At 37.7% G+C, this 57,671-nt stretch carries 55 protein-coding genes (1 of these 55 running past the window's edge); 40 read left to right on the top strand and 15 right to left on the bottom strand.

Features of this window, described 5'->3' with window-relative positions; all coding sequences use genetic code 11:
* From G3O09_RS11385 to G3O09_RS11375, 3 genes are all read left to right on the top strand, one after another.
* Nucleotides 1-1,858, top strand: the end of a protein-coding gene (locus G3O09_RS11385; protein ID WP_163101613.1) for a DNRLRE domain-containing protein. It extends 4,769 nt beyond the left edge of the window; the window shows 1,858 of its 6,627 coding nt (coding positions 4,770-6,627); the start codon falls outside the window, past its left edge; the stop codon is at nt 1,856-1,858.
* Between the two features lie 18 nt (nt 1,859-1,876).
* Nucleotides 1,877-2,632 carry a hypothetical protein gene (locus tag G3O09_RS11380; protein WP_163101612.1) on the top strand — a complete coding sequence of 252 codons (756 nt, stop codon included), beginning with the start codon at nt 1,877-1,879 and terminating at the stop codon, nt 2,630-2,632.
* Nucleotides 2,633-3,082: 450 nt separating this feature from the next.
* On the top strand, nt 3,083-3,298 hold the full coding sequence (locus G3O09_RS11375; protein ID WP_163101611.1) for a hypothetical protein: 216 nt from the start codon (nt 3,083-3,085) through the stop codon (nt 3,296-3,298).
* Nucleotides 3,299-3,593: 295 nt separating this feature from the next.
* Here the strand turns inward: G3O09_RS11375 and G3O09_RS11370 are convergent, their stop codons facing one another.
* The 4 genes from G3O09_RS11370 to G3O09_RS11355 all read right to left on the bottom strand — a co-directional run bounded on the left by G3O09_RS11370 (nt 3,594) and on the right by G3O09_RS11355 (nt 6,501).
* Nucleotides 3,594-4,472 (bottom strand): SDR family oxidoreductase, encoded by an 879-nt coding sequence (locus G3O09_RS11370; RefSeq protein ID WP_163101610.1) that lies wholly within the window; start codon nt 4,470-4,472, stop codon nt 3,594-3,596.
* 314 nt (nt 4,473-4,786) lie between these two features.
* Entirely contained in the window at nt 4,787-5,278 is a 492-nt protein-coding gene (locus tag G3O09_RS11365; protein ID WP_163101609.1) for a YajQ family cyclic di-GMP-binding protein, read from the bottom strand.
* Between the two features lie 134 nt (nt 5,279-5,412).
* A complete protein-coding gene (locus G3O09_RS11360) occupies nt 5,413-5,544 on the bottom strand; it encodes a DUF3941 domain-containing protein (protein WP_108670077.1) in 132 nt (43 codons plus the stop codon).
* A gap of 96 nt (nt 5,545-5,640) precedes the next feature.
* A complete protein-coding gene (locus G3O09_RS11355) occupies nt 5,641-6,501 on the bottom strand; it encodes a DegV family protein (RefSeq protein ID WP_163101608.1) in 861 nt (286 codons plus the stop codon).
* Nucleotides 6,502-6,680: 179 nt separating this feature from the next.
* Between G3O09_RS11355 and G3O09_RS11350 the strand changes: the two genes are divergently transcribed.
* Nucleotides 6,681-7,523 carry a YitT family protein gene (locus G3O09_RS11350; protein WP_163101607.1) on the top strand — a complete coding sequence of 281 codons (843 nt, stop codon included), beginning with the start codon at nt 6,681-6,683 and terminating at the stop codon, nt 7,521-7,523.
* Between the two features lie 59 nt (nt 7,524-7,582).
* Here G3O09_RS11350 and G3O09_RS11345 read toward each other — a convergent pair whose 3' ends face one another.
* From G3O09_RS11345 to G3O09_RS11340, 3 genes are all read right to left on the bottom strand, one after another.
* The gene (locus tag G3O09_RS11345) at nt 7,583-7,768 is read right to left on the bottom strand and encodes a DUF3813 domain-containing protein (RefSeq protein WP_163101606.1); all 186 of its coding nucleotides are present in this window, start codon (nt 7,766-7,768) and stop codon (nt 7,583-7,585) included.
* A complete protein-coding gene (locus tag G3O09_RS22185) occupies nt 7,769-7,924 on the bottom strand; it encodes a hypothetical protein (protein ID WP_205439646.1) in 156 nt (51 codons plus the stop codon).
* A gap of 126 nt (nt 7,925-8,050) precedes the next feature.
* Nucleotides 8,051-8,869 (bottom strand): Cof-type HAD-IIB family hydrolase, encoded by an 819-nt coding sequence (locus G3O09_RS11340; RefSeq protein WP_163101605.1) that lies wholly within the window; start codon nt 8,867-8,869, stop codon nt 8,051-8,053.
* A 210-nt stretch (nt 8,870-9,079) separates the two neighbouring features.
* Here G3O09_RS11340 and G3O09_RS11335 point away from each other — a divergent pair, with 210 nt between their 5' ends.
* From G3O09_RS11335 to moaA, 3 genes are all read left to right on the top strand, one after another.
* Nucleotides 9,080-9,847 (top strand): prolyl oligopeptidase family serine peptidase, encoded by a 768-nt coding sequence (locus tag G3O09_RS11335; RefSeq protein ID WP_163101604.1) that lies wholly within the window; start codon nt 9,080-9,082, stop codon nt 9,845-9,847.
* Between the two features lie 16 nt (nt 9,848-9,863).
* Nucleotides 9,864-10,172 (top strand): metal-sulfur cluster assembly factor, encoded by a 309-nt coding sequence (locus G3O09_RS11330; protein WP_163101603.1) that lies wholly within the window; start codon nt 9,864-9,866, stop codon nt 10,170-10,172.
* Nucleotides 10,173-10,829: 657 nt separating this feature from the next.
* The gene (moaA, locus tag G3O09_RS11325) at nt 10,830-11,843 is read left to right on the top strand and encodes a GTP 3',8-cyclase MoaA (protein ID WP_163101602.1); all 1,014 of its coding nucleotides are present in this window, start codon (nt 10,830-10,832) and stop codon (nt 11,841-11,843) included.
* A 249-nt stretch (nt 11,844-12,092) separates the two neighbouring features.
* Here the strand turns inward: moaA and G3O09_RS11320 are convergent, their stop codons facing one another.
* Together G3O09_RS11320 and G3O09_RS11315 are read right to left on the bottom strand one after the other, a co-directional pair.
* A complete protein-coding gene (locus tag G3O09_RS11320) occupies nt 12,093-17,654 on the bottom strand; it encodes a pullulanase (protein WP_420850338.1) in 5,562 nt (1,853 codons plus the stop codon).
* Nucleotides 17,655-18,095: 441 nt separating this feature from the next.
* A complete protein-coding gene (locus G3O09_RS11315) occupies nt 18,096-18,779 on the bottom strand; it encodes a Crp/Fnr family transcriptional regulator (protein ID WP_163101748.1) in 684 nt (227 codons plus the stop codon).
* A 243-nt stretch (nt 18,780-19,022) separates the two neighbouring features.
* Here G3O09_RS11315 and argC point away from each other — a divergent pair, with 243 nt between their 5' ends.
* From argC to G3O09_RS11275, 8 genes are all read left to right on the top strand, one after another.
* Nucleotides 19,023-20,057 carry an N-acetyl-gamma-glutamyl-phosphate reductase gene (argC, locus tag G3O09_RS11310; protein WP_163101600.1) on the top strand — a complete coding sequence of 345 codons (1,035 nt, stop codon included), beginning with the start codon at nt 19,023-19,025 and terminating at the stop codon, nt 20,055-20,057.
* 20 nt (nt 20,058-20,077) lie between these two features.
* Nucleotides 20,078-21,304, top strand: coding sequence for a bifunctional ornithine acetyltransferase/N-acetylglutamate synthase (gene argJ / locus G3O09_RS11305; RefSeq protein ID WP_163101599.1), 1,227 nt, complete (start codon nt 20,078-20,080; stop codon nt 21,302-21,304).
* A 10-nt stretch (nt 21,305-21,314) separates the two neighbouring features.
* Entirely contained in the window at nt 21,315-22,088 is a 774-nt protein-coding gene (gene argB / locus G3O09_RS11300; protein WP_163101598.1) for an acetylglutamate kinase, read from the top strand.
* Nucleotides 22,085-23,227, top strand: coding sequence for an acetylornithine transaminase (locus G3O09_RS11295; RefSeq protein WP_163101597.1), 1,143 nt, complete (start codon nt 22,085-22,087; stop codon nt 23,225-23,227). The genes argB and G3O09_RS11295 overlap by 4 nt, the downstream gene beginning before the upstream one ends.
* A gap of 76 nt (nt 23,228-23,303) precedes the next feature.
* On the top strand, nt 23,304-24,386 hold the full coding sequence (locus tag G3O09_RS11290) for a carbamoyl phosphate synthase small subunit (protein ID WP_163101596.1): 1,083 nt from the start codon (nt 23,304-23,306) through the stop codon (nt 24,384-24,386).
* Nucleotides 24,379-27,501: a carbamoyl phosphate synthase large subunit gene (locus G3O09_RS11285; protein ID WP_163101595.1), complete on the top strand. Its 3,123-nt coding sequence runs from the start codon at nt 24,379-24,381 to the stop codon at nt 27,499-27,501. The genes G3O09_RS11290 and G3O09_RS11285 overlap by 8 nt, the downstream gene beginning before the upstream one ends.
* A gap of 5 nt (nt 27,502-27,506) precedes the next feature.
* Nucleotides 27,507-28,457 carry an ornithine carbamoyltransferase gene (argF, locus tag G3O09_RS11280; RefSeq protein ID WP_420850339.1) on the top strand — a complete coding sequence of 317 codons (951 nt, stop codon included), beginning with the start codon at nt 27,507-27,509 and terminating at the stop codon, nt 28,455-28,457.
* Nucleotides 28,458-28,630: 173 nt separating this feature from the next.
* A complete protein-coding gene (locus G3O09_RS11275) occupies nt 28,631-28,810 on the top strand; it encodes a YjzC family protein (RefSeq protein WP_163101593.1) in 180 nt (59 codons plus the stop codon).
* Nucleotides 28,811-28,982: 172 nt separating this feature from the next.
* Here the strand turns inward: G3O09_RS11275 and G3O09_RS11270 are convergent, their stop codons facing one another.
* Nucleotides 28,983-29,171: a YjzD family protein gene (locus G3O09_RS11270; protein WP_163101592.1), complete on the bottom strand. Its 189-nt coding sequence runs from the start codon at nt 29,169-29,171 to the stop codon at nt 28,983-28,985.
* A gap of 195 nt (nt 29,172-29,366) precedes the next feature.
* On the opposite strand from G3O09_RS11270, the gene G3O09_RS11265 reads away from it, so the two are divergent.
* From G3O09_RS11265 to G3O09_RS11250, 5 genes are all read left to right on the top strand, one after another.
* On the top strand, nt 29,367-30,095 hold the full coding sequence (locus G3O09_RS11265) for a hydrolase (protein WP_163101591.1): 729 nt from the start codon (nt 29,367-29,369) through the stop codon (nt 30,093-30,095).
* 117 nt (nt 30,096-30,212) lie between these two features.
* A complete protein-coding gene (locus G3O09_RS11260) occupies nt 30,213-30,956 on the top strand; it encodes an NAD(P)-dependent oxidoreductase (protein ID WP_163101590.1) in 744 nt (247 codons plus the stop codon).
* A gap of 99 nt (nt 30,957-31,055) precedes the next feature.
* Nucleotides 31,056-31,274 (top strand): hypothetical protein, encoded by a 219-nt coding sequence (locus G3O09_RS22500; protein WP_240338411.1) that lies wholly within the window; start codon nt 31,056-31,058, stop codon nt 31,272-31,274.
* Nucleotides 31,268-31,657: a BMP family ABC transporter substrate-binding protein gene (locus G3O09_RS22495; protein ID WP_240338410.1), complete on the top strand. Its 390-nt coding sequence runs from the start codon at nt 31,268-31,270 to the stop codon at nt 31,655-31,657. The genes G3O09_RS22500 and G3O09_RS22495 overlap by 7 nt, the downstream gene beginning before the upstream one ends.
* A 56-nt stretch (nt 31,658-31,713) precedes the next feature.
* Nucleotides 31,714-31,899, top strand: a complete 186-nt coding sequence (locus G3O09_RS11250; RefSeq protein WP_163101589.1) for a ComZ family protein — start codon at nt 31,714-31,716, stop codon at nt 31,897-31,899.
* A 40-nt stretch (nt 31,900-31,939) separates the two neighbouring features.
* On the opposite strand, the gene G3O09_RS11245 is transcribed toward G3O09_RS11250, so the two are convergent.
* Nucleotides 31,940-32,161, bottom strand: coding sequence for a hypothetical protein (locus tag G3O09_RS11245; RefSeq protein WP_163101588.1), 222 nt, complete (start codon nt 32,159-32,161; stop codon nt 31,940-31,942).
* 260 nt (nt 32,162-32,421) lie between these two features.
* On the opposite strand from G3O09_RS11245, the gene G3O09_RS11240 reads away from it, so the two are divergent.
* The 10 genes from G3O09_RS11240 (at nt 32,422) to G3O09_RS11195 (ending at nt 42,997) form a co-directional block, all read left to right on the top strand.
* A complete protein-coding gene (locus tag G3O09_RS11240; RefSeq protein WP_163101587.1) occupies nt 32,422-33,354 on the top strand; it encodes a beta-ketoacyl-ACP synthase III in 933 nt (310 codons plus the stop codon).
* Between the two features lie 84 nt (nt 33,355-33,438).
* Entirely contained in the window at nt 33,439-34,674 is a 1,236-nt protein-coding gene (gene fabF / locus G3O09_RS11235) for a beta-ketoacyl-ACP synthase II (RefSeq protein ID WP_163101586.1), read from the top strand.
* Between the two features lie 338 nt (nt 34,675-35,012).
* Nucleotides 35,013-35,795 (top strand): DUF2268 domain-containing putative Zn-dependent protease, encoded by a 783-nt coding sequence (locus G3O09_RS11230; RefSeq protein WP_163101585.1) that lies wholly within the window; start codon nt 35,013-35,015, stop codon nt 35,793-35,795.
* A gap of 197 nt (nt 35,796-35,992) precedes the next feature.
* Nucleotides 35,993-37,012 carry an ABC transporter ATP-binding protein gene (locus G3O09_RS11225; RefSeq protein ID WP_163101584.1) on the top strand — a complete coding sequence of 340 codons (1,020 nt, stop codon included), beginning with the start codon at nt 35,993-35,995 and terminating at the stop codon, nt 37,010-37,012.
* Nucleotides 37,012-38,025, top strand: a complete 1,014-nt coding sequence (locus G3O09_RS11220; RefSeq protein ID WP_163101583.1) for an ABC transporter ATP-binding protein — start codon at nt 37,012-37,014, stop codon at nt 38,023-38,025. Before G3O09_RS11225 ends, G3O09_RS11220 begins: the two co-directional genes overlap by 1 nt.
* 41 nt (nt 38,026-38,066) lie before the next feature.
* Nucleotides 38,067-39,788, top strand: a complete 1,722-nt coding sequence (gene opp4A / locus G3O09_RS11215) for an oligopeptide ABC transporter substrate-binding protein (protein WP_163101582.1) — start codon at nt 38,067-38,069, stop codon at nt 39,786-39,788.
* Between the two features lie 36 nt (nt 39,789-39,824).
* Entirely contained in the window at nt 39,825-40,790 is a 966-nt protein-coding gene (opp4B, locus tag G3O09_RS11210; protein ID WP_163101581.1) for an oligopeptide ABC transporter permease, read from the top strand.
* Between the two features lie 14 nt (nt 40,791-40,804).
* A complete protein-coding gene (gene opp4C, locus G3O09_RS11205; RefSeq protein ID WP_163101580.1) occupies nt 40,805-41,725 on the top strand; it encodes an oligopeptide ABC transporter permease in 921 nt (306 codons plus the stop codon).
* A gap of 125 nt (nt 41,726-41,850) precedes the next feature.
* Complete coding sequence (locus G3O09_RS11200) at nt 41,851-42,108, top strand: YuzI family membrane protein (RefSeq protein ID WP_240338409.1); 258 nt, start codon at nt 41,851-41,853, stop codon at nt 42,106-42,108.
* Nucleotides 42,109-42,241: 133 nt separating this feature from the next.
* A complete protein-coding gene (locus G3O09_RS11195; RefSeq protein WP_163101579.1) occupies nt 42,242-42,997 on the top strand; it encodes a YjbA family protein in 756 nt (251 codons plus the stop codon).
* Between the two features lie 75 nt (nt 42,998-43,072).
* Here the strand turns inward: G3O09_RS11195 and trpS are convergent, their stop codons facing one another.
* A complete protein-coding gene (gene trpS / locus G3O09_RS11190) occupies nt 43,073-44,098 on the bottom strand; it encodes a tryptophan--tRNA ligase (protein WP_163101578.1) in 1,026 nt (341 codons plus the stop codon).
* 50 nt (nt 44,099-44,148) lie between these two features.
* Nucleotides 44,149-44,517, bottom strand: coding sequence for a DUF3899 domain-containing protein (locus G3O09_RS11185; protein WP_163101577.1), 369 nt, complete (start codon nt 44,515-44,517; stop codon nt 44,149-44,151).
* A 397-nt stretch (nt 44,518-44,914) separates the two neighbouring features.
* On the opposite strand from G3O09_RS11185, the gene G3O09_RS11180 reads away from it, so the two are divergent.
* The 6 genes from G3O09_RS11180 (at nt 44,915) to G3O09_RS11155 (ending at nt 52,120) form a co-directional block, all read left to right on the top strand.
* Complete coding sequence (locus G3O09_RS11180) at nt 44,915-46,618, top strand: peptide ABC transporter substrate-binding protein (RefSeq protein WP_163101576.1); 1,704 nt, start codon at nt 44,915-44,917, stop codon at nt 46,616-46,618.
* 143 nt (nt 46,619-46,761) lie between these two features.
* Nucleotides 46,762-47,691: an oligopeptide ABC transporter permease gene (gene opp3b / locus G3O09_RS11175; RefSeq protein ID WP_163101575.1), complete on the top strand. Its 930-nt coding sequence runs from the start codon at nt 46,762-46,764 to the stop codon at nt 47,689-47,691.
* On the top strand, nt 47,691-48,719 hold the full coding sequence (gene opp3C, locus G3O09_RS11170; RefSeq protein ID WP_163101574.1) for an oligopeptide ABC transporter permease: 1,029 nt from the start codon (nt 47,691-47,693) through the stop codon (nt 48,717-48,719). Before opp3b ends, opp3C begins: the two co-directional genes overlap by 1 nt.
* Nucleotides 48,720-48,733: 14 nt before the next feature.
* The gene (locus G3O09_RS11165; RefSeq protein ID WP_163101573.1) at nt 48,734-49,777 is read left to right on the top strand and encodes an ABC transporter ATP-binding protein; all 1,044 of its coding nucleotides are present in this window, start codon (nt 48,734-48,736) and stop codon (nt 49,775-49,777) included.
* Between the two features lies 1 nt (nt 49,778).
* Nucleotides 49,779-50,717 carry an ABC transporter ATP-binding protein gene (locus tag G3O09_RS11160; protein ID WP_163101572.1) on the top strand — a complete coding sequence of 313 codons (939 nt, stop codon included), beginning with the start codon at nt 49,779-49,781 and terminating at the stop codon, nt 50,715-50,717.
* A gap of 191 nt (nt 50,718-50,908) precedes the next feature.
* Nucleotides 50,909-52,120, top strand: coding sequence for a putative glycoside hydrolase (locus G3O09_RS11155; RefSeq protein WP_163101571.1), 1,212 nt, complete (start codon nt 50,909-50,911; stop codon nt 52,118-52,120).
* 118 nt (nt 52,121-52,238) lie between these two features.
* On the opposite strand, the gene G3O09_RS11150 is transcribed toward G3O09_RS11155, so the two are convergent.
* Both G3O09_RS11150 and G3O09_RS11145 read right to left on the bottom strand, forming a co-directional pair.
* Nucleotides 52,239-53,036: an arylamine N-acetyltransferase gene (locus G3O09_RS11150; RefSeq protein ID WP_163101570.1), complete on the bottom strand. Its 798-nt coding sequence runs from the start codon at nt 53,034-53,036 to the stop codon at nt 52,239-52,241.
* 251 nt (nt 53,037-53,287) lie between these two features.
* Entirely contained in the window at nt 53,288-53,473 is a 186-nt protein-coding gene (locus G3O09_RS11145; RefSeq protein ID WP_163101569.1) for a hypothetical protein, read from the bottom strand.
* A 583-nt stretch (nt 53,474-54,056) separates the two neighbouring features.
* On the opposite strand from G3O09_RS11145, the gene spxA reads away from it, so the two are divergent.
* The 4 genes from spxA to G3O09_RS11125 all read left to right on the top strand — a co-directional run bounded on the left by spxA (nt 54,057) and on the right by G3O09_RS11125 (nt 57,600).
* Complete coding sequence (gene spxA / locus G3O09_RS11140; RefSeq protein WP_163101568.1) at nt 54,057-54,452, top strand: transcriptional regulator SpxA; 396 nt, start codon at nt 54,057-54,059, stop codon at nt 54,450-54,452.
* Between the two features lie 289 nt (nt 54,453-54,741).
* A complete protein-coding gene (gene mecA, locus G3O09_RS11135; protein WP_163101567.1) occupies nt 54,742-55,407 on the top strand; it encodes an adaptor protein MecA in 666 nt (221 codons plus the stop codon).
* Between the two features lie 150 nt (nt 55,408-55,557).
* Nucleotides 55,558-57,069, top strand: coding sequence for a cardiolipin synthase (cls, locus tag G3O09_RS11130; RefSeq protein WP_163101566.1), 1,512 nt, complete (start codon nt 55,558-55,560; stop codon nt 57,067-57,069).
* 273 nt (nt 57,070-57,342) lie between these two features.
* Nucleotides 57,343-57,600, top strand: a complete 258-nt coding sequence (locus G3O09_RS11125; RefSeq protein ID WP_275898312.1) for a transposase — start codon at nt 57,343-57,345, stop codon at nt 57,598-57,600.
* Nucleotides 57,601-57,671 lie beyond the last annotated feature (71 nt).

Below are 57,671 nucleotides of genomic sequence, written 5' to 3'. Positions count from 1 at the left end.
AGTCACTAATCCATTAAATCAAAAAACGATAAATAAATATGATGATAATGATAACCTAGAAGAGATTTTGCTTCCTAATGGAAATATCATTAAAAACTCCTATGATGGTGCAGATCGTGTAGAACAAGTCTTTTATAATAATGCACCAGTCTATAAATTTATCAAAGATAAAAATGGCAATGAAACAGAAATCACTGATTTTTTAAATCAAATAAAAAAAATAATAAACTTTGATGAGAAAAATCGAGTAACAAGTCAAATTCTGAAAAAGAATGATATACAAATCGGTTCTTCTTCATGGACATACCCACTGAAGTCAGATAAGTTAGAATCTGTCATGTTTACCCACGGTGGGGTAAGTCAAACCGTTGACTATGAATATGACAAGTTAGATCAAAACACACTGATCAAGAATGGGATTAATACTTTCCGGATGGATTATGATGAGTTAGGGAATGTTCATACTTATACACCACCAAATGGAGTAGGCACCAGTTATATATATGACCGTGCTGGTCAGGTGACTTCCCAAAGTACTGGTAAAGTAGATTCTACCACGGGTCAAATCAATCCAATCATAAATGAAAGATATGTTTATGATGCGAATGGAAATCGGAAAGAAATTAAATACGAAGATGGAACTTCAACAAACTATACGTATGATGATCTAGATCAACTGAGAGTAGAAACACTCCCAGATGGTACAACCAATGAGTTTAATTATGATGGTTTTGGTAATAGAAACTATATTAAATTAGGTAATGCACCTGCCATCCAACCAATGTATAATTTGGCCAATCAACTAACAACATTTGGTGAAGAATCCATTCAATACGATGAAAATGGAAATCGAATTGCAGATTCTAAATATACGTATGAATGGAATGCAGCAGATCAATTAATTGCAGTTTATAAAAAAGGGGAAACTTCTCCATACGCAGAATACAAATATGATGATAATGGCAGACGTATTCAAAAGAATGTTCAAGGCACCATTACCAATTTTATTTATGATGGTGATAGCTTAAATGTTCTCTATGAAACCAATGAAAATGAACAAGTTTTACGTTCTTATGTTTACGGTGTAGATGGTCAGCTTCTCGCATTAAATAAATACAATGGAAGTGCTGTATCTGGTACGTATTATTACCATTACAACCCACGTGGTGATGTAATAGCACTGACTGATCATAACGGATCTATTGTAGGAACTTATAAGTATGATAGTTGGGGTAATCCACTTAATTCAGAAGATTTAACAGGGGTTGCATTAGAAAATCCATATCGCTATGCTGGATATCAGTATGATGAAGAAACTGGATTGTATTATCTAATGGCTCGATACTATCATCCTATTCATGGAGTCTTTTTATCATTAGATCCTGATCCTGGTGATGATGATGATATATTGACTCAAAATGGATATGCATACGCTAATAATAACCCTGTAATGATGATTGATCCAGATGGGTTGAAATCAAAGAAATATAAAAATAAATTTATTGAGTTAAAATACAAACCAAAAGCTCCGATTTCAAGAGGGGAAATTTTGTGGGGTCCTGGTAGTGTATCTAAATTAGCCAAAGGCGCACAAAAACATATTATTTATTTAAGAACAGATTTAAAAAGTGGCCGGAAATATATTGGAAGAACAATTAGATCATTAAAACGACGTGGTAAAGAGCATGAGGAAGCAAATAATAGAAAATATAGGATGGAGCCATTATTAACCGCAAAAAACAAAAGACAAGCAAGAAGATATGAGCAAAAGATGATAAATAGATACAAAAAATTCGAAGAACTAGAGAATAAAAGAAATGAAATCTCTAAAAGAAAATGGAAAAAATGGAATATATAGAAAGGTAGATGGTTTTAAATGTATGAGAAAAAAGAATTGCAAGTAGGAAAAATTAAGATTCACTTTCCTAATCCAACATATAAAAAGTTTTGGTTTTATGCTGATGTAGCAGAATTCTTACAAAAAGAAACTACTGAAGATGCTATAAGAATAATCAAGAAAGAACTAAAAGAAATGAAAGGATTTAAAAGTATTTCATTTGATTCAGAATCCGATGGAGCATCTTTTTCACACAAAAGCGGGGAAAAAGTACTAGAAGTCGCTATTTTGATAAACAAACTAAGTGATTCTTCATATGAAGTAGATGAAAATATAAAAGATGAGATAATAAAAGAGATAAAAACATATAAAATACCTAAAGGTCAAGAATGGAATATAGGAGATATTTTCGCTATACCAGTCGAAAGCGATCAATCCTATTATGCTGGACAAATTATCGATTATAATGAAGATTTTGGAGTGGTTTGTATATTTTTTACAAAAGAATTTGAAGATATAAATGATATCAAACTCACCAACAATTCAGACTTTAATAGGGAAAATGTATTTGCCGCTATGTGTTTCTCAGATGAATATTTAAGTGATTTCACCTTTAAAATTATAAGAAATGATGTTAAGTTAACTGCAAATGTTGCTTATACTAGTAGACGAAATAAACTAGCTGTACAAATCATGACAGATTTATGTGTACTTAATTTGATGGAAATGTATAAAGAAGGAATTGAAGACCAATTAGTAAAAGAAAGTAAAGAAAAGTTAAAATACTTGATTTAGAACTAATTTGCAAAATATATGACTCTAACTACATTGAAGTTCAAACGAATAGTCCTTTATTAATTAACCAAATAAAGGAAATGATTAGTTCTACTAAAGAATCTTAATAGAAACTTTGTAATTTAATAGAAGCACAAAGTAGGTCAGCCTATATACTTTTTAGAATAGTCTCTCTTTTTTAACAAGAATTAAGCGGAACGAGGTTATTAATAGAGTTAAACAATAACAAAATCCTTTTTATCTACTAACTAGAATGCTAAAATTACTTTAACTTATTTTTCTTTTTGTTTTTTTGTCACTTTTTAGTGTGCGGTGAATTACTAATTTTAAGCCTTTGGGCTGTTTGTGTTTAATGGACTTTTGTTCATTTATACAAGCTTGCCCAAGGGCTTTTTTGTGTTCATTTACTTGAAAAATAAGCAAATAAGTGTTTGGAAAAGGGTGTTGAAAATGGCACCGTTAGTGATCATGCTTGAAAAAGCTGAAACACGAATGGACCGTATTAATCGAGTGGAATTTGGAAATGAGGATTGTAGTCGCTATTTTCGCATAGAGATACGAAACCCTGATGGAAAAAGAAGTATTTACAGGCTTAAATCTGATTCCAAAAAAATAGCGTGCCGTAAAGCGGGGGATGTAATTCATACCATGAATGAATCAGATTAAATAGTATTGCTAAAATTGTCAATGTGACAGCTCTTTTTATTTATTGATTGTGAAGGAATGCACTTAAACTAAAGGGGGCTTTAGTTAAATAAGGTTTCGGTATTCCTAATAAAGAAACTCGCCAATTACTATGGCGAGTTTTGCTTTTATATATACCAATAACGATGCCAAAACGACTGTCATTTCGGTAAGTATTTTTAGAAAAGCACCTCAAAACGGAACCCTTTAATAATCCACATACAGCTTTTTTGAGCAAACAAAAAAGCCCAATCCATCATGAATTGAGCTCCAAATATTATCCGTTTAATACTTTTCCTCCATTAACATGGATCATTTGACCACTGATATAGGAAGAATCGTCGGATGCTAAGAAAACGTAGGAAGGAGCTAGTTCTTCAGGTTGTCCAGCGCGACCCATTGGGGTGTCTTGACCAAATTTCGCCACTTTATTCTCATCAAAGGTAGAAGGGATGAGTGGTGTCCAAATAGGACCGGGAGCAACACCGTTTACACGGATACCATCCTTGGAAATGGAGTTGGACAAGGCTCTAGTGAATGAAACAATCGCACCTTTTGTAGAGGAATAATCAATGAGTTCCGGATGTCCTTCATATGCTGTGACAGATGCAGTGTTAATGATTGAACTGCCTTTCTTTAAATGAGGGAGAGCAGCTTTTGCTAAGTAAAAGTATGCGAAAAAGTTCGTCTTGAAAGTTTTTTGCATTTGTTCTGCTGAAATATCAAGAATGCTTTTTTGAGGATGTTGTTCTGCTGCATTATTGACAAGGATATCGAGTTTACCAAACTCTCCAACGGTTTTTTCGATAACTTCATTACAAAATGCCTCTTCACCAAGATCTCCTGCTAATAATAAGCATTTCTTACCTTCAGCTTCCACAAGCTCTTTCGTTTTATTTGCATCATCATGCTCGTCCAAATATACGATACTAACGTCTGCCCCTTCTTTAGCGTAATATATCGCAACTGCACGTCCAATCCCACTGTCTCCCCCTGTAATGATTGCTACCTTATCCTTTAGCTTATTACTACCTTGATAGTTAGATTTCACGGATTCGGGTTCAGGAGTCATTTCCGTCTGGATTCCAGGCTGATGATTTTGATGCTGGGGTGGAAAAGCTGGTTTCTTTGGATTTTGTTGATTTTGGTTTGTCATAATTCATTCCTCCAATCGTTACTCTCTGTGTACTTATTCCAATAAATCCTTGTTAGAAAACGTGAGAAATTTTGGAAATGGGACTGATTCGTAAATCCTGCTTTATTACTTTTACCCACAGAGAGGCGATTATGTAATAAAAACGGAAGCATTCTAGTCGCTTGGCTTTGGCAGACAAAAACGTGAAGTCTTACGCAGATGACGGCATTAGAAAATCGAATGCCTCGGAGCAAGACAAGTAATGTCTAAAAAAGTTAAACAAAAAATCGAATTCAAAAACATATAAGATGTTTTCGAATTCGATTCTAAATGTCTTATCTAAAATTCATAAACTGCACGTCGATTGGAAGACCTGCTTCACGAATGGAAGCCATGATTTTTTGCAAATCATCTTTACTCTTCCCAGTTACACGGATTTGGTCGTCTTGGATTTGCGATTTCACTTTTAATCCGCTGTTTTTAATGATGTTATTAATGGTTTTAGCGTTTTCTTTATCAATGCCTTGAATTAGCTTTGCACGTTGACGAACTGTACCGCCTGATGCACCTTCAATTTTTCCATAATCTAAATTCTTCGTTCCTACACCACGTTTAAGTAGCTTGGAAATCATGACATCCTTCAGTTGATCAAGCTTGTACTCATCATCAGAAACAAGGACAAGCTCGTCTTTTTCTACTTTAATATCGCTCTTGCTACCTTTAAAATCAAAACGGTTTTGAATTTCCTTCAAAGCGATGTTGACCCCATTAGTCACTTCAGAAACATCCACCTTGCAGACGATATCGAATGAACTCTCTTTTGACATATGTATGTACCTCCTAATTAACTTCAAAATCTATGTGATAGAGCTAATTGTATATGTACCATTATATTGAAAAATAGCTTTAGTGACAAATAAAGCCTTCTGTCAGTGAAGACAGAAGGCTGTTATATTCCATACTATAAATGATCTGTTTTTTTAGAATAAGCATCTCTACCTGCTTTACGGTTCTTTTCACGGACCATATTTTTCTCATGTTGCAGGGCTTGATTGTCTTTAGCTTTTTTATCGTTATCTGAAGTTTTAGGCATAATGAACACCCCTTTCCTGTAAAGTTAGTATTCGTTTTATAGGAAAGGAGTATGTATTGGATTATGTGTTTTGCTGTACATTGTAATCCATGTTTTTTATTCAGGAAGCTTGTTTAAGAAAAAGAGTGCAATTGTTCCAGGTCCAGCATGTGCACCAACGGCTGAACCAATCATTTCAATTACAAATTGAGTAGAACCAAACTCTTGGGAAATTGCTGCCTTCCATTCAAGAGCTGTTTCCAAATCATCTGCATGGCTTATTCCAATCGTTTGTTGTTGCAATTTCTCTCCACGCTCATGCATTAAATCAAGAACTTTCTTTAAAAGTTTCTTTTTTCCTCGAATCTTTTCAAGGGGAACAAGTTTACCTTCTTCAACATGAAGCAAAGGCTTAATATTTAAAAGTCCACCTACAAACGCCGATGCTTTTGAAATACGGCCACCACGTGCCAAATATTCTAGTTCATCAACAGTGAAAAGGTGTTCCATATGAGTACTATTGAATTCAACGGCCTTTATGATTTCTTCTTTTGTCGCTCCCTTAGATGCCAGGTTAGCGGCCACTTTTACAACTAATCCATAACCTAAGGATGCGCATTTAGAGTCGATGATTTCTAGATCTAGGTCAGGATGAATTTCTTTTACTTCATTACGAATCATGACAGCTGTATTGTATGTACCCGAAAGTTCAGAAGAAAAAGCTACATAAATCCCTTGTTTTTTTTCTTCAGCAAATTGGGTAAATAATTTATGGAAGTACTCTGGAGAAGCTTGGGAAGTCTTTGCTGCTGAACCATTACGCATCGCATCATAGACACTTTTAGATTGAATCGTTAAGCCATCTTCGTAATCCTTTCCATCTAAATGAACGAGTAATGGAATAAAATGCAATTGATTTTCTTGAAAATATGAATAAGGCAAGTCGCTGGCGCTATCCGCCAAAATATGTACGCTCATTTAATTCACCTGCTTTTAAAATATATAATTTACACAATAGTGTAGCATTGAAAAATTAGATAGGAAAGAGGAGTGTTAATTCTTGTAAATAGGGAAAATTAAGAGATAATCGTTGATATCTTCCTTACTTTCCTATATCTTCTATAAGTAAATTATAAACGAATAAAGGAGGAAGTGCATTGTATTGGTCTGAAATAAAAAAAATCATCATTGTCATCATTGGGGCTCTGCTTAATGCCATAGCGATGAATTTCTTCTTAATTCCTGCAAAAGTGTATGCGAGCGGATTTGCTGGGGTTGCACAGCTATTATCCAGTTTATTTTCTACATTCGCTTCAATTGAAATTTCCACAGGGGTGTTGTTGTTAATTCTTAACGTTCCTATAACCGTACTGGCGTGGAAAAAGGTTGGGAGATCTTTTACTTTATATAGTTTCCTAAGCGTATTACTTATGTCATTTTTCATGGAAGTAATCCCAGTAGTCAAAGTATCACCAGACATTTTGCTCAATGCAGTTTTTGGTGGTGTTATCTCTGCTGTTGGTGTAGGGTTCACGCTCAAATACGGAGCGTCCACAGGTGGAATGGATATCATAGCTATGATTTTGTCGCGTATGAAAGACAAGCCTGTAGGTACCTATCTTTTTAGTCTAAATGCTATTATTATTTTGACGGCCGGATACATATATGGGTGGGAAAAAGCACTATATACGTTAGTAACACTTTATGCTGCTTCTAGGGTTGTAGATGCCATTCATACACGTCATAATAAATTGACTGCTTTAATCATTACGAAAAAATCAGAAGAGTTAAAATCTGCTATTCATGGGAAGCTAGTCCGCGGTATCACTACAATTCCTGCTAAAGGTGCTTTTACAAATGAAAGCAAGGAAATGATGATGATTGTCATTACTCGTTATGAGCTATATGATTTAGAAAAAATTATTAAATCAGTCGATCCGACTGCCTTTACCAATATCGTTCATACTGAAGGTGTATTTGGATTCTTTCGCAGGGATTAAAAAATGGCACGTAGAGAAATTCTCTTTACGTGCCATTTTTGTTCTTTAACATTTCGGACTTATTTGCAAGAGTCCAACTGTTCCTGCATTTGGCTTAGCTGAGCCTGTTCGGCAACAGTGGAATTAGCATAAGCAGATGAAAGGGCATTTTGAGCTTTTTCGATTGCTTGCTGCTGATTACCCTCAGTAGCGTTTACAGCTTGATTGACACAATTTCTAGCTTCCTGGAATAAGTGGTTACCCATTTAGAAACCTCCAAGAGATAAATCTTCGCCATGGCTTTTCATCTTTTTGGCTTCCGCCTCAGCCAAGGTCATATGATAAGGGATTTTTTCATCATGCTTTGAAACAACATCCTTGCCTTGTTGAACGAAACGCTTAGATTTATTGCTTCTACCCATTGTTATCCCCCACATTCTAGTCGATTTAATGCAGCAAATTGTCAATCATACGACAGTCCGACACAATCACTGTGTCTTTTACTATTGTGTTCAAATTGCTCTTTTTCATGAAGGAAATAACTTCTATTAGGCCAGCTTGATATTGAATTTCTCTTCTAGGAACAAAGCAATTCCATCCTCTTCATTAGATAAGGTCGTATCATTAGCAACATTTTTCAAAGCAGAAATAGCATTGCCCATAGCTACACCACAGCCAGCATAGTCTAACATTTCAAGGTCATTATCCTCATCCCCAAACGCAATGATCTTGCTTTGTGGAATATCGAAATACTGTGCGACTTTTTTAATTCCAACAGCTTTATTGAGCCCGGATTTTACGATTTCGATGACATGGAAAGGATCAGCCCATCTTCTATGGTCAATCACTTCCGCATGGACATCTGAAAGGTGCTTACGTATGGATGCAACATGCTCTGGCTCAGTATGAATTAACATCGAAGTTGGATTAGTCTCTAGGAAATGTCTTAAATCACCTGTCGTTACTTTCGGATTCCCTAATTTGAATATATCAATTAGCTTTTCGTCATGATAATGGAAATACACATCATCTCGTACTTCAGCGATAATATTGTGATACTTAAATTGATCACAAGCTTCAACAATATCTTTAGCTACTTTAATATCTAGGGGAGTATGGAAAGAACCCCAATTTGTATAAGTAGGATGATGGACAAATGCCCCGTTAAAATTGACAATGGGGGTGTTCAAGCCTAATTCCTTATAGTACATTTCACTGGATCGATAAGGACGTCCGGTTGCAATCATGACTTGATGCCCTTGGTCTTTTAATGTGAAAAGGGTCTTTTTTGTCCTATCAGAAATTGTTTTATCATCTTTTAATAACGTGCCATCTAAATCTAATACGATTAAATGTTGATCAGTCATAAATTTCTCCTTTTTCGTTAAGTGGTATATATACTGGAGGTTTGTATAATAAGTTCTTCTAATAAAATATATCCAATTCCAACATGTATATTGTATAAAGGTTATGTAAAATACATTTTAAGTGAAAGTTAAATCTTTTTCCATTTATACATGTTTCGCGTATAGTAATTGTAAAAGAAAAACTTGTAACATGTTATGGGGGAAAGATGCATGGTTATAGTAAATAGAGAAGTAATAAAAGATATTCCCGTTCTGCACGTTGTCAAACAAGATTCAATGCAAGAGACATTGCCATTCATCTTATTTGTACATGGATTTACAAGTGTTAAGGAAAGAAACTTAACCATTGCCTACCTACTAGCTGAAAAAGGATTTCGAGTGGTCATGCCTGAAGCACTCTTACATGGAGAGAGGTCAGAAGGGTACGATGAATTCAAACTTGGCTTGAATTTCTGGAAAATTGTAAAAAACACTATTCATGAACTTGAAGTTTTGAAAAATGAATATGTACGGATGGGACTTGCTGATGAAACTCGTATTGGCATATCTGGGACATCCATGGGTGGAATCATTACGATGGGTTCTCTTAGAAGATACGACTGGATTAAATCTGCGGTTTGCTTAATGGGATCCCCTGCATATGTAGAATTTGCGGAATTCCAAGTAGAAAATGTACGTAAAGTAGTAAAAGAGATGCCGATGACCGAAGAGGAAATTCAGCAAGAATATGAAGGGCTGAAGGAATATGATCCATCGTTAAGCGTGGAGGAATGGCGTCCAATCCCATTACTCTTCTGGCATGGAGATCGTGATTCAGTCGTCCCTTATCATAGTGCCTATAATTTCTATGAAAAATTGAAGCCCCTATATGATGAGAGTGGAGGAGAAATTTCCTTCTTACTTGAAGAGAAAGGGGTACACATCGTCTCACACTATGCAATGCTCGAAGCCACTAAATGGTTTGAAAAGCATCTTTAGAAAGGGTGAATTTCATTTGGAAAAAGAATTAAAAGAAAATATATTAGGTGTGTTGGAACAAGTTATTGATCCTGAACTCGGAGTCGATATCGTAAACCTCGGATTAGTATATGACGTGGATATGGATGATGAAGGGCGTACAATCATCACCATGACCCTTACATCAATGGGATGCCCGCTGGCTGGAGTCATAGTCGAGCAAGTAAAAAACTTTCTTGAAGACCTTCCTGAAGTCAAGGATCCTCAAGTCAACATCGTCTGGAATCCACCATGGACAAAAGATAGAATGTCTCGCTATGCGAAAATTGCCCTTGGGATTCAATAATTAGTAAAGCAGAATTTTAAATGGAGAGCTTCTTCATTGAGATTCTGCTTTTTTATTGGAGACAAGAGAGAGGACTATTCAGTTTGGGTTGAGGGGATTAATCGTTCAGTTTGCTACTGATATCCATCACTCAGTATGCGTTATCGATCACATTCGAGGTAAATATCCTTCACTTTTGAAAATTTATCCTTCACTTTTGGAGATTTTAGCGGATTTATCCACTTTTAAAGAGGGATTTCGTGCACTTTGGGCTTGATATCCATAACAAACTTAGCATTATCCTCCACATTTCAATTTTATCGCTCACTTTTAGAAATTGAGCGGTGTTTTCTTTGGGATTTGGAATGGGTTTATCGTTCAGTTTGCTACTGATATCCATCACTCAGTATGCGTTATCGATCACATTCGAGGTAAATATCCTTCACTTTTGAAAATTTATCCTTCACTTTTGGAGATTTTAGCGGATTTATCCACTTTTAAAGAGGGATTTCGTGCACATTTGGTTCGATATCCATCACAAGCTTCGCGTAATCCACTACATTTATCAGTTAATAAGCAGACTTTAACGAGTTACATTAGTCCAGTAAGCATTATTCCTTTTTATTTAACCTATTCCATGAGAAAATAGTATAACTATTTAAAAAAAGGTGTGAGAGTATGCAGGATAAGGTTCGTGACCAACTGAATAGGCCTTTAAGGGATTTGCGGATTTCGGTCATTGATCAATGCAATTTTAGATGTCAATATTGCATGCCTGCTGAAATTTTTGATGACTCTTTCCCATTTCTCAAAAAAGATGAATTATTAACCTTTGAAGAAATTGTTCGTATCACCACTCTTTTTGCGAAGCTTGGAGTTGAAAAAATTCGCATCACAGGTGGGGAACCATTACTCCGTAAAGATTTACATATCCTCATACAAGCAATAACAAGGGTTGAGGGAATCCAAGATATCGCTTTGACAACCAATGGAGTCTACCTACCTAAATATGCGGCAGAGCTAAAAAAAGCTGGGTTACAAAGGGTTAACATTAGTCTAGATAGCTTGGATGATGAAAAGTTTGCAATGATTAATGGAAGAGGAGTGTCTACCAAACCAGTCTTAAAAGGGATACATGCTGCCAAAGAAGCTGGGCTGGGTGTAAAGATCAACATGGTTGTAAAAAAAGGAATGAATGATGATCAAATCATTCCGATGGCTATATTTTGTAAGAATAATGGGGTACAGTTAAGATTTATTGAATTTATGGATGTAGGTTCCACAAATGGATGGGCGAATGATCAAGTGATAACTATGCAGGACATAATGGGGATGCTGACCGAACATTTCCGATTGGAAACACAAAATCCAGATTATTTTGGAGAGGTAGCAAAGCGCTTCAGATATAAAGACTCGGATATAGATGTAGGATTTATCACTTCGGTTTCTCAATCCTTCTGTTCAAGCTGTACTCGGGCAAGAATTTCTGCAAATGGCCAATTATTTACATGTCTTTTTAACGGGAAAGGGCATGATTTGAGACATACACTTCGGGATGGATCTATGGACGAAGAGATTCTTAGACAAATCGAAAGGATTTGGAGGAATAGAGAGAATCGCTATTCTGATGAACGATTCACTGACAGAAAACAGAATGTGGAAAAAGTGGAGATGTCGTATATAGGTGGTTAGGTTCACTTCAAAAAAAAATGCAATGCCAACGCAGAGAGCATGCCGCACTAGAAAATTATCTAGGCCTTATATGTGACTCACTGATTAAGAATAGTTATGATCCATGTTGGAATTTGTCATGAAAACAATCTATGTATTAAGTAAAAGATAACAGGCACCTTCCTAATAAGGTGGGTGCCTGTGCTTTATGAAATAGGTTTCTTTGTAGGTCGCAAGAGTGAATCAAGAGAACCGTCCTCTGCGCACCTGTTATTTTGTTGCTTTATCCAGCTTAATTACTACAGTAGTCAGTGGATCTAGTGTCAATGTGTCTTTTGTTAATTTGAAGCCTGATTTCTTTGATACTGGTGTTTTTCCTGATTCGTCGTTGTCTACTAGAACTTTTCCTTTGGAGAAGTCAAGGTCACCTAATGTCAACGTACGAGCTTTTGTATCTGCGTTTATGAATACGTAGTATGTTCCTGTCTTATCAGTCGATACATTTTCATAAGCGATGACTAAGTCAGTATCTTTTATTTCAGGGAAGTCAAGCAAAGTTACGTTTTGATCAACTAAGTCTTTGTTACCTAAACGGAATGCATTTGTTGATTTTCTTAACTCAATCAGACCTTTAGTATAGGCGCGAGTCGTTGTGTGGACTGAGTACTCTTTTTTATTCGTTGCTTTTTGCCAGTCGAACATGTTGATGGCATCTGAAGAATCATAAGAGTCGTGAATGAAATATCCAAACGGATTTCCTTGCTCGTCTTTTAACTCATGATACTTTTGCTCTGGAATGCCTTCACCTTTCCATTGCTTCGTTCTGCCATATTCCTGGCCAGCATGTAAGAAAGCAGTACCCTGAGACGTTAAAATCATGGAGTTTCCAAGGCGAATGCGTTTGTGAATCTCCAATTCGTTTTCAGGAACAGATGGATCCTTTTTAATTGATTGAGCAATTACATCGTGAAGCGGCAGGTTGTCATGCGCTTCAATGTACTGTACCATATCGCCTGGATCGTCGTCAGCTGTATTGGACGGCTGACCTTTAATATTGCTGAAAATAGTATTGATATCTCTAGCTCCGCCTGTAATGAATCGAGGCTCACCTTCGGAACCGAAGCCCGATTTCAATTCATTACGAATTTCATCTGAGAAGACGCCTACATTGTTTGTTTTATCCATCCAATCCTGGTCTGCACCCATGCCTTTAAGCTCTGGCTCAGCGATGTGGCCTGCAAAGGTTCTCCAGCCTTCACCGATGAAAAGTGCATAAGGATTTACAGAAGCTGCAGCGTTATATGCGTTTTGGATAGAAGGGGAGGTTGCGTCACCCATCATATCGAATCTCATGCCATCAATCTTATATTCTTCGAACCAGTATTTCACTGAATCGACCATTAGCTTTTCAGCCATTTTATGACTAGTTGCCAGGTTGTTTCCGAAACCGCCAAGGAAGTTTCCTTTTGAATCCTGGAAAGCATAATAATTTGGAACAATGTCATTCAATTGGCTTGCTTTTGCCATATGAGTGTAAACCACGTCAAAGACGACACCCATTCCAGCATCATGGATTGCATCGATTAACTGCTTAAGCTCTTTCACACGTAATTCAGGGTCTCTTGCATCCTGTGAATACGCACCGTCTGGTGAGAAATAGCTGTGTGGGTCATAGCCCCAGTTGTATTCATTTCCGCCAGCTGAATAATCTAGCTCTCTTTGGCCCATGTTCGTTTCGTTGCCGTAATACCAAGCCATTACAGGCAGTAATTGAACGTGTGTGACACCAAGAGATTTAATGTACTCAAGCTTGTCGATAAAAGCTTTATATGAACCCCATCTTGCGTTCAGGTCGCCTTCGATTGAAGGGTCGGACGTGAAGTCACGTACGTGAACCTCGTAGATGACAGCGTCCTCACGCTTTTCATAACCTTTAATTTTTGCATGGTCAAAATCTATAGGGTCTGTACCGCTTAGGTCTACAATTGCTGCTTTACCAACCGTGTCACCGTCAGGACCAGCTTCACCCTTAGTATTCACTGTGAATGCAGCCATTGATTTTGCATATGGATCTAATACTTGTCGAGTTACACCGTCGTTAGTTACTTCATATTGATAAAAATAACCTTCAAGATCGTTTATGTTCAGATCGCCAGGAGCTATGTCTGCTGACCAGATTCCTTTTTGACCTTTCTTAAGTTCTATGCTGCCGATTTGTTCAGCTGCATTATTTTTATCAAAGAAGTTAGCGACTACCTTGCTAGCTTTAGGAGCCCATAATTTAAGCGTTGCTGCTCCATTCTTGTAGGTAGCACCCAGGTCATTTCCGTCATACGAATACATTTCATCAAGCATTCTCCAGCCAGTAGAAGCAAAAACAGTTCTGCCTGCGTACGTAACGGATAATGGAAGCTTTTCTAGGTCGAATGTTGCTTTTACTTTTGCAGAAGTAGCGCTCGTGATTTCAGCACTTTCAACTGGAATTGCAGCACCTGTTGCGTCTTTGATTTCAAGAGCAGCTTTTAGAGAGTCAGGTGTTAAGCCGTCTGTCATTGTGAACCCTAATAGAACGCTATCAGTAGAGATGACCTCGGCAGATGTAATTCCTGTCGCTTGCTCCAAATCAGGAGAAATGTAAACATTATCATCTCCCTGTTTGATCCAAATGCGATTGTATTTGTCCAGTAGGTTGAATGATTTATCTCCGCCGTCTTTCTCTCCATTTGAAGTGTTAAGTGTAATTAAACCAATGTTCTTCGCGCCTTCTTTAAGTTTAATATCCACATAGGCACCGTAACGGTCTGTATTTTCGAATTTCTTCGCGCCAGTTGGCCAGTTTTCGGAAGGTGCTTCAACATCGCCCCAGTTCCAAACACCAAAGTTTTCGTAGTCTGCGTTGTCACGTACATAGTGGACGCGGACAGTGTTAGCTGGTAGATCAACAGGTTCGTAAGTATAGACCTTGTCAGAACCTTGTTTAATCCAAATTTCGTTCATTTCTGGTGAATTGATGCTAAAGCCTTTGTCACCGCCGTCTTTGCCTGCATCACCTTTTGAAACATCCATTACTAGGAATCCAATGTTCTTTGCGCCTTCTTTAAGTGGTACGTCAATATATACACCATAGTTATCTGTTTTTTCGAACATGGTAGCTCCTGTCGGCCAGTTGGCAGAAGGGGAGGCTACATCGTTCCATAGCCATGCACCATAGTTTTCATAGTTGTTGTCTGTACGGTTGTAGTGGATACGGATATGGTTCGCAGGGACTGGCTCAACTGTGCCGTCACCTTCGCCAGCAGCTTTAGCTCCTGTGATCGTCCCGCCTTCAACCGTTAGTAAAACAGTACCGCCATCAGCTTTAGAAGGAATTGTTAATGTGATTTCTCCAGCTTCTGTTGCAGTGTAAGTTTTATCTGCATAATGGTCTTTTACAATTGCAGCTGCAGAATCAACTGATAAAGTCACTTGTTTTGCTGTGTCAGCAACGTTCAAGCCGACATAAGCAGCCTCATGTCCGTATTTTCTTGCAAAAAGTAAGAATTTATCAGCGTCAGTGCCGCCAACAGTTGTTCGTTCACCTTTAGCGAACAATTCTGAATGAGCGCTTCTGAAGTTTAGGATCTTTGTATAGTGCTCAAGAACATCGTTGTTTTCAACTTTATCCCATGCAAGATCATAACGGTTATCGTATTGTGGATAGTTATTTGCTCCGCTTTGTCCAAGTTCTTCACCGTAGTAAATTACCGGCTGACCTTTAGCTGTTGCTTGAAGGGAGGCGGCAACCTTTAGCTTACCTTGGTCATTTCCTTCTTTAAATAAGAATCCATCTTCGTCATGGCTTCCTAAGAATTGGCCTAAAGTAGCAGTATTGTCGATATTTCCGTTGCGAGCAATAAGGGCATCGTTTGCTGCCTTCAGTTGGCCATTTACAAAATCATGAGCAATGTCTTTGAAGCCAAAGTCAAGCAGGGAGTCCATCATACCTGATTCAAGGTATCCGTAGTCATTGTTGACATTCGATCCCCAAGCTTCGCCAATCATTTTGTGTGTCGGCATTTTTTTTGTAAGTGCATTTTTGAATGACATCCATGTTGCATCTTCAACGTGCTTCACAGTATCCACACGGAAGTAGTCGATTGTGTTACCTTTTGCAGTTGTAGCTTTTTCAATCCAGTCTGTTTGCCAGTCGATAATTGTCTGGCGGACTGCTGGATCTTCTGTTTTTAAGTCAGGAAGACCAGCTAATTCACCAACCACCTCATCAGTGCCTACATTTGATCCTTGGCGTAGAAGCGTGCCGTACTTGCTTCGTTCTGCATCAGTTGGGTAACCGGCTGGAGGGGTGGTAACCGTACCGTCGAGATCTTTTAATCCATATCCAGTGTGGTTAAGGACCACGTCAACCATGATTTTGATGCCTTTTTCATGAGCAGTGTCGATCAGATTGTGGAATTCTTCGATTGTACCGAAGTGAGGGTTCAACTCTCCAAAGTTGCTAGCCCAATATCCGTGATAAGCATAATATGAATGCCCTTCAGTATTATTGTATCGGACATCATGCTTGATGTTTTCCACAATAGGAGAGATCCAAATTGTGTTTACGCCTAGCTTATCAAGGTAATCGAGTTTTTGAGTAATTCCTTTAAAATCGCCACCCTGATACGTACCGCGGTCGTTCTTAGCGTCGTAGTTCAGGTTGTAAGGGTCGTTGTTTGATGAATCGCCATCAAAGAAACGGTCTGTCAGCATGAAATAAATGATGGATTCATCCCAATCAAAATCATTTTCACCGACTGATTGTCGTGTTTTAACATCAATTGATGCTGTCCCGTAATAGTAGTTTCCGTAAGAATCTACTACTGTCAAAGGAATCTCTTTTGTTCCAGCAGTTACGTTGTCATCTACACCGATTGTGATTTCTTTTAATGAAGGATCGATTTCAAGTTCGTCAGATCCGCCAAGTGCAGATGTGTCTGCAGTGATTTTGCTGACTTTCAGGCTTTCATTCAAGCCTTGGATGTCAACTTTTAAGACAGCGTTTTCATTATAGTCAACCGCTGCTGGTGTAACAGAGCCTTTCACAGTCAGATCCGCTTTTTGGTAATCAATTGCTGATACTCCATCAACGGTGTTATAAGGGTCCGAAACTTCTTTCGTAGTGCCATCTTTCATGGTCACAACGTACGTGTATGGAGTTTTACCATTTGGAATGTTTTCGTAAGAGACTACGAATCTCTCATTCTTATGTTCATACGTCATTGGTGTTGTTTTGCCATCAAACTTCAAATCTACTTTTTGAATCGTCTCCATTTGATCGTTTGAGAAAAGCTGTTTATCACGATAGAAGAAAGTTGCATTTCCTTTATCAATCACAGGAGCCGATCCATCTGGAACGATGCGGATTTGTTCGACACCGCTAGTTATGTAAGCCTTGGTGAGTGTGTCGTTCGTATTGACCGGAATGAAACGATCTCCGAACTCTTTTTGTGCAGTATTCCAGTCATAGGTACTACGAAGTACGAAGCCCATTTGCTTCGTATTAGAACCTACAGGGATATCTACCATTGCCTTGCTCCCTTCCCTGGTATTGAAATCAACCTGGCCATCGCTCAGTTCTGTATTCCAGGTCCAAATATTCCATTCGCCGAAGTTCTGGTCTTCACGAATGTAGGTAAAACGCACCTTGCGATCAGACGATGTGACAGTTGATTCTTCAGTTGTGGAAGAACCTACAGCCGATACTTGTTGAGCAGGCACAAAAGGTAACCACAAACTCAAAAGCATGATCGCTGTCATGAAAATAGAGAATCCATTCTTAGTCTTTCTTCTCATCGACATTTTTCCCCCTTATTAATTTGGTGTTAATAGAGTAATAATAGAAACCTTTCTTAATATATAAAGAAAAAATCTATAAGACCCTATTTATGAAAACGTTTGCACAATCGTTTAAAAAAATAGATTGAATAATGCAAACGCTTGCAAAAAACTTTATTCTCAATTTTATAATAAATTCTGAAAACCAGCTATGCGTTGAGAGTAAAAAGAGAGATATGTCCTATATCGGCTGGTAGTTATTGGTACTAAAGTCCCTTTATTAATCTTGTTTAGCCATTAATAGAAGTGCAAGCATCGTACCAACCTAAACTATAATAGACAATAGTGTAACTTTAGTCACTGCAATTTTGAAAGATACCTGATATTATCTAAGTAGGGGTATGATGTTTGTAAAAATATAAAGCCGGTTATCTCAAAGATTCAGAGATACCGGCTTTTTCAATCTATATTACATATTTCAGCTGGACAGTTTTCACAATCGATTTCCGTTTTTAAATATTCAAGATCATGAATAGTAATGATACCTTTTTCAATGGAAATTATTTTTTGTTTACGAAGATCACTTAGCATCCGATTTGCTACTTCTCGAGATGTGCCACAAAAATTGGCTAACTCTTGATTCGTTAGTGGGAGTTTAATAACAATTCCATCATCTGTTTTTTCCCCGTAACTATTAGTTAGTCTAATTAGCGTTGAATAAAGAGCGCCTTTTTTACCGTGAAGAAGGAGGTCTCGAAACTTCGTTTGCGTTTTACGGTATTGAGTTGCCATCCACTTTAAAAACTCGACCGCTACAGATCCATCAATTGAGAGTCTCTCTTCTAAATCATCCTTCAAGATAACCGCAGCTTCTCCGTCCTCAAGGATTTTTGCACTCATCATATATTTAGAACAAGTAGAAAATAAAATCATTTCTCCCACAATATCTCCCTTAGAACAAATACGAAGGGTCAATTCTCTTCCATCAGGTATGATCTTACTAATTTGTACTTTTCCACTCATGATAATGAATAATTCGTTTGCAGCAGTGCCCTCCTGAAATAAGTAAGTCCCTTTTTCCAGTTTTTTGACATGATGCATCGATTTAAGGATTTCTTGTAGTTCAGTAGAAATGTTATTCATTGATTCAAACATTAAAAAACCACCTTTTGAGGTTCAGTAGGCATTAGCTATCTTTGATTTAATAAGAAATTAGGCTGACAGTCAACTGGAAAATGTATTTTTTTACAGTATATAGATTGCTTACTATTTTCATGTATATCTGAAAAATGAAAATAAATTTATAAAAATACAATTGATTTTATTTTTATGCAGTTTTATAATGAGAGAAATTAATATGATATGAGACATATAGGGGGAGACTTCATGAAAGCTGCCATTATTGGAGCGACAGGATATAGCGGACTAGAGTTGGTACGACTGATACAGAACCATCCTTTTTTCTCTATTGGCTCCTTAAATACATCATCAAGTCCGGGAACGTCAATCAATGAAGGATATCCACATTTAGCTAATATTGAATACATTTTGCAAGACATACAACCAGAAAAAATCGCAAAGGAAAGTGATTTGGTTTTCTTAGCCACTCCGAGTGGTGTCTCATCCCAATTGACACCCATTTTTATGGAATTAGGATTGAAGGTCATTGATCTGTCCGGTGATTTACGGCTAAAGGATTCAGATCAATATACAAGATGGTATAAGAAAACACCTGTATCAAATCATGTGTTGGAAGAGGCAGTATACGGTTTGACTGAGTGGAACAAGGAGCAAATTGCAAAAGCAAAAATCCTTGCAAACCCAGGATGTTACCCTACTGCTACACTCCTTGGATTGGCTCCATTACTGAAGGAAGGCTGGACAGATGGTGAAGATTTAATCATCGATGCCAAATCTGGGGCTTCAGGTGCGGGAAGGACAGCACAAACATCAACCTTATACAGTGAAATCAATGAAAATATGAAAATATATAAAGTACATGAACATCAACATATTCCAGAGATTGAACAGCAAATTAAATCTTGGCTTCCTGGTGCCTCTTCGATTGATTTCAGTACCCATTTAGTCCCCATGACCAGAGGGATTATGTCGACTATGTATGTCAAGGCGAATCAAGACATTACGACTAAACAATTGATAGAACTATACCAGGAAACGTATATTAATTGTCCTTTTATCAGGATAGGCAGGGAAACTATCTTCCCATGCACCAAACAGGTTTATGGCTCGAATTACTGTGATATAGGGATTGCATTAAATGAAAGAACAAATAGGATTACCATTGTTTCAGTCATTGACAACTTATTAAAAGGCGCGGCTGGGCAGGCTGTACAAAATGCGAATGTAATGTATGGATTAAGTGAAACGGAAGGCTTGAAGCATATGCCTTTGTTTCCTTGATGAGAAATTAGGGGGTAAGTATGGAGACCGTAAAACAAAGGATACAAGAATTTGAAAATGGAACGATATTGAGTGTTCCTGGATTTAAGGCTGCAGGAGTACATGCTGGACTGCGTTATGCCAAGAAGGATGTAGGTGTCATTTTATCTGAAAAACCTGCAGCAAGTGCGGCCGTTTTTACTACGAATGTTTTTCAAGCAGCACCCCTTTCAGTTACAAAGGATAGCCTTAGCCATGGAAGAACTATCCAAGCGATTATCGTGAACAGTGCTTGCGCGAATGCCTGTACAGGGGAGCAAGGAATGGCAGATGCTTATGAGATGCGTAAGATGGCAGCAAGTCATCTTCAAGTAAAGGAACACCATGTTGCTGTGGCTTCTACGGGTGTCATCGGTGAGTATATGAAAATGGATAAAATTCAATACGGTATTAACCTATTAAATCCGTCAGGTGATTCTGAGAGCGCTAAAGCTTTTCAAACAGCGATTTTGACAACTGATACAGTGATTAAAGGTTGTGCATACCAAGCAGAAATTGGAGGAAAGCTTGTCACGATGGGTGGGGCTGCAAAAGGATCAGGAATGATTCACCCGAATATGGCTACAATGCTTGGGTTTATTACAACGGATGCTGCCATTGATTCAATCTCCTTGCAACATGCCCTTTCAAAAGTGACAAACGAAACTTTTAATCAAATCACAGTGGATGGTGATACGTCAACGAACGATATGGTAATGGTGCTTGCTAACGGGTATGCAGGACATGACATGTTGACACCTGAACATAAGGATTGGGATTGCTTCGTAGAGTTATTAAAAGCGGTTAGCGAAGATTTAGCAAAAAAAATCGCCAAAGACGGTGAGGGTGCAACCAAGTTAATAGAGGTTCAAGTAACAGGTGCAAAGGGTAAAATGGATGCACAAAAGATTGCTAAGACAATAGTAGGCAGTAATCTAGTCAAATCGGCGATGTACGGTGCTGATGCGAACTGGGGAAGAATAATTGGTGCGATGGGCCGAAGCGGAGTGTTATTCGACCCAGATCAAGTGGATATCTCTTTTGGTAATATCGTCGTTTTAAATAGCGGTCAACCTGTAGCATTTTCTGAACAAGAAGCACAGCAATATTTACAAAACAATGCGATCACGATTCATGTAAAGATGAACGAAGGAAAGGAATCCGGCATAGCATGGGGCTGTGATCTTACGTATGACTATGTGAAAATAAACGCAAGCTATCGAAGTTAGGAGGGGGAGTATGGCCACTTATGTCATTAAGCTTGGGGGCAGCATTATCCATGATCTAACACCAGATTTTTTTACTAGTCTTCAAGAATTAAAGAGGAATGGTCATCAGCTTGTATTTGTACATGGTGGTGGCCCAGACATTTCAGCAATGTTGGATAAAATGGGTGTCCAAGCGGAGTTTTCCAATGGTCTTAGAGTTACGACAAAGGAAGTTATGGAAGTTGTTGAGCTGATGCTGGCGGGGAAAACGAATCGGTTACTGACTTCTCTACTAGATCAAAATGACATTCCTTCTATTGGACTGAATGGAAGTGATGCTAATTTTCTAACAGGTGAGTTTGTGGATTATCCTGTATTAGGTTATGTAGGGACCATAACAAATGTAGAAATAAAAAGGCTTATGATGGTAATAAAGGAAGGCTGGACACCTGTAATTTCTCCAATTGCGATTACATCTACAGGGCAAAAGCTCAATGTAAATGCTGATATGGCTGCAGGTGCAATCGCACAAGCGATCAAGGCTGATGCTCTTCTTTTTGTAACAGATGTCCAAGGGGTAATAAAGGATGGTCAGTTACTCCATTCCTTAAGTGAACATCAAGTGATGGAGTTCATTAATGAAGGAATAATATACGGTGGTATGATTCCAAAGGTCAAGACCGCTTTAAAAGCGACTGAAATAGGTGTAAATGAAGTCGTGATTGTTAGCGGTACAAATGAGTTTTTTGAAAATGGTTGCTTGGTAGGTACTTCATTTACAAAAGGAGAGAATATAACAATATGAATCAAGCGCTCTTCCCAACTTACCAAAGATGGGATATTCGACCAAAGAAAGGAATCGGAAGCTGGCTATATTCGGAAGCTGGTAAGGAATATTTGGACTTCACTTCAGGAATTGGGGTTACAAGCCTCGGACATTGCAATCCTGAGGTTACGAAAGCCGTGTATGATCAATTAGAGCAATATTGGCATACATCTAATTTATTTACACTTACCATCCAGGAACAGGTAGCCCGACATTTAACGGAAGTTTCCCAATTAAATCATGTGTTTTTTTGTAATAGTGGAGCAGAAGCAAACGAAGCGGCGATAAAATTGGCTAAAAAAGCAACTGGAAGAAAGAAAATCATCTCCTGTTTAGGATCATTTCACGGTCGAACGTATGCAACGATGGGAGCGACTGGCCAAGAAAAAGTTAGGGTTGGATATGGACCAATGCTTGAGGAGTTTGATTATATTCCATTTAATGATGTTAAAAGTGTCTCGGAAAAAATCGACGGTAATACTGCTGCAATTATGCTTGAGGTGGTCCAAGGCGAGGGTGGAATCCATCCAGTATCTCAAGAGTATTTAACGGAGATTCAAGAAGTGGCAAAGAAAAATGGAACTTTAATCATCGTGGATGAAATACAAACTGGGATAGGAAGAACAGGAACAGCGTTCGCTTATCAACATTTTGATATTTCACCAGACATCATTACAGTGGCAAAAGCGTTAGGAAACGGGTTACCAATTGGCGCTATGATTGGAAAGGCGGAATTGGAAGGATATTTCGGACCAGGGAGTCATGGATCGACTTTTGGTGGGAATCCTGTTAGCCTAGCAGCCTGCAAGGCTACGTTAGACATTATTTTTCAACCGGATTTTTTAGAGTTAGTAGGGGAAAAAGGACACTATTTGAAAAGCCAATTACAGAAAAAGCTCGCTAATTCTAAGCATGTTAAAAATATTAGAGGCATGGGTCTAATGATTGGAATAGAAATAGATTGTGAAGCAAACCCATTTTTAATGCAATTACAGCAGGAAGGCATTTTGACATTACTGGCAGGGCCTAATGTTTTACGGTTATTGCCTCCCCTTACTGTCACCCAGCAAGAAATGGATATTGCGATTAAGCGAATCTGCCAGACGATTAATTCATAAATAGGTATATTTTTTTAATAATGAATGCATAAAAATACTTAAAAGTTAATAAAAATGCAAAAGATGAGGTGAGGAAATGAAAGGATATATTCATTTACAAAGTGGAGAAACATTTACTGGTAAATGGATTACGACCGCTCCTAAATCGAATGTCCAAGGAGAAGTCGTATTTTATACAGGAATGACAGGTTATCAAGAGGTACTGACAGATCCCTCTTATAAAAACCAAATCGTAGTGTTCACCTATCCTCTGATTGGAAATTATGGCATCAATGAGAGTGACTTTGAAAGCCAGATTCCACATGTTGCAGGGGTAATAGTTTACGAAAGTGCCATGGCACACTCTCATTATCAAGCAAAGCACTCTCTAAAGGAGTATCTTGAAAAATGGAATATTCCCATGTTAGGACATATCGATACACGTGCCATTGTGAAAAGAATTCGTTCTCATGGAACAATGCCAGCAGTTATGGATTCTTCGAAGGAATGGAATTCTTGTGGGAACGAGTCTATACAGAAAAATTTAGTGGAACAAGTCAGTAATGTGGAACCTACAAAATTTGATGGAAAAGGTCCACACATTGTCATGATTGATTTCGGATACAAAAAATCGATTTTAACATCACTTTTAGAACGTGGTTGCCAAGTAACTGTCGTTCCATTTCATACGACTTATAAAAAGATTGAATCCATGAAACCAGACGGTGTTCTTTTAACGAACGGTCCCGGAGATCCAAAGGACCTACATGGGATATTACCAAACTTAAAACAAATTATCACAACGTATCCAACGATGGGGATTTGCCTTGGGCATCAACTGACCGCTTTGGCCTTTGGAGGAAATACCGAAAAGCTATTATTTGGCCACCGTGGTGCTAATCAACCAGTTGTGGATGTGTTAACGAAGAAAGTCTTCATGACTTCGCAAAATCATAGCTATATGGTGGAAGAAGGAAGCTTAAAAGGAACAGGTCTATATGTTCGATTCAAGAATGTGAATGATCAATCAGTTGAAGGCCTTTCTCATGAGTCATTGCCTATATTGACTGCACAGTTCCACCCAGAGGCACATCCAGGTCCAGCCGAAAGTGCAAAATTATTTGAAGAATTCATAAATCTGGTACGTTACGGAATCGGGAGAGAGAAAGTATATGCCTAAAGATACTACCATACAAACGATATTAGTCATCGGTTCTGGCCCGATTGTGATTGGGCAGGCAGCTGAATTTGATTACGCAGGAACACAGGCATGTCTAGCTTTAAAAGAGGAAGGATATACAGTCATCTTAGTGAATAACAATCCTGCCACTATTATGACGGATGAAATGCATGCAGACGTTGTTTATTTTGAACCACTAACGGTTGATTCGTTGCGAAAAATCATAGAAAAGGAAAAGCCGGATGGAGTATTAGCTACATTGGGTGGGCAAACCGGTTTAAACCTTGCTTATGCTCTTGATGATGCAGGAATCCTTAAAAAACATGATGTGAAACTGCTTGGGACACCAATCGAATCCATAAAAAATGGTGAAGACCGTGAATTGTTCCGACAGCTCATGTATACGATAGCGGAACCCGTCCCTGAAAGCAAAATTGTCCATTCTTTAGACGAGTCGATTACTTTTGCCCTTGAGATTGGCTTTCCGATAATTGTTCGACCTGCTTATACAATGGGAGGGACAGGTGGAGGAATCGCTTCATGTATGCAGGAGCTAAAGGAACTAGTTAGAGGTGGACTCCAAGAAAGCCCAATCAGTCAATGTCTAATTGAAAAAAGTATTGCAGGGTTTAAAGAGATCGAATATGAAGTCATGAGAGATGGTAAAGGCACGTGCATCACCATATGCAATATGGAAAATATCGACCCTGTTGGAATCCATACAGGAGATTCGATTGTGGTTGCTCCATCCCAGACGTTATCTGACGAAGAATATCAAATGCTAAGAGCGGCATCTATAAAAATCATTTCCTCATTAGGCATCATCGGAGGCTGTAATATACAATTCGCGCTTGATCCAAAGAGCAAGCAATATTACTTGATTGAAGTCAACCCAAGGGTAAGCCGTTCATCAGCACTTGCTTCAAAGGCAACAGGGTACCCAATCGCAAGGATTGCTACGAAGCTGGCTGTGGGGTATAGGTTGGATGAGTTGATGAATCCAGTGACGGAAAGTACATTTGCAAGCTTTGAGCCTTCTTTGGATTATGTAGTCGTCAAGTTTCCAAGATGGCCATTTGATAAATTTCCTCAGGCAACGAGAAAACTAGGAACTCAAATGAAAGCCACTGGTGAAGTCATGGCACTGGAGCGTAATTTAGAAGCTGCGATCCAGAAAGCCGTTCATTCCCTTGAATTGAAGGTCGAAGGACTTTATTTACCAAGCTTGGAGCAATATGAAGAGCAAGAGCTTTTTGTTAAATTGCAAAATACAGATGATGAACGATTTTTTGTTTTATTAGAATTACTTCGAAGAGGAATCACTATTCAAAAACTACATGAGCTAACGAAAATTGACCTGTTTTTCCTATCCAGCTTTTCTCTATTAATGGAGATGGAAAAAAGGATTCAAGAAACTTCTTTTGTGAACGTATCAGAAGAATTTTTGAAAAATGTAAAAGAAAAAGGCTTTTCTGATGCATACCTAGCACACATTTGGAAAGTGCCTGAAATAGAAGTCCGCCAAAAGCGTAAGGACTGCAACGTGATGGCAGTTTATAAAACCGTAGATACATGTGCCGCAGAATTTGTTTCTCATACAAGATATTATTACTCCTCTTATTTTGGAGAAAATGAACAAACACAATCTGTAAAGAAAAAAGTTTTAGTGATTGGAAGTGGACCAATCAGAATCGGTCAAGGAATTGAATTTGATTATTGCTCAGTACATGGAGTATTCGCCCTTCATAGTGAAGGAATCGAAACCATCATGATTAATAACAATCCAGAAACGGTAAGCACTGATTTTGCCACTGCTGATAAATTGTATTTTGAGCCACTAACCTTTGAACATGTAGTGAATGTGATGGAAGCCGAAGGAATCACCGATGTGATTGTCCAATTCGGAGGTCAGACGGCGATCAATTTGGCAAAAAGGCTAGAAGAATACGGCGCAAAGCTACTTGGAACCTCGTATGATGTTTTGGACCAACTTGAAGACCGAGACCGTTTTTATTCATTACTTCGAAAGCTCGGTATTCCCCATGTACAGGGCAGCATTGCGAATAACCAAAACGAGTTATTCCAAAACGTTGAGGAGATTGGATTTCCTATTTTACTCCGTCCGTCATATGTCATTGGTGGCAGGGGAATGGAGATTTATAAGGATTTTGAATCTTTGAATAATAGCATAGTCGCAAGAAAGGATATGGTATACCCAATCTTAATTGACCGCTATTTGCCAGGAAAAGAAGCGGAATTAGATTTAGTGACAGATGGTGTGCAAATTCTTGTGCCGACGATTTCGGAACATATCGAGAAGGCTGGTGTGCACTCAGGTGACAGTATGTCGATTATGCCAGCAAAGAGTCTTTCTGAAGATGTGCAAAATCAGATGGTAACCTATGCGATGAAATTGGTACAGGAATTACAGTATAAAGGTTTAATGAACATTCAGTTTGTTATAGATGGTGATCATGTATATGTGTTGGAGGTAAATCCTCGAGCAAGTCGAACCATTCCAATCATCAGCAAAATAACGGATACACCAATGGTACAAATTGCGACAAAAATATTGCTTGGGAAATATAAATTGTCGGAATTAGTAGAAACCACAGGTCTTATTGATGCTCTTCCTTATTCAGTAATTAAATATCCAGTCTTTTCGACCTTTGCATTAAATGGGCTTGACCCAAAAGTAGGTCCAGAAATGAAGTCGACAGGTGAGGGAATTGCTATTGGAAAGGATGTAGAGGATTCACTTTTTAAAGCGTTTCATTACCTAGGAAGACAGGGAAAGCAAGGTGCTTTTCAAGTCTTTGTAGATCCTAAAGTCCACATAAGTGAAAAGATTTCTCAGGAGTGCAAATCCGTAGGTATCGAACTGGTTTATTTGGAAGACTTCGATCAATGGGTAAAAAGCGAGCAAGCTTTGGCCATCCTTTCTTATGGTATTAATGGAGAAACCTTAAGATTAAAGGGATCGAAATACAGACTATTCACATTTACAGAAGAAGAAACGTTTTTGGCGTTCTTATTGTCTAAAAAAGTGCTTCAATGGGAGGTTACTCCATTACAAGCATGGCTATCAAGTAGAAAAGAGGGTGCATTGAAATGAATGTAATGAAAGAGGTTAAGAAAACAAACATCATTCAACAAAAAGATTTCTTGAGTATCCAAGACATGACAAAAGATAAGATTGAATCACTGTTAGATCTAGCTAAACAAATAAAACGAAAATTTATGCTGGATGAAGCATATGCTCCCCTTAAAGGAAAAACATTAGGGATGATTTTTGAGAAATCTTCGACTAGAACACGTGTATCCTTTGAAGTAGGGATGCTACAGTTAGGCGGACACGCATTATTTTTAAGTGGCAAAGAACTGCAAATTGGACGTGGAGAAACCATTTCCGACACTGCCCAAGTCCTATCACAGTATCTGGATGGAATAATGATTCGCACGTTTGAACATCAGAAAGTTGAAGAATTGGCGAAGTACTCTTCCATCCCTGTTATCAATGGACTTACGGACTATGATCATCCTTGCCAGGCACTTGCAGACCTTTTGACGATTCAAGAAATCAAGGGGGAATTAAAGGGGTTAAAGCTTGCGTATGTTGGGGACGGTAACAATATGGCCCATGCCTTAATGTTAGCAGCAGCGAAAACTGGTATGGACTTTGCGATCGCTTGCCCTAAAGGATATGAACCTAATGAAGAAGTTGTGAAACTTTCCAAAGAAGCATGCCAAATTAGTGGCGGAACCATTCTTACTACAGACAATCCAATCGAAGCTGTAAAGGAAGCTGATATCATTTATTCAGATGTATGGACTAGCATGGGGCAGGAGCTAGAGAACGAAATGCGATTGAAAGCGTTCGAGGGATATCAAATTAATGAAGATCTTGTAAAGCACGCAAAGCTGGATTATATCTTCATGCATTGCCTTCCAGCTCATAGAGAAGAAGAAGTATCGAGCAGCGTTATTGACGGAGCACATTCTGTAATCTTTCATCAAGCTGGCAACAGATTACATGCACAGAAAGCCTTGCTTGTAGATTTGATGAGTTAGTATTTAAGAGCGATTATTTGATCGCTCTTTTCTTTTATGCTGTTTTCGTGCAATCAACGGGCAAACAATACAACAATCTATGCAAAAGAGACTTTCTCTTTTAGATCTAATTTGGACTCATTGAAAAATGACGTTAGGTCATAATAATAGGGAACGAAAAGGAGGGATATAAAATGGGTCAATCACATCAGTTTAGATCAGGTCAAAAAGCACCAAACAATGGCTATTATGTTGAAGTAGGGGATACAAACAGCAATGTTAATAACCCTAAGAAAATCAAGTTAAAAGCTGGAGATCCGTTCCCAGAGACTTCAAACGATAAGCGCCATTGGACCTACCAGCCAAAAGTGTAAATAAAGATGTACGCCTCTAGATTCAGATTTTAGATTAAATGTAATAAAAAAAGGATGCTTAAAAGTTCATTTTTATTGAACTTCAAGCATCCTTTTTTCTTTTAGGACAATATAATAGAAAAAAGGGTAACTAGCTAATGTGCGTAGTCACCCTTGAAGGCTATTCCAATTCTTAGTGATGCGAGTGCTCCACTGGCTCGTTTGGAATTAAAAAGCTAAGTACAGAAATCAATACAAATACTACAACTGCTAATGTAGTGCCTGTTGTGAAGGAATAATGAACTCCACTCATGGAACTAACTACGTATGTAAGCATTTGAACTAATAAAAACGTCCAGAAAAAGGTCATTACGAATCTCATGTTTTCACCTCTTTGTTTAACAATCCTTTATATAGTACCATACTTTTCATTTAATGAAAACGCTTTTTAATCTTAAATTGCCCTTATTAATAAAAACCATGTAGGGAACAATTTTATAATTTGATTAGGCTAATACGCTTTCGCAAAACCAATATTTTCATACATTGAATTGAGAATCAGAGAAAGGGGACAGAAATGATGCAGCGTACATTTCTAATGGACAGCCAATGGAATATTGTCTATTATCCAGAAAAACCAAATGGCTTTTCTGTCTTTCTCATTGGCGATCGAGAGCATTATGTAGAAGAGAAAAATAGTTTTTGGGACCAGCATCCTAGCCGGATTAAACTGATAGAATCAATGAAGAATCAAGGGTATACCGCTTTTTCTTCACATTTGTACGGAAAACATTGGGGAAGTGAACGAGCTTTTCAATTATCGAAGCAATTATATTACATGATCATGAAAAGTGAAATATTGAATGATAAAATCCATATTTACACAGAGGGCATGGGAGCCATATTGGCCCTTCGTATCATGAAAGAATGGCCTGAAAAAGTTCGATCCGCTGTCTTTATTAATCCTTGCCTATCCTTAGAAACAAAGCTCGTTAACGAAAAGGAGAAAAAGTTTTTTTATAAACGGTTTTTAAGAGAATTGGAAAATGCACATGGTGCCCAAGATTCTGAAAGAAGTAGGATATTAGATGAAAATTCAACCTTTGAATATAAAACTTCCATACCAATCAAGGTTATTCACATACTTGGTCATCAAGGAGATGATCAATCGCATCTTTATAAAAATATCAAGCCCGATAAAGAATCAGGAGCCGTTGTCGAACTTCAATACCTTTTTGCGGAACAAAGATTTAAACTAGCTCGTCAAGCTGTTTCATTTTTTCAACAATTTGAGCAAGAACTATAGGATTCCATATATTTTTCAAAAGTGGTGCATACGATACAACAAAGCGATTGGGTTCGTATCCTAGTTGGATAGTCCAAACTTTGGAAATATGAGCGGACCAAAATATCGGGGGATGCTATGAAAAAACATATGGTCTTAGGTTGTTATCGGTTTGTAGGGTACCATTTATGTGATTTTTTATTAGAAACTGGAGATGAGGTCATTGGAGTAGATTGGAAATCAGATATGGTCGAGGATGAAAGGGAGGAAAAAGCCCTTTCATTTGGCCGTAATGCTAATTTTACTTTTCATTCCATAGACGATGAATTTGAAGTTAAAGCCGAATGGGTCATTCACATTCCATACTATGATTTCGGTAATATCCAGAATGATATTTTAATCAAGATTAATGATATCGTTGAGGAATCCCGTCTTGAAGGCTGTTTAGTAATCGAACTATATCCATATGGCGTACAATTAGTGGATGAGGCAGGGAAAATTAGGCTAATATCACCTACAATTTATGGACCTTGGCAGCCTAGTGGCGAATTGATTCAGAGCCTCTTAACAAATGAAGCTATATCTTCCCCAGGAAATGGAATGGTTAATGATGCATTATATGTACGTGATCTTGTTGAAGAATGGCCAAATATCCTAGAGTTGAAATCAGACGTATATGAACTAGTCAGCGACTTGGACTATCATTTAAAATCCTGCTTGGAATTAGCGAATAACAAAGAGGAAATCATTTTACAAGAGAAGCGAAATATAAAACACAAAAAATACGAAATTAAAGTTAAAACAAAACCAGAAGAGGGAATTTACAAACAGAAAAAGCATATGGAATTGCAAAAAAAATTACAGGAATGGAAGAAGAAATAGTGGATCAGGTTGAGTTTCTTTTCAATAGAACATTCCAGAAGTAAAATAGATTAAAGTATTTCTTTTGAAAATGTGAGTTGAAAGGGTTGCTGCATGTAGATGGTCTTTAAGAAAATTGCGCTCGTTTTTCTAATATGCCTAACCATGGTTGGCTGTAATTCGAATGGAGCAGCCAGCCAATTAAAAAATGTTGGCTTATTAGTCCCTGAAACGGTAAATGATCAAGTATGGGGGACGAAAGGATATATAGGTTTGCTAAGTATCCAATCTGAATTGGGTAAGATGGGTCGATATTCCAAAACCCTGAAGCAATGGTAGATACTTTCTTCGTTCAAGATTGGGACAATGTCGAGAAAACACTGCTTTTGACTGATGAATTAATTAAACATGAAAATGATGTTGTTTATCCTGCAGGAGATGGATATAATGTCCATGTTATAGAGCGTATGAAAGAAAAAGGCTTATATGTGATTGGGTATGTGTCTAAACAGTCGGATTTGGGTGAAACCACAGTATTGACTAGCACCGTCCAACATGTGGATAAGCTTTACCTACATGCTGCTGAATTATTTAATCAGGGTAAGCTAGAGACAGGAAACCTTGTTTTTGACTTTCAGGATGATGTAATTTCCATGGGGAAATATAGTCCTGTGGTGGGAAAGTCCTTCCAAGAAAAAATGAGTGGATGGATTGATCACTAAAAAAACAGGTAAACTTCCTATTAGCTGATTAAGAATGTTCAAAGGAGGGGTGAAAGATGGAAGGAAATCAAAATATGCAATTTATGCAAATCGCAATGAAATATTTTCCTGAAGCAAAAGCAAAGTTGGATGAAGCAGGGATCCAATTATCTATGGATGTCCTGCCAACGTTTATGGACTTATTTACAAAAGTCATGCAAGAGGCATATGACTTAGGTAAGCAAGATGCACAAAAGGAATAGAGTAAGCGTACATATGTAGTTAGCTGCCATCGGCAGCTTTTTATTTTTTCTTTAATAAGCCTTCCACTAATGGCTGGACCTTTTGTATGCTTGGTTTTAACTGTGAGTAGGCTTGCATGAGAGTTTCGGCATGCGCTATCAATTGGTCAAGGTCAATTCCACCTTGAGTGACTTGTTGTTCTTCTATTTGTCTTTTTGAGCCAAACATAAGGCGATCCAAATTTGAATCGCTACGCATTGGTTTCTTTGGGTTTAAGAACATATTTTTCTTCCTTTCGTTAGTTAGATACATATCCTACAGTATGAGTGGACAAATCTATATGGTATGGATTTTTGTCCTATTGGGATAGAATTACTCAAGGAACAATTCTAAGTCAGTATTAACATCATAAAAGTATAAAGTTCTTGAAAGAAAAAAATTTTTTCGTTAGAATTAGTACCAAGTCATAAAGTTTGGTAATAAAAAATAGTGTCTTAAGAGAATGGAATGTTTTATTATAAATAGAAAAGGGGCTACCGATTATGAATGCAGGGATATTAGGAGTAGGCCGTTGTTTACCTGAGAGAATCATGACCAATTTTGATTTTGAAAAAATATTGGATACTTCAGATGAATGGATTCGTACTAGGACTGGAATAGAAGAGAGAAGGATTGCTGGGGATGATATGAATACATCTGATATGGCATACGAAGCAGCCTTGAAAGCAATCGAAAATGCAGGTATTACTGCTGAGGATTTAGATTTAATCCTAGTGGCGACTGTAACGCCTGACCAACCTTTCCCAACCGTATCATGCATGATTCAAGAACGATTGGGAGCAAAAAAAGCTGCAGCTATGGATCTGAGCGCCGCATGTTCCGGGTTTATGTATGGGGCAGTAACAGCAGCTCAATTCATCCAATCAGGGGTCTATAAAAATATTTTAGTGGTTGGTGTTGAGAAACTCTCTAAAATCACGGATTGGAATGATCGTAATACAGCAGTGCTGTTCGGCGATGGTGCAGGTGCTGTGGTAATTGGACCTGTATCAGAAGGAAAAGGAATCCTATCTTTCGAATTAGGAGCTGACGGTTCAGGAGGGAAACACCTCTATCAAGATAAAAACCTACACATGAACGGCAGAGAAGTGTTCAAGTTTGCTGTTCGACAAATGGGGGAATCTTGCATTGAAGTGTTAAATAAGGCAGGATTAAATAAAGAAGATGTTGATTTCCTTATTCCGCACCAAGCAAATGTCAGGATAATGGAAGCGGCTAGAGAACGTCTTGAACTACCGATAGAGAAAATGTCAAAAACGATTCATAAATATGGAAATAATTCTGCAGCATCTATCCCGATTGCAATGGTGGAAGAACTAGAAGCTGGCAAGATTAAAGATGGCGATCTAATCGTTATGGTTGGTTTTGGTGCAGGCCTTACTTGGGGTGCAATTGCATTAAGATGGGGAAGATAACTCTAAGTTAATTTGTTATTATCACATATATTTTTGAAATCCGTTGTTACCTAATATAACGAATGAGTGCAAAGGAGAAATAAAATGAAACGTAGAGTAGTAGTGACAGGACTAGGTGCTGTGACACCAGTCGGAAATGATGTAAGTACTTCTTGGGAAAATATCTTGCAAGGAAAGACAGGAATTGGTCCTTTAACACGATTGAATGCCGATGAATATCCGGCAAAAGTCGCAGCAGAAGTAAAGGATTTTAATATTGAAGAGTACGTCGATAAAAAAGAAGCTAGAAAAATGGACCGTTTCACCCATTACGCTGTTGCTGCATCGCATATGGCTGTAAAAGATGCAAACCTTGAAATCACAGATGAAATCGCTCCTCGAGTTGGTGTGTGGATTGGTTCTGGGATCGGTGGAATGGAAACATTCGAAGCACAATATGAAACGTTCTTAAATAGAGGGTACCGAAGAGTAAGTCCTTTCTTCGTGCCAATGATGATTCCAGATATGGCGACTGGTCAAGTTTCAATCATGCTAGGAGCTAAAGGATTTAATTCATGTACGGTTACTGCATGTGCGACAGGAACAAATTCAATCGGAGACGCGTTTAAAGTCATTCAACGTGGAGATGCCGATGTAATGGTAACGGGTGGAGCAGAGGCGCCAATTACAAAAATGTCAGTAGCTGGTTTCTGTGCAAATACTGCACTTTCAACAAACACGGATCCTAATACTGCCAGCCGTCCATTCGATGCAAACCGTGATGGGTTTGTAATTGGTGAAGGTGCTGGAATCGTGGTTCTAGAAGAATTAGAGCATGCATTAGCCCGTGGATCGAAGATCTATGCGGAAATCGTTGGCTACGGTGCAACAGGAGATGCCCATCATATCACGGCGCCAGCACCAGGAGGAGAAGGTGGAGCGCGTGCGATGAACATGGCTTTGAATGATGCAGAATTGAAAGCGGAAGATATCCAATATATCAATGCCCACGGAACTAGCACACCTTATAATGATAAGTTTGAAACAATGGCAATCAAAGAAGTATTCGGAGATCACGCATATAAGTTGGCAGTAAGCTCAACTAAGTCCATGACTGGGCATCTGCTAGGGGCAGCAGGTGGAGTGGAAGCGATTTTCACGATTTTATCCATTAAAGAAAATGTGTTACCACCTACCATGAACCTTGAGACACCAGATCCGGATTGTGACTTGGATTATGTTGCAAATGCCTCCAGAAAGCAGGAAGTATCAGCTGCAATGAGTAACTCTCTAGGATTTGGCGGGCACAACGCTACAATCGTATTTAAAAAATATCAATAATAGTTAATGAAACGAAGGCCTATAGATGGTCTTCGTTTTTTTTATTTAGAGTAATGAACATCCTTTGAGTAGGTTCACCACGGTACGAAAAATATCCTCATATTTTTCTATATCCACCACTAGCCTAAGGTTATAGCACACATATCGGATTCCTTTATGGAGAAATTTTCTACTTATTGAATCTAAAAATCTAAATATAGAAATAATTGGTATTTGGACTTTCGAAACAGGTACAAGCATATAATCCAATGTATGCCCGTTCGACAGGTTCCACTACCCTCTTCTTTGCATAGACTATTTCAACAAATATTCATCAAAGAGGTGACGGAAGTGGGGTAGTGGATACGAAGGTTTGGTTGGAAAAGCATGTAGACAATCCATTGGAGATAACTAAATTACTATTGAAAGCATTTCAAGAAGATGATGTTGAAAAGCTTCATCAATACTTGCAATTTCAAGGGATGTTTAGAGGCGGTAAAAAATCAGAAGAAGATTTTAATAAAATGATAGAACGCTCATTGTGGACGGAAGCTGAAAAAATTTATCAGAAATACAAATCACAATGGGATGGTGTAGACATACCGATTTATCTGTTCCCCATCAAAGGTGGGTCATTATTTTTCCGTGGCCAACGAAAGTCGGGAATTGCTTTTAATGACAAAATGATCCTTTTTATTTCACCGAATGTAGAAATCAAAGAATTAGAGGCTTTAATGGTCCATGAATATCATCATGTAAATCGCCTCAAAAAAATGACAAAACCAGCAAAAGAGCTGACGTTGATGGATTCATTAATTATGGAAGGATTGGCTGAATATACCGTAAACCAACTTCTTGGAGAACAGTATACGGCAAACTGGACTACTATATATGAAGAAAGTGAAATAATTAAGCTATGGAAAAAGTATATTGAAGAAAATTTGACTATTACAAAAAAAGAAAAGAAGCATGAATCCATCATGTATGGAAAAAATGGATTTCCACCATTGCTAGGATATTGTATTGGTTATCATTTAGTAAAAGAATATTATTCACTCCATCGTTATTCTACTAAAACATCGTTTTCGATGTCTTCAGACATCTTTCGAAATACTTACAAAAATAATCTGACAAAACCTTGATAAATCAAGGTTTTGTATTTTTAAATATACATTTTTCACACGATTTCATGTAAGAAAAGTAAAAAATAGCTTGAAAATGTAAAAAGTTTGTAATAATATTTTATTAAAATATAATGAATTTACAGAAAATAATAATAATTATAAAGATATTTTAAATTTGGTTAATTTATCTAACTGTAAATTTAAGGGGTGACGTCATGCCAAACCGTTCCACAAAAGAAGAACCACTTCTCGAAGTGAAAAATCTTGAGACTGGTTTTCTTATTGAGGGTGAGTACTATAATGCAGTCGATAATGTATCTTTTAAGGTGAAACCAAAACAAGTAATCGGTATTGTTGGTGAATCTGGTTGCGGTAAAAGTGTAATGTCTTTATCTGTAATGCAACTCCTTCCTAAAGGAACTGGAAAAGTACGTAGTGGGGAAATTAAGTTTCAAGGAAGGAATATAGAAGGTCTGTCCGATAAAGAGATTAATAAAATAAGAGGAAAAGACATTTCGATGATATTCCAAGAGCCGATGACTTCTTTAAATCCTGTTTTCACCATCGGTTTTCAATTGATGGAAGTTCTTTTCAATCATGAAAAGATTTCTAAAAGGGAAGCAAGAGATCGTTGCGTAAAGCTTTTGAAAAGTGTTGGTATATCAAGGGCAGAACAAATTGTGGATGAATACCCACATCAACTTTCAGGTGGAATGAGACAAAGGGTTATGATTGCGATGGCCATTGCATGCCAGCCAAAATTGCTCATAGCTGATGAACCTACAACTGCACTAGATGTTACGGTTCAGGCACAAATACTCGAACTGTTAAAGGAAATCCAACAGGTTAATGATATGTCCGTCATTCTAATCACTCACGATTTAGGTGTTGTAGCCGAGATGTGTGATGACGTAATTGTTATGTATGCAGGGAAGGTGGTAGAGAGTACAACCGTTGACTCTCTGTTCTATAATCCTAAACATCCATATACAAAACTATTGATGGGATCGATTCCGAAGCTTGATGAAGAAGTGGAAGAGTTGGCATCGATTAAAGGAATTGTACCTTCATTAAAAAATATGCCACGACAAGGCTGCCGATTTGTGGATCGTTGTCCGTCCGTAATGAGTGCATGCCGAACAATCTCACCTCTTCTAGCTGAAAGTGAGCCAGGTCATGAAGTGGCTTGCCTACTATATGAAACTAGTAAACCGAAGGCTGAGGTGCATACATAATGAGCATTACCGAAGTAAAGGACACTAGTACTGCAGGAAGCAAATCATCGGAAAAACTCCTTGAAGTAAAAAATCTTAAAACCTATTACCCTGTTAAGGGAGGTTTTTTAAGAAAAGTAATCGGGATGGTCAAGGCCGTAGATGACATTTCCTTTGAGATTAATAAAGGAGAGACTCTAGGTTTGGTTGGAGAATCTGGTTGTGGGAAATCAACAGCTGGCCGTACACTGCTTCGTTTGCTAAAACCAACCGAAGGAACTATTCTCTTTGATGGCAAGGACATTACAACGGTTGGTGGAACTACTCTTCGTAACATTCGTAAAGATTTGCAAATGGTATTCCAAGACCCTTATGCTTCTTTGAATCCAACTCAAATGGTAGGGGACATTGTCTCTGAACCGATTCGTAATTATTCGAATAAGAGTAAGGCTGAATTAAAGGATGAGGTAATAGAGCTCCTTGGCAAAGTTGGACTACCTGAAGATGCTTATTACAAATATGCACATGAATTCTCCGGAGGACAAAGACAGCGTATTGGTATTGCAAGAGCATTAGCTCTAAGACCTAAGTTGATTATTGCGGACGAGCCTGTTTCAGCACTTGATGTTTCCGTGCAATCTCAAGTATTAAATCTTTTAAAAGATCTGCAAGATGAATTTGGATTGACATACCTATTTATTGCCCATGATTTGAGTGTTGTTAAACATATGAGTGATCGTATAGGGGTTATGTATCTAGGAAACCTTGTGGAAATTGCGGATAAAAAGTCTATTTATGACGATCCGCTTCATCCTTATACAAAAGCGTTAATCTCGGCAATACCTGAACCAGATCCAAGAAAGAAGAAGGAACGGATCGTACTTGAAGGAGATGTCCCAAGCCCAATCAATCCTCCATCGGGTTGCCCATTCCATCCAAGGTGTCCAGTCGCGATGCCGGAGTGTTCACAGGTCAAGCCAACTTTAAGGGAGGTGAAGCCTGGGCAGAGAGTTGCTTGTCACTTATATAACTAGTAAGTCTTCACATTAAAATCTAAAGATTTGGGGGGAAACAAATGAAAAAGAAAGCGTTTTGGCTAGCTTCCATTATGCTTGTTTTATCAATGTTCCTTGCTGCATGCTCGGGCGGAGAAAAAACAACAACTACTAAAAATGATCCAGGGAAAACAGAAGAAAAGAAACCTGTTGAAGGCGGAAAAGTTACATACGGTTTCACACAACCGTTCAAAGGCGTATTATCTTATGCGTTTTATGAAGGTGAAGACGATGCTGGTATTCTTCAATTTATGCACGAAGGTTTATTCAAAGTAAATGATGAGCTTCAATCTGAGCCAAACTTGGCTACTTGGGAACTTTCTGAAGACAAACTTAAGCTTACTTTAAAGCTTAAAGAAGGCGTTAAATGGCATGACGGTGAAGAATTAACAATGGAAGACATGGAGTACGCTTGGTACTTAATTGCTGATGCTAAATATGAAGGCGCACGTTTTGCTAACGTAGCGATGATCAAAGGTGCTCAAGAGTACCATGATGGAAAAGCTGACAAAATCGAAGGTATTAAAGTTGTAGATCCTTACACTGTAGAAGTAACTCTTACTGAGCCTTCTATTAACGTAATTGATAATATCTGGTCTATCCCAGAGCCTAAGCATTACTATGGAGACCTTTCTCCAAAAGAGCTTGTTGACTCTGATCAAATTCGTAAAAACCCAATCGGTGTTGGACCATTCAAAGTGTCTAAAATCGTACCAGGGGAAAGTGTTGAGCTAGTTCGTAATGACGATTACTGGCAAGGCAAACCTAAGTTAGATTCAGTAGTTTACAAAGTTATTGATGGCGCACTAGCACAAGGATTAATTGAAAACGGTGAAATCGATGTAATCGAAGCACCAAAAGATCAATGGGAAAACATCACAAAGCTTGAAAATGTAAACGCTGTAACAACTCCAGCATTATCTTACAGCTATATCGGCTTTGACTGGGGTCATTATGACACTAAAAAAGGTGTAGTTGTATCTGATAATAAGAAGTTCCAAGTTAAAAACCTACGTCACGCAATGGCACACGCTTTAGACCGTCAAGCGTTTATCGATTCTTTTGCAAGCGGACTTGGGCAGCCGTTAAACGTTCCATTCCCATCCGTTTCTTGGGCTAAGATTGCAGACGATCAAATCAACCAATATGAGTATGATGTAGAAAAAGCTAAAAAATTGTTAGACGAAGCAGGATTCAAAGATAAAGATGGCGATGGTTTCGTAGAAGATCCGAATGGCAAACCATTCACTGTAAACTTTGACGCTATGAGCGGTACTGAAACTTCCGAAGCTCGTGCACAATTCATCGTTCAATCATGGCAAGAAATTGGTATCAATGCAAAAATCAATGGTGGAGCTTTAAAAGACTTTAACCTATTCTATGACACAATTGAAAAAGACGATCCTTCTATTGAAACGTTCATGGGTGCATGGGGACTTTCAAATGACCCAGATCCTGCTGGAATCTGGTTGTCTACTGACAAGTGGAACATGTGGAGATGGTACAGCGAAGCATCAGATGCACTAATCAAGAAGGGTGTTCAATTCCCAACTGATGGAACTGATGTTATCGAACACCGTAAAAATGTATATTTCGAATGGCAAAAACTTGTTAACGAAGAGCTTCCTGTTATCTTCTTCGAACAACGTGAAGATCCTTGGGCAATCAACAAGCGTGTTCAAGGTGTGAAAGTAACTCCAGTTGGAGTAACTGATTTCCACTTATGGAGCGTAACTGAGTAAGATATTAGAAAGTTTTCTTGATAAGGAGAATGCCGAATGTTGCAATATACACTTCGTAGAATACTAGGTATGATTCCTTTAATTTTCCTTATCTCGGTAGTGGTATTTTCCCTGGCAAAAATGATGCCAGGGGATGCCCTTACTGGCAAAATCGACCCTCTCAATTCTGATCCTGAATATATTGAAGACATGCGTGAAAAGATGGGGCTTAATGATCCAATTCATGTTCAATATTTTAGATGGATGGGCGGCGTCGTAAAAGGAGATTTTGGGGATTCTTTTATTCACAAAATGGAAGTTTCAGAACTTGTAGCTTCTCGTTTACCAAACACGATTTTACTAGGCATCACGTCTTTATTAATCACTTATATGCTAGCATTCTTAATGGGTAGATACTCTGGAAGACATGCCTATTCATTAGGGGATTACGGAATATCAGCCGTTAACTATTTAGCGTTAGCTATACCAAGCTTTGTGGCTGCATTAGTAGTGATTTATGTTTTTGCAATCAAGTTAGGGTGGGTTCCAGCAAGTGGTAGTGTAGGTTTTGAATCAGAAATTGGTTCTTTAAGTTATTATCTGGACAAAATTAAGCATACAATACTACCGGCACTTGTATTAGGAGGTATGTCCACTGCATCCTACACCCAATTCTTACGTAACGACATGATTGAAAGTGCTAGAAAAGATTATGTCCGAACTGCAAGAGCAAAAGGTACTAGCGAATCGACAATCTTTAACAAACACATTTTAAGAAACTCTGTCATTCCAATCGTAACATTACTTGGTTTTGACATTGCCAATATCTTTGGTGGAGCAGTAATTATTGAATCAATCTTTACATATCCTGGTGTTGGCTCACTATTCGTAGAATCAGTAAGTGCCCGCGATTACTCTGTAATGATGGCTGTTACGATGATGCTTACAGTATTGACCCTTATTGGAAATTTAATTGCAGATTTACTGTATGGTTTAGTAGATCCGCGTATTCGTTTAGGTTAGGCAGGTGAGTGTACTTGGAACCAACGTTATCAACCCATAACAAAACTGCTGACATTAATCATGTTAAACCAAGAAAAAGTCAATCTCCATGGGCTATTGCTCGTAGACGTTTCTTGAAAAACAAAATTGCAATGGTCAGCTTAATTTTCTTTTTGACTGTGGTCGCCTTATGCGCACTTGCTGAACCGTTAACGGTTCCTGTTGAGGAGACAGCTAAAATTAAATTAACGCAAATTAGTAAAGAACCTTCATCTGAATTTTTCCTCGGAACAGATAAATCTGGAAGAGAAATATGGCCTCGTATTCTACATGGTGGCCAAACTTCCTTAAAACTAGCTGTATCGATAACTGCACTTGTAGTCATTACAGGAACAATAGTAGGTTCAATTTCAGGTTACTTCGGTGGATTTATAGATGCAGCATTAATGCGATTTACTGATTTTGTAATGACCTTCCCATTCATCCTTCTAGTAATCGTAATTAGATCGATTTTTGTGGAATCAGGTGTCGGCACATTGATACTCGTCATCAGTTTACTCGGTTGGACGAGTACAGCTAGGTTAATTCGAAGTAAAGTAATGGCTGAGAAAGAAAATGAATACATCCTAGCTGCAATCTCAATTGGATGTAACTCATTCAAAGTCATTGTAAAGCATCTTTTACCAAACGTTTTATCAACTATCATCGTGCAATCAACAATTTTGATGGCTGTCATGATTGTTGCTGAAACAGGTCTTAGCTACCTAGGCTTTGGGGTACCTATGACAATCCCAACCTGGGGTAACATGGTACAAGAAGCGAGAAGTCCAGATGTATTGGCAAATAAATGGTGGATCTGGATTCCACCAGCTACTGTTTTAACATTAGTCATACTTTCCATTAACTTTATCGGTGAAGGGTTAAAGGATGCATTCAATCCTAAATCTGCCAAATAAAATCCACCTCTCCACTTGAGGTGGATTTTATTTTTTCATTTATGAAAAAGGCTTGTACTTTTCGAGTTTAATATGACATATATAATAAGAAGAAACAGGTTTAATTGATAGGGGAGGTAGTCCACGTGACACGGAAAGATGATGGTATATTAGTGTCCATCTTTTATTATATGGTTAGGCTTCTAGCCATATTAATTGGAAGTGGGATGTCTGTTTCTGGAGCAGTGAGCTGTATTGGCTATTTAAATATGCTGACTACAGGACATACCTTTTTGGAATTTGGAAAATTTATTATTGGTAGACCTGAGCTATACATTATTCCAATTGGGATGATCATTGTCATTCTTAGCTTATTAGATAGGATCTCATCATCCTCTAAATAACCTCTGTAGAAATTAACCCCACAATTTCCATTACTCTTAAAAAACATCCAACGATTTTCTAAAAAGGAATAATTTCTCCCTACAATGACTATACTTATGGACAAATAGTATACAAGTAGGTGAGGGATCAAATATGTTATATCTCCATGATGTTTGGGTGAATTGGTTTGAAGGTGAAGAAAACGGCTATAATATATGCCATTTCCATGAATGGAGAAAAGAAGATGGTATAGAATTGCTTGACCAAGTACCTTTGCTAAAAGTATCAGCCACGTTATTTCACTACATTGAGAATGATTTAGCCGAGCTCCCTCAAGATTTATTGAATGATGTGTATCAAAAATCATTCTTGAGAAAAAACCATGAGCGAACACAATTGGATTATTGCTTTATCGTGACGGATGGAACTGGGATTCTTGCTGTAGATACCATTGGATATACGATCCCTATTCGCAAGAGCCGTTTGATACCGAGGCAAGAACAATTAGTGTATGACATGGTGGACAACCATCCCGAAAAGGAATATAGATTTAATAATCAAGGTCTACAAAAGAAAGAATATCACATTTTGTCACCAGCTCCAGACTATATGAGTGGATTGACAAGGAAAGAAAGACAGTTAAAACAGTTACTATTTATGGCACTAGATCAACTACATACATCTAAGAATACTCCTGAAATCAGATATTGGTATACTGAATGGGCCCCACATAAATACATGTCCATTCAAGATTTAGAGTTTGAGAAAGCATGGGAAGAGCTCTTTGAAGAAGTGCAATATGGATGGACAAGCAAGCATCTACAATTATGTGAGAACCTCATTAAAGGCCAACCATTTTTCGAAAAACTGTGGGAAATGGAAGTAGGAGATAGGCCTACAATGCTTTAAGTGAAATAATTAAAGAAGGTAATGATTAATAGAAAAACGGCTGATTCCTTATAAAAGGACTCAGCCGTTTTTTTATTATTTTTTTCTTCCTAACCCCATTGCATTCATCATCTTTTGAATCATTTTATTTGCTTCTCTGTTTGCAGCTTCAGCACCACGGTCTAAAATTTCGTCCAATTCTTTTGAAGCAATCAATTCATTATAACGATCTTGAATAGGTTTAATTGTGTTTACGACGACTTGGGCTAAATCACCTTTGAAATCCCCGTAGCCTTTTCCTTCATATTTTTTTTCTAGATCCGTAATGGATTCTCCAGTGAAGATGGAATAAATAGATAGAAGGTTTGAGATACCTGGCTTATTTTCAATGTCAAATTTAACGATACCTTCTGAATCTGTAACAGCACTTTTAATTTTCTTCTCAATTTGTTTTGGATCGTCAAGTAAAGTAATGAAAGATTTTAAGTTAGGATCGGATTTACTCATCTTTTTTGTTGGTTCCTGTAAAGACATAATCCGAGCGCCGACTTTAGGAGTACGAATTTCAGGAATGGTGAAAATTTCACCGTGCTTCCTATTGAAACGTTCCGCCAAATCCCTTGTCAGTTCAATATGCTGTTTTTGATCGTCACCTACAGGGACAATATCAGTCTTGTAAAGGAGAATATCAGCAGCCATCAAAGGTGGGTAAGTCAATAAACCTGATGAAACTGCTTCACGTCCTGACGATTTATCTTTAAATTGGGTCATCCTTTCAAGTTCACCAATATAGGAAATACATTGCATAATCCATCCTGCTTGAGTATGTGCTGGTACTTCGGATTGTATAAAAATCGTTGCTTTATTTGGATCAATTCCGATTGCCAAATATAAAGCTGCAAGACTGCGAATGTTTTTTCGAAGTTCAAGACGATCTTGAGGCATTGTGATAGCATGCTGATCAACGATACAAAAATAACAATGATAGTCATTCTGCAAATCAACAAATTGTCTCATTGCTCCTATGTAGTTTCCTAATGTTACGGAGCCGGTTGGCTGTATGCCTGAAAAAATGTTTTTCAATGCTGGACACTCCTTTTTTAACCTTGGGTATGTATTCATTCATTATTTCATATGAAAGAAATACTAGACAAGTCCTAATGATTTTTTTCTTATTGATAATAAAACAATAGCCCTACTAACATAAATCCCATTAGAATTATCCCAGTCCATAAAGTCCAAGAATAATCAAAAGTAATGAAATCAGAAAGACGCGAGATCTCTTTCTCCTCTTCTTCTACCGCCAAGTGACCAAATCTCTTTTTATTATTACGTGAGAAAAGTAAACGAAAGCTATGACTGATCACATCAAAAAATCCTTTTTCTAGTACAAGAAGTAATAGTGAAAAAATAATTAAGATACTCGATACATAAAATGTCACATTAATGATGTCTACCAAATTAATTTGCTTATAAAGAATAAAGCAAGTTAAAAGGATGAGTGCAAATAAACCCACAACAGAAACGCTGATACGCTTCATTTCAATTCATCTCCTTAGAATAATATGTTAATAAATGAATTTATTAAAAGTATAACAAACTGGGAACAAATTTGAAAAAGTGAATAAAAAATATATCAATATAACAAAATACAATGGTGAAGCAAGTCAAATCAAATTTATTGGTAAAAAAGGAAGAATTATCTAGGTATTTTTACCGGATTTGGAATGGAAAATAAACACTTATTACCCCCAAATTCATTAGTGCTTTACCAAAATAAAACGTTTTATTATAGGTAAATAGAACTATCTTTTGTAATGGAAATATGATTTTTATAATATTTCTGTAAATTTTTTTAAAAAAGTTAATTTACAAATAATCAGAAAAATGTATAATGAAAACTGTAAGAATTTTTAAAACATAAAAGGGGTGTCAAATTTGAAAAAGTCAAAATTTTCATTGCTTTTAGTTCTTACATTAGTCCTTAGCATTTTCTTAGCGGCTTGTTCCGGTGGGAAAAAAGAGGAAGCAGAGGGAGAAAAAGAAGGAACTCCTGCTGAAGAAACAACTAATGTACCTCAAGAACTAAAAACTCTAGATTCTTCTGAAATTCCAACTATGGACAGCGCACTTGCTGAAGGTTCTACAAGTTTCTTATACTTGAACCAAATGAGTGAAGGTCTATACCGTATTAACGAAGAGCAACAACCTGTTCTTGGACTTGCTGCTGAAGAACCAACAGTAAGTGAAGACGGAAAAACTTACACTTTCAAAATCAGAGACGCAAAATGGTCTAACGGTGAAGCAATCACTGCTAACGACTTCGAATTCGCATGGAAACGTGCTATCAATCCAGAAACTGCTTCTCCATACGGTCCATACATGATGGGCGGTAAAATCGCAGGAGCTCAAGAAATCACTGACGCTGCTGCTGCTAAAAAGCCTTATGATGTAAATTCTTTAGGAGTTAAAGCTCTTGATGAGAAAACTCTAGAAGTTACTTTAGTAAAACCTGTTCCTTTCTTCAAAGCTTTAATGGCTTTCGGAACTTTCTATCCGATCCAACAAAAGTTCTTTGAATCAACTGCTGGTAAATATGCTAGCAACGCTGAAAACCTAATCGCTTCTGGTCCATTCAAAATGACTAAGTGGGACGGACCTGCTGGTACTGAATGGGTAATGGAAAAGAACGAAAACTATTGGGATGCTGAAAACGTTAAGTTAACAAAAGTAACTACAAACGTTGTTAAAGATTCTCAATCTGCTGTAAACGCTTTCGAAGCTGGTGAAGTTGATATCACTGGTAAGTTATCTTCTGACATCGTTCCTCAATACGATGGCGACGAGCGCTTACTTCGTTACTTAGAAACTACTGTATTCTGGTTAAAGATGAACCAAAAGCAAAACCCTGCACTTAAAAACGAAAACATTCGTCGTGCAATCGCTATGGCATTCAACAAAGAAGACCTTACAGCTAGCATCTTGAACAACGGTTCAATCCCTGCTAACTATGCTGTACCTAAAGATTCATTCTATGATGAGAGCGGAGCTGACTTCCGTGAGAAAAACCCAGACATGCTTTCTTATAACGTAGAAGAAGCTAAAAAGTACTGGGAGCAAGGTTTAAAAGAGCTTGGTACTGACAAAGTTGAAATTGGCTACCTAGGTGGAGACACTGAATCAGCTAAGAAAACTGACGAGTACATGAAGAACCAATTAGAAACTAACCTTAAAGGTTTAACAATCAAACTTGAAAGCGTTCCTTTCGCTATCCGTTTAGAGCGTGACAATTCTCAAACTTATGATTTACAATTTGCTGGATGGGGTGCTGACTACCTTGATCCAATTTCATTCTCTGACCTTTGGGTAACTAAAGGTGGAAGTAACCGTATGGATTACTCTAACCCAGAGTATGATAAAAACATCAAAGCTGCTATGGGTGAGCTTGCTGACAAGCCTGCTGATCGTTGGGCTGCATTACAAGAAGCTGAAAGAATCCTTCTTGAAGAAGATGCTGGTCTAGCTCCAGTTTACCAACGTGCTACAAACCTATTAATCGCTCCTAAGGTTAAAGGTTTCGTATACCACAACGTAGGTTCTGACTACAGCTGGAAATGGATCGAAATCACTGACGCAGAATAATTACCATTTGCCTTTTTTATAAAGGTGTATATAATTCTGTACTAGGAACAGAAGAGAGTATATTTTCTCAATATACTCTCTTTTCCCTGTAAAGGAAATTTTCTAACTTTGCGAAATATTAAGATTTTTCAGGAGGTGTCGAGATGGTTAAATACATTGGACAACGTATACTGTACATGATCATTACTCTATTCATTATCGCATCCCTCACTTTCTTCCTCATGAAGTTAATCCCGGGTACCCCGTTTGCTAGTGCATCCAAGTTACCCCCTCAACAATTACAAATCATGAAAGACAAGTATGGTTTGGATGAGCCAATCCCGGTTCAATATATGAACTACATGACTAATTTGGTACAAGGTGACTTAGGAATTTCATTCCAATTCAGCAACACACCAGTTACAGATTTATTGGTTAACCGTATCGGACCTTCATTGCAACTAGGATTGCAAGCGATGTTAGTAGGTACACTCATTGGGATTGTGTTAGGAGTAGTAGCTGCTCTAAGACAAAACACTTGGGTGGATTATGGTTCAACTTTTATTGCAGTAGTGGGTAAATCTGTACCAAGTTTCGTATTGGCTGGATTATTGCAATATTATGTAGGTCTTAAATTAGGATGGTTCCCTGTTCTTTTCTGGAAAGGGTTTGAATACACCATCTTACCAACGATTGCTTTGGCAATGTTCCCAATCTCAATTGCAGCACGTTTCATGAGAACGGAAATGATTGAGGTTTTAGGATCCGATTACATCACATTGGCTAAAGCTAAAGGTGCAAACTATTTTGAAATCGCATTCAAACATGCTTTACGTAATGCATTAATTCCGGTAGTTACAGTATTAGGACCATTAGCTGCTGGATTGATGTCTGGTTCCCTAGTAGTAGAGCGTATTTTCGCGATACCTGGAATTGGGGAGCAATTCGTTAAATCCATTCAGGTAAATGATTATCCTACTATTATGGGTACTACCATTTTGTTTGCAACATTGTTTATAACGATCATTCTTATAGTAGATATTTTATATGGATTCATCGACCCTCGTATCAGACTAGCAGGAGGTAAAAAGTAATGGCAAAAAGCGAAATTAACATTCCAAAAGAAAAATTCCAGCCTGCCATTATCGATGCTTCTAAGGGTGAGGAAATTTCTAAACCGAGCTTGAGCTTCTGGCAAGATGCATGGATGCGTGTCCGAAAGAATAAAGCAGCCCTAGTGAGCATGGTCATAATGGGTATAATTGTTATCATGGCTTTCTTAGGACCAGTAATCAGTGGTCGCGATGGAGAAACCCAAAAAGTTGCCCATAATAACTTGCCTCCACGTATTCAGGGCTTAGAAAACATTGAATGGTTGCCATTCGATGGTGTCAAAGTTATGAAGAGTGGTAAAGAAGTCAATATGTATGAACAAAAGAAAGTAGATGAATATTATTGGTTCGGTACCGATGCACTAGGTCGTGATTTGTTCACTCGTGTATGGGAAGGAACGCAAATTTCACTATATATTGCTGTTTTGGCAGCTTTGATTGATTTGATCATAGGTGTTGCGTATGGAGCGATTTCTGGATACTTCGGTGGTCGTTTGGATACGTACATGCAACGTTTTACTGAAATACTAGTAGGGATTCCAACCCTTGTAGTAGTTATCTTAATGATCTTAGTTCTTGAACCTGGTATCATATCTATCACAATCGCCTTAAGTGTCACAGGTTGGGTAGGGATGTCACGTGTTGTCCGTGCTCAAGTTTTGAAATTGAAAGAGCAAGAATACGTATTAGCATCTAAAACATTAGGAAACGGAAATTCAAAGATCATTTTTAAACATTTAGTTCCAAATCTAGTGGGTGTAATGATTATCAACACAATGTTTACCATTCCAAGTGCTATTTTCTTTGAAGCATTCCTAAGCTTCATCGGACTAGGTTTACAAGCACCGTTGGCTTCTCTTGGAACATTGATTGATGAAGGTTACAAAACGTTACAGCTTCATCCACATGAAATGTTCATCCCTGCAGTCGTGATCAGTATTATCATGGTATGCTTCAACATGCTTGCGGATGGACTTCGTGATGCACTAGATCCAAAAATGCGAGATTAAGGCAGGTGAATCAAATGGAGAAAATCTTAGAAGTTAAGGATTTGCATATATCCTTCCATACTTTTGGAGGAGAAGTTAAAGCCATTCGTGGTGTAGATTTCGACTTAATCAAAGGTGAAACATTAGCGATTGTTGGGGAATCAGGTTCTGGTAAATCCGTTACGACGAAAACAATCATGCGACTACTTCCTCCAGGAAATTCAGAAATCAAAAGCGGACAAATTTTGTTTGAAGGTAAAGATTTGACAAAACAATCGGACGGTCAAATGCAAAAAATCCGTGGGAAAGATATTTCTATGATTTTCCAAGATCCAATGACATCCTTGAATCCAACGATGAAAATTGGTAAGCAAATCATGGAGCCAATCTTGAAGCACCAAAAATTAAGTAAAACAGAAGCTAAACAACGTGCTCTCGATTTATTACGTCTAGTTGGGATTCCTCAACCTGAAGTACGTTTTGAACAATACCCACATCAGTTTTCTGGTGGTATGAGACAGAGGGTAGTAATTGCTATTGCTTTGGCATGTAATCCAAAAGTATTGATTGCCGATGAGCCAACTACCGCTCTTGATGTAACAATTCAAGCTCAAATTCTTGAATTAATGAAGGATTTACAAAAGAAAATTGATACGTCTATCATTTTCATCACGCATGACCTTGGTGTAGTTGCTAACGTTGCGGACCGCGTAGCAGTTATGTATGGTGGAAAGATTGTTGAAATTGGAACTGTTGATGAGATTTTCTACAATCCACAACATCCATATACTTGGGGCTTATTGAGTTCTATGCCAGACCTTGATATAGCTGGAAGTGAGTTGTACGCTATCCCAGGTACACCTCCTGACTTAATGAATCCTCCTAAAGGAGATGCATTCGCACCACGTAATGAGTATGCGATGCAAATTGATTTAGAAGAGCAACCTCCAATGTTCAAGGTATCTGATACTCACTACGCAGCAACTTGGCTACTTCATCCGGATGCACCTAAGGTTACTCCTCCGGATGCAGTCGTGAAGCGTAGAAGCCACTTCCTTTCAATGCAGGGGGTTAAATAATATGACAGAGAATCAAGTTCTTCTTGATGTTAAAAACTTAAAGCAACACTTCAACGCAGGCAAACCTAACATGGTTAAGGCCGTGGATGATGTATCTTTCCAAGTTTTCAAAGGGGAAACTCTTGGACTGGTAGGAGAATCGGGTTGTGGTAAATCTACAACTGGTCGTACGATTATCCGTTTATATGATGCAACTGATGGAGAAGTAATCTTTAACGGGAAAAATGTTCATGGGAAAAAATCCGCAAAGGATTTACGCGAATTCAACCGTAAAATGCAAATGATCTTCCAAGATCCTTATGCATCCTTGAATCCTCGTATGAAGGTAGCAGATATTATTGCTGAAGGTATCGATATTCATGGTTTGGCTACTTCTAAAGAAGACAGAATGAACCAGGTTATCGATTTACTAAAAACAGTTGGATTAAATAAAGAGCATGCCAACCGTTACCCACATGAATTCTCAGGCGGTCAACGTCAGCGTATCGGGATTGCCCGTGCTCTTGCGGTTCAACCTGAATTCATCATTGCGGACGAGCCAATCTCTGCATTGGATGTATCCATTCAAGCACAGGTTGTTAACTTGATGAAAAAGCTTCAAAAGGAAAAGGGATTAACGTACCTATTCATCGCCCATGACCTTTCCATGGTAAAATACATCAGCGACCGAATCGGTGTAATGTATTTTGGCAAACTTGTAGAATTAACTACAAGTGAAGAATTGTACAATAACCCAATCCATCCTTACACTCGTTCACTATTATCTGCGATTCCTCAACCGGATCCAATTAGCGAGCGTACTCGTAAACGTATCACTTACAACCCGAACATGCATGACTATGCTGAAGGGGAAGAAGTAAAAATGCGTGAAGTAAAACCTGGACATTTCGTATACTGCTCTGAAAAAGAACTTGAGCAATACAAAAAGATGTCAAAATAAAATTTTTATTAGAGACTCAACAGACTTTTTTACTCTGTTGGGTCTTTTTTATTTAAGTAAGGTTGAAAAAGGGTAACTGTCCGTAAAGGCCCGATTGGCTCAACTAACCTTTTGTGGAAAAAACCGCCCCACAAAAGGAAGTTTCGCTTTATAATATAAGTACAATATTTAAATAGGAGAGGGGCTCTGTCATGCAGCTTAGGAATACAATCATTGCGGCCGGGTTTATTGTTACTGCTTTATTATCAATGGGTCCTACCGCTGCAAAAGCAGCAGGGAATGAGGAAACACAAGTAGTGAGTAACCATCCGAATAGAATGATGGTCTTAAAGTCCAAAGAAGTATTTCAATCACTACCACGTTTTACATACGATTCGGGACTTGTGTTTCAGTATCCTGATGCTGTCCGTGGGGTTTATGTTACAGGGCATTCTGCAGGTGGAACTAAGTTTAATAAGTTATTAGGATTAATGGATAGTACAGATTTAAATGCAATGGTAATCGACATAAAGGATGACTGGGGGAATATTACGTATAAGCCCGAACCAAGTTCTCCATATGCAGGAATCGGACAAAATTTCATCAAAGATCCTAAGGCGATGCTAAAAACTTTAGAGAAAAAGCAAGTGTATCCAATTGCTAGAATAGTAGTTTTCAAGGATTCCATTCTTTCTAATAAAAAACCAGAATGGTCCTATAAAGAAGGGAAAACCGTTTGGAAAAATGGTAGAGGAGAGTCGTTCGTCAATCCTTTCTTGAAAGAAGTATGGGATTATAATGTTGGGATTGCCATTGAGGCAGCTAAAATGGGTTTCCAGGAAATTCAATTTGATTATGTTCGTTTCCCAGAAGGATTTGAAAAACGAGATCAAACATTAACATATAGCATGGGTGACTATGCAAAGAGAAGTGAAGATAATATACAAAAGCGTGTATCAGCGGTTACTGACTTTGTTGCATATGCTAGGGAAAAGTTAAAGCCATACGGTGTGAAGGTATCAGTTGATATCTTTGGTTATACTGCTACGTTGCCAGAAGCACCTGGTATAGGTCAAAATTTCTCTAAGATATCTGAAAATGTGGATGTCATTTCCTCAATGATTTACCCTAGTCACTGGACATCATATTTTGGAATTGCCAAGCCAGATATTGAGCCATATAAATTGGTTACAGAATATGTGAAGGTTGAAAAGCAAAAATTATCACAGCTTCAAACACCACCAATTTCAAGACCATGGTTACAGGACTTTACAGCTTCTTGGCTAGGAAAAGGGAATTTTAAAAAGTATGGTAAAGCAGAAGTTGAAGCCCAAATCAAAGCTTTAAATGAACAAGGCATTAAAGAGTACCTTTTATGGAATGCTGGTAATTCGTATACACCAAATGTAGATTATACTCCATAATACTGTTCTCATAGAGACTGGATTATATTGTACTGATAGTGTGCAATGTAATCCAGTCTCTTTCTCAAAGGTGAATTATTCAAGTCCGTGAATGTTGGAATTCAATTCTTGTTGAGCTCTAGTATTCTACACTAAACAGTTTTATTCCTTTTTTGCTTTCATATCGTTCAAGTGCATCTTTATATAAATTCCAATCCATTCGGAAACGTTCTGTGATGAACAATTCCAATTGTGTTGGATTTAATATGGTTTCTCGTTTTTCATGAGTAAAGTGCTGTTTTAGTGTGTTATTTTTTAATGAAGTTGGTACTCCATCCACATATCCAAAGATTTGTATTTCTTTTAAGGCCATCCCTGTATCCCAAACATTTGATTTTGTAATGAATGGCTTCATCTCATCAAGTTGTACTGAAACAGTATCCATTGTTTTCGTAGGACCTGGTTCTCTGGAAATTGTGACTTTATCCCCATCGACTTGATAAACGAACTCTTCCCGTATGTCTTTCACCTTAAAAGATTGTTTCAAGGGGTATGCCTTGAATAACGGTGCACAATATCCAACATCCACATAATAGGGTTGATCTAAATCGACGCGTAAGCATAAATGACCTGAATCCATGTACAAATAGTGAGTCGAGAATCCGAGTTGTGTTAATAACCAATGAAAGCCAACTGCCAACGACCAGCATGTTCCTCCCATACCTTGGTTGGTAATCCTGTTAATATAGAGGTCAATTGGAGGTAGGTATTCTCCTGTTTGATCGCCTCTTTCCCAATCCAAAATCTTGGTAACAGTTTCCCACTTTACTTTTTCTTGATGATTCTTAAGTAATTCGTTTAGAAAAGGCAGACAGACCTCTTTTCTTTCCACATCTAAAAAATCTAAAAATTTTTCAACCAAAAGAGTAGTATTCATTTCAATCTCCTTTATTCGTTATATCTAAAGTGTAAACTTTTCAAAAATTGTTTGAATCATTCTTAGAGAGTGGATGCTATACTTCTTTAGTCTTATGAATAAATAGGAGATAATTTTTGTTGAAAGTTAGAGGAAATGGAAAGGTTTGTATTGATTCGCTAAAAGAGCGGTACAAGTGTCGTAGGAATAGGTAGAATAAAAGAGCATTGAGGAATGCTCTTTTTATGAATAAGTTTATTGAGATATTTAGGTTAGTTCTTTTTCCCTCCGACTGCTTTCCAGCCGGTTTGTGTTTTAGCTGATTGGTCTTTAAAAATACTCTTTTCCTTGCCACCAAAGAATTTTTCACCAATTCCATTAACCATTACACCATTTAATGCAGTTAATCCAATCACAAGTACAGTTACAATTGTTAAATCGATCAAATAACCTGCCATTGATTATCTCCTTTCATGTGGAGCGATTGCCTCACATTTCCATTACCTATATTGTATAAAATTGTATCCAGAATGAAAAGGGAAAATTCTGATAGTTACCGAATTGTTCAAAAGTAAAAATCTTAAGGGAAAATTAAGATTAGAAACATAAAATAAATTTAATCTCATTTAAAAAAATAGGTTTAAACAGTTTATATCAAGGGAATATGTAGATTGGAAGTGAAAATCGGGCACAACTTACCCTGAGAGTTAAGTCATATTAATTGAGAATGAAAGCAGATTATTTTCAATTGTTTGATAAAAGATAGTTTTATAGATTTAGGTCTTATGGACTAAAAAAACACTGAAATGCCTGTGTGTTCAAGGTTTGTATAACAAATTTCGTATTTTTTAAAAAAGGTATTCTTTTTAATGAGATTGATGTATAATTGTGATAGAAATTACTTGTTTATAGTAATTTCAATGTAGAGTGGATAAAGAAAAAGCGCTGTCATAAAAAAAGATAGATGGCAAATCTTTTACATTCATTAAAAAGTTTTCCCAGCATAGATCTACGATTCTATAATTCGGGAGTGTGATTAATATGGTAACATTGTATACATCTCCAAGCTGTACTTCTTGTAGGAAAGCAAAAGCATGGCTAGAGGAAAATGACATTGGCTATGTAGAAAGAAATATTTTTTCTGAGTCATTATCCATTGAGGAGATTAAGGAAATTCTTCGTATGACGGAGGATGGAACGGATGAAATAATTTCTACCCGCTCCAAAACGTTCCAAAAACTAAACGTAAATGTAGAGACACTACCTCTACAACAGTTATATACTTTAATCAAGGAAAACCCAGGATTACTACGCAGGCCGATTATCCTTGACGAGAAGCGTTTGCAAGTGGGCTATAATGAAGATGAAATTCGTCGTTTCCTTCCAAGAAAAGTTCGTACATTCCATCTTCGCGAAGCTCAGCGAATGGTTAACTAACAAAAAGACCCTTACAAATTATTGTTGGGGTCTTTTTTATTTGAGACGCATTGCAAATTGACGAAAAATTATGTAAAATCAAAGAACTAAGTAGGCATTTCAATCGTTTTTGTTTGATTTATTGCTTTTCATTTTCCTTCTTACGCTTTTTATCATAAAATAGAATTAATATAACTTATCCATATTTATTGATTAGTATTTCTTCAATAGGGGTAAAGTTATAGATAGAAAAGCTTAATTTTTCGGGGGTAATTCCCTTCAAAATTTGAAGAGAAGGGAGAGGGAATTTATGGAGATTGAACGTATTAATGAACATACCGTAAAATTTTACATTTCGTATATCGATATTGAGGAAAGAGGCTTTGATCGCGATGAGATTTGGTACAATCGCGAAAAAAGTGAAGAACTATTTTGGGAAATGATGGATGAAGTTCATCATGAAGAAGAATTTGGGATTGAGGGTCCATTATGGATTCAAGTCCAAGCTTTGGATAAAGGTTTAGAAGTTCTCGTAACTAGAGCCAATTTGGCCAAGGATGTCCTTAATGGTGAAAATCTTGACGAAAAGCTGAAGGATATGCCCGTTCATGATAAAATTGAATCCCTCCTCGATCACCATATGCAAGGAAAAATACCAGAAGAAGAACAAATTGTTATGGAAGATGGTATTTTAGAATTTGTCATAATGTTTAAAGATTTTGAGGATGTGATTTCCTTAAGTAAACGTCCTGTTCTGAAGGGCTTTGAAACCAAGTTGTTTGCTTACGAAGGAAAATATTATCTCTTCGTTGAGTTCCTAGAAGAAGAAATGGACGAAGAAGAGATGGATAATGTACTAAGCATTCTCCTTGAATATGGAGATGAGTCTCAAATGACTATTCATCGCTTAGAAGAGTATGGGAAAGTAGTAATGAACGAAAATGTATTTGATACGGTGCGTCAATATTTCGTATAGATATTCTGGACCGATTTCTTTTGTAGGAAATCGGTTTTTGTTTGTGTTAAAGTTTCCATTTTTTTGTACCAATTTGTGATAGGATTTAAGAAGGTCTTTTTGGGTATATGTAGTTGTACAGTATGATTTAAGGTCTCTCGAGGTGGAATTATGAAAAATACAGTTCGTTTACTTCTTTTTGTCGGCCTACTATGGGGCGTATGGTTTCTCTTTCATGATCAGGTCCAAGGAGGACTGTTTGGGTTTTTTAGTTTAATTTTGACACTGTCAGCTGTAATTATTGGAATTGTCATCTTCCTAGAAAATCGGCATCCTACCCAAACCCTTACATGGCTTGTTGTTTTTGGCGCTTTTCCATTAGTTGGATTTATATTTTATCTTTTATTTGGACGTAATTACCGAAAGGAAAAAATGTTCCGTAAGAAATATTTTTTAGATAAGCAGGCTTTTCTAAAAATCGAAGGTGAACGAGATATCAGCGCCGATAAACTGGCCAATATGGGAGATCATCAAAAAAAGTTAATCGCTTTGGCCCAGCGAATCGGGAACAGCCCTATCTCTTTTGCTACAGAAACAAAGATTTTGACTAATGGGGAAGAAACCTTTTCTCACATCCTTACAGGTTTGAAAGAAGCAAAGCATCATATTCACATTCAATATTATATTGTACGAGATGATGAAATTGGACGAGATATTAAGAATGTACTGATGGAACGTGCTAGAAATGGGGTAAAAGTCCGCTTTTTATATGATGCAGTTGGTGCTTGGACGTTGACAAAGGAGTATATTCAAGATTTACGTAACGCTGGAGTGGAAGTATCTCCATTTGGTCCTGTACGATTACCGTTTTTAAACAATAAGTTCAATTTCCGTAACCATCGAAAAATCATCGTCATTGACGGAGATATCGGTTTTGTAGGAGGTCTAAATATTGGTGATGAGTATCTAGGCAGAAATAAAAACTTTGGATTCTGGCGGGACACACATTTAATGGCGAAGGGTGAAGCGGTAAGGACTCTTCAATTAATTTTCTTGCAAGATTGGTATTATAGTACAAATCATAGCTTTTTAACGGACGAGTATTTACCAACTAGTGTACCGATTGAACATCATCAAGGTGGTGTACAGATGATTGCTGGTGGCCCGGATAATGAGTGGAGTGTCATTAAGGACATGATCTTTTCCATGATAACGACCGCTAAAGAGTCAGTGTACATCGCTTCCCCTTATTTCATTCCTGATGAAGATGTATTTCAAGCACTAAAGGTCGCAGCGTTGAGTGGAATTGATGTCAGATTACTAGTACCCAAAAATCCAGATAAGTGGATTGTATGGCATGCATCACGCTCCTATTTTCCCAATCTTTTGGAGGCGGGAGTACGTGTATACGAATATAAAGAAGGATTCATGCACAGCAAGATAGTGATTGTTGATAATGAACTTGCTTCGATTGGAACTTCCAATATGGACATGAGGAGCTTCCATTTGAATTTTGAAGTCAATGCATTCCTCTACAAAACAGGTAGTACTCAAAAACTAGTCAAGGACTTTATGGACGACCTAGAACAAGCCCAAGAAATCCATATGGATTCTTTCAAAAAACGCAATATAGGAATGAAGGTGTTAGAGTCATTTTGTAGGTTACTTTCACCATTACTTTAAAGATGGAGTGCAATTGTGCACTCCATTCAGACTGTAGACAAACTCGAAGAATTTCGAGTTTGCCAACAGTCTTTTTTCTTTTACAATGAAAGAAGTTAACTAAGAATTAGAGAAGTTGATTGCAGCGAAGGGCGAACGCTTTCCGCGGGCGTGGCTTGAGCCTCCTCCTTCGCTACGCTCGTGCGGGGTCGCAAGTCTCACGCTTTTCCCGCAGGAGTCGTCGCCCTCCACTCCAATCAACGGTGTTTGTACATAATTTTGAGGTGATAAGCGATGATGACGAAAAATCAAATCAATGAACGTGAACAATTAGAAATGCTGGCTATTGAACAACTTGTTCCACAAGACCACTTAGTCCGAAAACTCGATGCATCGATTGATTTTACCTTCATCTATCCGTTAGTCGAACACCTCTATTCTAATTTAGGACGTCCTAGTATTGATCCAGTTGTACTCTTTAAAATGACGTTTGTTCAATATGTGTTTGGCATTCGATCTATGCTAAGCTTAATGAACAGGTTTTTAAGTTGATTATTCAAGGACACTGGTTGATTGGAGCGGAAGGCGCTTGACTCCTGGGGGATTAGCGTTACAGGCGAGAC

Source organism: Peribacillus alkalitolerans (assembly GCF_010882125.1).
Classification (GTDB): domain Bacteria; phylum Bacillota; class Bacilli; order Bacillales; family DSM-1321; genus Bacillus_BN; species Bacillus_BN alkalitolerans.
This window is presented reverse-complemented; position numbering and strand designations above follow the sequence as displayed.

Bases quoted from the DNA above. Each gene is read 5' to 3' on its own strand.
- G3O09_RS11380 (WP_163101612.1), top strand. From the start codon at position 1,877: ATGTATGAGAAAAAAGAATTGCAAGTAGGAAAAATTAAGATTCACTTT.
- G3O09_RS11375 (WP_163101611.1), top strand. From the start codon at position 3,083: ATGGCACCGTTAGTGATCATGCTTGAAAAAGCTGAAACACGAATGGAC.
- G3O09_RS11370 (WP_163101610.1), bottom strand. From the start codon at position 4,472: ATGACAAACCAAAATCAACAAAATCCAAAGAAACCAGCTTTTCCACCC.
- G3O09_RS11365 (WP_163101609.1), bottom strand. From the start codon at position 5,278: ATGTCAAAAGAGAGTTCATTCGATATCGTCTGCAAGGTGGATGTTTCT.
- G3O09_RS11360 (WP_108670077.1), bottom strand. From the start codon at position 5,544: ATGCCTAAAACTTCAGATAACGATAAAAAAGCTAAAGACAATCAAGCC.
- G3O09_RS11355 (WP_163101608.1), bottom strand. From the start codon at position 6,501: ATGAGCGTACATATTTTGGCGGATAGCGCCAGCGACTTGCCTTATTCA.
- G3O09_RS11345 (WP_163101606.1), bottom strand. From the start codon at position 7,768: ATGGGTAACCACTTATTCCAGGAAGCTAGAAATTGTGTCAATCAAGCT.
- G3O09_RS22185 (WP_205439646.1), bottom strand. From the start codon at position 7,924: ATGGGTAGAAGCAATAAATCTAAGCGTTTCGTTCAACAAGGCAAGGAT.
- G3O09_RS11340 (WP_163101605.1), bottom strand. From the start codon at position 8,869: ATGACTGATCAACATTTAATCGTATTAGATTTAGATGGCACGTTATTA.
- G3O09_RS11335 (WP_163101604.1), top strand. From the start codon at position 9,080: ATGGTTATAGTAAATAGAGAAGTAATAAAAGATATTCCCGTTCTGCAC.
- moaA (WP_163101602.1), top strand. From the start codon at position 10,830: ATGCAGGATAAGGTTCGTGACCAACTGAATAGGCCTTTAAGGGATTTG.
- G3O09_RS11320 (WP_420850338.1), bottom strand. From the start codon at position 17,654: ATGAGAAGAAAGACTAAGAATGGATTCTCTATTTTCATGACAGCGATC.
- G3O09_RS11315 (WP_163101748.1), bottom strand. From the start codon at position 18,779: ATGAATAACATTTCTACTGAACTACAAGAAATCCTTAAATCGATGCAT.
- argC (WP_163101600.1), top strand. From the start codon at position 19,023: ATGAAAGCTGCCATTATTGGAGCGACAGGATATAGCGGACTAGAGTTG.
- argJ (WP_163101599.1), top strand. From the start codon at position 20,078: ATGGAGACCGTAAAACAAAGGATACAAGAATTTGAAAATGGAACGATA.
- argB (WP_163101598.1), top strand. From the start codon at position 21,315: ATGGCCACTTATGTCATTAAGCTTGGGGGCAGCATTATCCATGATCTA.
- G3O09_RS11295 (WP_163101597.1), top strand. From the start codon at position 22,085: ATGAATCAAGCGCTCTTCCCAACTTACCAAAGATGGGATATTCGACCA.
- G3O09_RS11290 (WP_163101596.1), top strand. From the start codon at position 23,304: ATGAAAGGATATATTCATTTACAAAGTGGAGAAACATTTACTGGTAAA.
- G3O09_RS11285 (WP_163101595.1), top strand. From the start codon at position 24,379: ATGCCTAAAGATACTACCATACAAACGATATTAGTCATCGGTTCTGGC.
- argF (WP_420850339.1), top strand. From the start codon at position 27,507: ATGAAAGAGGTTAAGAAAACAAACATCATTCAACAAAAAGATTTCTTG.
- G3O09_RS11275 (WP_163101593.1), top strand. From the start codon at position 28,631: ATGGGTCAATCACATCAGTTTAGATCAGGTCAAAAAGCACCAAACAAT.
- G3O09_RS11270 (WP_163101592.1), bottom strand. From the start codon at position 29,171: ATGAGATTCGTAATGACCTTTTTCTGGACGTTTTTATTAGTTCAAATG.
- G3O09_RS11265 (WP_163101591.1), top strand. From the start codon at position 29,367: ATGATGCAGCGTACATTTCTAATGGACAGCCAATGGAATATTGTCTAT.
- G3O09_RS11260 (WP_163101590.1), top strand. From the start codon at position 30,213: ATGAAAAAACATATGGTCTTAGGTTGTTATCGGTTTGTAGGGTACCAT.
- G3O09_RS22500 (WP_240338411.1), top strand. From the start codon at position 31,056: ATGGTCTTTAAGAAAATTGCGCTCGTTTTTCTAATATGCCTAACCATG.
- G3O09_RS22495 (WP_240338410.1), top strand. From the start codon at position 31,268: ATGGTAGATACTTTCTTCGTTCAAGATTGGGACAATGTCGAGAAAACA.
- G3O09_RS11250 (WP_163101589.1), top strand. From the start codon at position 31,714: ATGGAAGGAAATCAAAATATGCAATTTATGCAAATCGCAATGAAATAT.
- G3O09_RS11245 (WP_163101588.1), bottom strand. From the start codon at position 32,161: ATGTTCTTAAACCCAAAGAAACCAATGCGTAGCGATTCAAATTTGGAT.
- G3O09_RS11240 (WP_163101587.1), top strand. From the start codon at position 32,422: ATGAATGCAGGGATATTAGGAGTAGGCCGTTGTTTACCTGAGAGAATC.
- fabF (WP_163101586.1), top strand. From the start codon at position 33,439: ATGAAACGTAGAGTAGTAGTGACAGGACTAGGTGCTGTGACACCAGTC.
- G3O09_RS11225 (WP_163101584.1), top strand. From the start codon at position 35,993: ATGCCAAACCGTTCCACAAAAGAAGAACCACTTCTCGAAGTGAAAAAT.
- G3O09_RS11220 (WP_163101583.1), top strand. From the start codon at position 37,012: ATGAGCATTACCGAAGTAAAGGACACTAGTACTGCAGGAAGCAAATCA.
- opp4A (WP_163101582.1), top strand. From the start codon at position 38,067: ATGAAAAAGAAAGCGTTTTGGCTAGCTTCCATTATGCTTGTTTTATCA.
- opp4B (WP_163101581.1), top strand. From the start codon at position 39,825: ATGTTGCAATATACACTTCGTAGAATACTAGGTATGATTCCTTTAATT.
- G3O09_RS11195 (WP_163101579.1), top strand. From the start codon at position 42,242: ATGTTATATCTCCATGATGTTTGGGTGAATTGGTTTGAAGGTGAAGAA.
- trpS (WP_163101578.1), bottom strand. From the start codon at position 44,098: ATGAATACATACCCAAGGTTAAAAAAGGAGTGTCCAGCATTGAAAAAC.
- G3O09_RS11185 (WP_163101577.1), bottom strand. From the start codon at position 44,517: ATGAAGCGTATCAGCGTTTCTGTTGTGGGTTTATTTGCACTCATCCTT.
- opp3b (WP_163101575.1), top strand. From the start codon at position 46,762: ATGGTTAAATACATTGGACAACGTATACTGTACATGATCATTACTCTA.
- opp3C (WP_163101574.1), top strand. From the start codon at position 47,691: ATGGCAAAAAGCGAAATTAACATTCCAAAAGAAAAATTCCAGCCTGCC.
- G3O09_RS11165 (WP_163101573.1), top strand. From the start codon at position 48,734: ATGGAGAAAATCTTAGAAGTTAAGGATTTGCATATATCCTTCCATACT.
- G3O09_RS11160 (WP_163101572.1), top strand. From the start codon at position 49,779: ATGACAGAGAATCAAGTTCTTCTTGATGTTAAAAACTTAAAGCAACAC.
- G3O09_RS11155 (WP_163101571.1), top strand. From the start codon at position 50,909: ATGCAGCTTAGGAATACAATCATTGCGGCCGGGTTTATTGTTACTGCT.
- G3O09_RS11150 (WP_163101570.1), bottom strand. From the start codon at position 53,036: ATGAATACTACTCTTTTGGTTGAAAAATTTTTAGATTTTTTAGATGTG.
- G3O09_RS11145 (WP_163101569.1), bottom strand. From the start codon at position 53,473: ATGGCAGGTTATTTGATCGATTTAACAATTGTAACTGTACTTGTGATT.
- spxA (WP_163101568.1), top strand. From the start codon at position 54,057: ATGGTAACATTGTATACATCTCCAAGCTGTACTTCTTGTAGGAAAGCA.
- mecA (WP_163101567.1), top strand. From the start codon at position 54,742: ATGGAGATTGAACGTATTAATGAACATACCGTAAAATTTTACATTTCG.
- cls (WP_163101566.1), top strand. From the start codon at position 55,558: ATGAAAAATACAGTTCGTTTACTTCTTTTTGTCGGCCTACTATGGGGC.
- G3O09_RS11125 (WP_275898312.1), top strand. From the start codon at position 57,343: ATGATGACGAAAAATCAAATCAATGAACGTGAACAATTAGAAATGCTG.